The sequence below is a fragment of the Pectobacterium peruviense genome (assembly GCF_002847345.1).
Lineage (GTDB): Bacteria > Pseudomonadota > Gammaproteobacteria > Enterobacterales > Enterobacteriaceae > Pectobacterium > Pectobacterium peruviense.
In genome coordinates, this window is record NZ_LXFV01000011.1 from 1 (window position 1) to 57,671 (window position 57,671).

At 51.6% G+C, this 57,671-nt stretch carries 55 protein-coding genes, 1 tRNA gene and 1 pseudogene (1 of these 57 running past the window's edge); 16 read left to right on the top strand and 41 right to left on the bottom strand.

The genetic code is table 11. The features are described from left to right. Positions 1–100 precede the first annotated feature (100 nt). From hisP to pdxB, 14 genes are all read right to left on the bottom strand, one after another. Positions 101–874: a histidine ABC transporter ATP-binding protein HisP gene (hisP, locus tag A0G03_RS09655; protein WP_048261158.1), complete on the bottom strand. Its 774-nt coding sequence runs from the start codon at positions 872–874 to the stop codon at positions 101–103. Positions 875–889: 15 nt separating this feature from the next. Next, on the bottom strand, positions 890–1,606 hold the full coding sequence (locus A0G03_RS09660; protein ID WP_039298370.1) for an ABC transporter permease: 717 nt from the start codon (positions 1,604–1,606) through the stop codon (positions 890–892). Then, on the bottom strand, positions 1,599–2,288 hold the full coding sequence (locus A0G03_RS09665) for a histidine ABC transporter permease HisQ (RefSeq protein ID WP_048261160.1): 690 nt from the start codon (positions 2,286–2,288) through the stop codon (positions 1,599–1,601). Before A0G03_RS09665 ends, A0G03_RS09660 begins: the two co-directional genes overlap by 8 nt. Positions 2,289–2,445: 157 nt before the next feature. Beyond that, positions 2,446–3,225 carry a lysine/arginine/ornithine ABC transporter substrate-binding protein gene (locus A0G03_RS09670; protein WP_048261162.1) on the bottom strand — a complete coding sequence of 260 codons (780 nt, stop codon included), beginning with the start codon at positions 3,223–3,225 and terminating at the stop codon, positions 2,446–2,448. Positions 3,226–3,641: 416 nt separating this feature from the next. Continuing rightward, entirely contained in the window at positions 3,642–4,214 is a 573-nt protein-coding gene (locus tag A0G03_RS09675; RefSeq protein ID WP_048261164.1) for a UbiX family flavin prenyltransferase, read from the bottom strand. Between the two features lie 248 nt (positions 4,215–4,462). Continuing rightward, positions 4,463–5,980 (bottom strand): amidophosphoribosyltransferase, encoded by a 1,518-nt coding sequence (purF, locus tag A0G03_RS09685; RefSeq protein ID WP_048261167.1) that lies wholly within the window; start codon positions 5,978–5,980, stop codon positions 4,463–4,465. Positions 5,981–6,001: 21 nt separating this feature from the next. Next, positions 6,002–6,502 (bottom strand): colicin V production protein, encoded by a 501-nt coding sequence (cvpA, locus tag A0G03_RS09690; protein WP_048261168.1) that lies wholly within the window; start codon positions 6,500–6,502, stop codon positions 6,002–6,004. Between the two features lie 314 nt (positions 6,503–6,816). Beyond that, complete coding sequence (gene dedD / locus A0G03_RS09695) at positions 6,817–7,581, bottom strand: cell division protein DedD (RefSeq protein ID WP_048261170.1); 765 nt, start codon at positions 7,579–7,581, stop codon at positions 6,817–6,819. After that, positions 7,571–8,839, bottom strand: a complete 1,269-nt coding sequence (folC, locus tag A0G03_RS09700; RefSeq protein ID WP_048261171.1) for a bifunctional tetrahydrofolate synthase/dihydrofolate synthase — start codon at positions 8,837–8,839, stop codon at positions 7,571–7,573. Before folC ends, dedD begins: the two co-directional genes overlap by 11 nt. Positions 8,840–8,944: 105 nt before the next feature. Beyond that, a complete protein-coding gene (accD, locus tag A0G03_RS09705; protein WP_005969895.1) occupies positions 8,945–9,862 on the bottom strand; it encodes an acetyl-CoA carboxylase, carboxyltransferase subunit beta in 918 nt (305 codons plus the stop codon). Between the two features lie 224 nt (positions 9,863–10,086). Further along, positions 10,087–10,749 carry a DedA family protein gene (locus tag A0G03_RS09715; protein WP_048261175.1) on the bottom strand — a complete coding sequence of 221 codons (663 nt, stop codon included), beginning with the start codon at positions 10,747–10,749 and terminating at the stop codon, positions 10,087–10,089. A 193-nt stretch (positions 10,750–10,942) separates the two neighbouring features. Further along, positions 10,943–11,794 carry a tRNA pseudouridine(38-40) synthase TruA gene (gene truA / locus A0G03_RS09720; protein ID WP_080965249.1) on the bottom strand — a complete coding sequence of 284 codons (852 nt, stop codon included), beginning with the start codon at positions 11,792–11,794 and terminating at the stop codon, positions 10,943–10,945. Next, on the bottom strand, positions 11,794–12,804 hold the full coding sequence (locus A0G03_RS09725; protein WP_048261176.1) for an aspartate-semialdehyde dehydrogenase: 1,011 nt from the start codon (positions 12,802–12,804) through the stop codon (positions 11,794–11,796). Before A0G03_RS09725 ends, truA begins: the two co-directional genes overlap by 1 nt. Positions 12,805–12,918: 114 nt before the next feature. After that, positions 12,919–14,055, bottom strand: a complete 1,137-nt coding sequence (gene pdxB, locus A0G03_RS09730) for a 4-phosphoerythronate dehydrogenase PdxB (RefSeq protein WP_048261178.1) — start codon at positions 14,053–14,055, stop codon at positions 12,919–12,921. A 320-nt stretch (positions 14,056–14,375) separates the two neighbouring features. Here pdxB and A0G03_RS09735 point away from each other — a divergent pair, with 320 nt between their 5' ends. Further along, entirely contained in the window at positions 14,376–15,254 is an 879-nt protein-coding gene (locus A0G03_RS09735; RefSeq protein ID WP_048261179.1) for a DMT family transporter, read from the top strand. A 93-nt stretch (positions 15,255–15,347) separates the two neighbouring features. Next, positions 15,348–16,604: a flagella biosynthesis regulator Flk gene (gene flk / locus A0G03_RS09740; RefSeq protein ID WP_048261181.1), complete on the top strand. Its 1,257-nt coding sequence runs from the start codon at positions 15,348–15,350 to the stop codon at positions 16,602–16,604. A 113-nt stretch (positions 16,605–16,717) separates the two neighbouring features. Here the strand turns inward: flk and fabB are convergent, their stop codons facing one another. Then, positions 16,718–17,935 carry a beta-ketoacyl-ACP synthase I gene (gene fabB, locus A0G03_RS09745; protein ID WP_048261182.1) on the bottom strand — a complete coding sequence of 406 codons (1,218 nt, stop codon included), beginning with the start codon at positions 17,933–17,935 and terminating at the stop codon, positions 16,718–16,720. A gap of 172 nt (positions 17,936–18,107) precedes the next feature. Here fabB and mnmC point away from each other — a divergent pair, with 172 nt between their 5' ends. Continuing rightward, a complete protein-coding gene (gene mnmC, locus A0G03_RS09750; protein ID WP_048261184.1) occupies positions 18,108–20,135 on the top strand; it encodes a bifunctional tRNA (5-methylaminomethyl-2-thiouridine)(34)-methyltransferase MnmC2/FAD-dependent 5-carboxymethylaminomethyl-2-thiouridine(34) oxidoreductase MnmC1 in 2,028 nt (675 codons plus the stop codon). A gap of 67 nt (positions 20,136–20,202) precedes the next feature. Here mnmC and A0G03_RS09755 read toward each other — a convergent pair whose 3' ends face one another. The 6 genes from A0G03_RS09755 to prmB form a co-directional block, all read right to left on the bottom strand. Then, positions 20,203–20,487: a YfcL family protein gene (locus A0G03_RS09755; RefSeq protein ID WP_048261186.1), complete on the bottom strand. Its 285-nt coding sequence runs from the start codon at positions 20,485–20,487 to the stop codon at positions 20,203–20,205. A gap of 34 nt (positions 20,488–20,521) precedes the next feature. Continuing rightward, on the bottom strand, positions 20,522–21,067 hold the full coding sequence (locus A0G03_RS09760; protein ID WP_048261669.1) for an elongation factor P hydroxylase: 546 nt from the start codon (positions 21,065–21,067) through the stop codon (positions 20,522–20,524). Between the two features lie 28 nt (positions 21,068–21,095). Continuing rightward, a complete protein-coding gene (locus tag A0G03_RS09765) occupies positions 21,096–21,896 on the bottom strand; it encodes a sulfite exporter TauE/SafE family protein (protein ID WP_048261188.1) in 801 nt (266 codons plus the stop codon). Positions 21,897–21,905: 9 nt separating this feature from the next. After that, on the bottom strand, positions 21,906–22,751 hold the full coding sequence (gene mepA, locus A0G03_RS09770) for a penicillin-insensitive murein endopeptidase (RefSeq protein WP_048261189.1): 846 nt from the start codon (positions 22,749–22,751) through the stop codon (positions 21,906–21,908). Between the two features lie 5 nt (positions 22,752–22,756). Continuing rightward, positions 22,757–23,842: a chorismate synthase gene (aroC, locus tag A0G03_RS09775; RefSeq protein WP_011094593.1), complete on the bottom strand. Its 1,086-nt coding sequence runs from the start codon at positions 23,840–23,842 to the stop codon at positions 22,757–22,759. A gap of 87 nt (positions 23,843–23,929) precedes the next feature. Beyond that, positions 23,930–24,862 (bottom strand): 50S ribosomal protein L3 N(5)-glutamine methyltransferase, encoded by a 933-nt coding sequence (gene prmB / locus A0G03_RS09780; protein WP_048261191.1) that lies wholly within the window; start codon positions 24,860–24,862, stop codon positions 23,930–23,932. Between the two features lie 172 nt (positions 24,863–25,034). Here prmB and smrB point away from each other — a divergent pair, with 172 nt between their 5' ends. Next, complete coding sequence (gene smrB / locus A0G03_RS09785) at positions 25,035–25,577, top strand: endonuclease SmrB (RefSeq protein WP_048261193.1); 543 nt, start codon at positions 25,035–25,037, stop codon at positions 25,575–25,577. A gap of 84 nt (positions 25,578–25,661) precedes the next feature. Here the strand turns inward: smrB and sixA are convergent, their stop codons facing one another. Continuing rightward, on the bottom strand, positions 25,662–26,144 hold the full coding sequence (gene sixA / locus A0G03_RS09790) for a phosphohistidine phosphatase SixA (RefSeq protein ID WP_048261194.1): 483 nt from the start codon (positions 26,142–26,144) through the stop codon (positions 25,662–25,664). Positions 26,145–27,087: 943 nt separating this feature from the next. Here sixA and A0G03_RS09795 point away from each other — a divergent pair. The 5 genes from A0G03_RS09795 (at position 27,088) to A0G03_RS09815 (ending at position 32,598) form a co-directional block, all read left to right on the top strand. Further along, positions 27,088–27,636, top strand: a complete 549-nt coding sequence (locus A0G03_RS09795) for a Csu type fimbrial protein (RefSeq protein WP_048261196.1) — start codon at positions 27,088–27,090, stop codon at positions 27,634–27,636. A 177-nt stretch (positions 27,637–27,813) separates the two neighbouring features. Further along, a complete protein-coding gene (locus tag A0G03_RS09800) occupies positions 27,814–28,350 on the top strand; it encodes a Csu type fimbrial protein (RefSeq protein WP_048261197.1) in 537 nt (178 codons plus the stop codon). Between the two features lie 22 nt (positions 28,351–28,372). Continuing rightward, entirely contained in the window at positions 28,373–29,158 is a 786-nt protein-coding gene (locus tag A0G03_RS09805) for a fimbrial biogenesis chaperone (protein WP_048261199.1), read from the top strand. A gap of 58 nt (positions 29,159–29,216) precedes the next feature. Further along, a complete protein-coding gene (locus A0G03_RS09810) occupies positions 29,217–31,583 on the top strand; it encodes a fimbria/pilus outer membrane usher protein (protein WP_048261200.1) in 2,367 nt (788 codons plus the stop codon). 4 nt (positions 31,584–31,587) lie between these two features. Next, complete coding sequence (locus A0G03_RS09815; protein WP_048261202.1) at positions 31,588–32,598, top strand: Csu type fimbrial protein; 1,011 nt, start codon at positions 31,588–31,590, stop codon at positions 32,596–32,598. Here the strand turns inward: A0G03_RS09815 and fadJ are convergent. From fadJ to A0G03_RS09830, 3 genes are all read right to left on the bottom strand, one after another. Next, on the bottom strand, positions 32,591–34,786 hold the full coding sequence (gene fadJ, locus A0G03_RS09820; protein WP_048261203.1) for a fatty acid oxidation complex subunit alpha FadJ: 2,196 nt from the start codon (positions 34,784–34,786) through the stop codon (positions 32,591–32,593). The genes A0G03_RS09815 and fadJ overlap by 8 nt on opposite strands. Further along, positions 34,783–36,096, bottom strand: a complete 1,314-nt coding sequence (gene fadI / locus A0G03_RS09825; RefSeq protein WP_048261205.1) for an acetyl-CoA C-acyltransferase FadI — start codon at positions 36,094–36,096, stop codon at positions 34,783–34,785. Before fadI ends, fadJ begins: the two co-directional genes overlap by 4 nt. Before the next feature lie 244 nt (positions 36,097–36,340). Next, on the bottom strand, positions 36,341–36,637 hold the full coding sequence (locus A0G03_RS09830; protein WP_080965250.1) for a YfcZ/YiiS family protein: 297 nt from the start codon (positions 36,635–36,637) through the stop codon (positions 36,341–36,343). Between the two features lie 381 nt (positions 36,638–37,018). On the opposite strand from A0G03_RS09830, the gene fadL reads away from it, so the two are divergent. Beyond that, positions 37,019–38,320 (top strand): long-chain fatty acid transporter FadL, encoded by a 1,302-nt coding sequence (gene fadL, locus A0G03_RS09835; RefSeq protein WP_048261207.1) that lies wholly within the window; start codon positions 37,019–37,021, stop codon positions 38,318–38,320. 132 nt (positions 38,321–38,452) lie between these two features. On the opposite strand, the gene mqo is transcribed toward fadL, so the two are convergent. Beyond that, positions 38,453–40,036, bottom strand: coding sequence for a malate dehydrogenase (quinone) (gene mqo, locus A0G03_RS09840; protein WP_048261209.1), 1,584 nt, complete (start codon positions 40,034–40,036; stop codon positions 38,453–38,455). 362 nt (positions 40,037–40,398) lie between these two features. Next, the gene (gene mlaA, locus A0G03_RS09845; RefSeq protein ID WP_048261210.1) at positions 40,399–41,160 is read right to left on the bottom strand and encodes a phospholipid-binding lipoprotein MlaA; all 762 of its coding nucleotides are present in this window, start codon (positions 41,158–41,160) and stop codon (positions 40,399–40,401) included. A gap of 530 nt (positions 41,161–41,690) precedes the next feature. Between mlaA and A0G03_RS09850 the strand changes: the two genes are divergently transcribed. Both A0G03_RS09850 and A0G03_RS09855 read left to right on the top strand, forming a co-directional pair. After that, positions 41,691–42,629: a formate/nitrite transporter family protein gene (locus tag A0G03_RS09850; RefSeq protein ID WP_048261213.1), complete on the top strand. Its 939-nt coding sequence runs from the start codon at positions 41,691–41,693 to the stop codon at positions 42,627–42,629. 76 nt (positions 42,630–42,705) lie between these two features. After that, a tRNA-Arg gene (locus tag A0G03_RS09855) sits at positions 42,706–42,780 on the top strand. A 123-nt stretch (positions 42,781–42,903) separates the two neighbouring features. Here the strand turns inward: A0G03_RS09855 and A0G03_RS09860 are convergent. Next, a complete protein-coding gene (locus A0G03_RS09860; RefSeq protein WP_048261215.1) occupies positions 42,904–43,203 on the bottom strand; it encodes a 7(1) septoil knot domain-containing protein in 300 nt (99 codons plus the stop codon). Positions 43,204–43,317: 114 nt separating this feature from the next. On the opposite strand from A0G03_RS09860, the gene A0G03_RS09865 reads away from it, so the two are divergent. Beyond that, entirely contained in the window at positions 43,318–43,767 is a 450-nt protein-coding gene (locus tag A0G03_RS09865; RefSeq protein WP_048261216.1) for a GNAT family N-acetyltransferase, read from the top strand. A gap of 196 nt (positions 43,768–43,963) precedes the next feature. Here A0G03_RS09865 and A0G03_RS09870 read toward each other — a convergent pair whose 3' ends face one another. From A0G03_RS09870 to A0G03_RS09880, 3 genes are all read right to left on the bottom strand, one after another. Then, complete coding sequence (locus A0G03_RS09870; RefSeq protein ID WP_048261218.1) at positions 43,964–44,755, bottom strand: NPP1 family protein; 792 nt, start codon at positions 44,753–44,755, stop codon at positions 43,964–43,966. Between the two features lie 219 nt (positions 44,756–44,974). Then, complete coding sequence (locus A0G03_RS09875; protein ID WP_048261221.1) at positions 44,975–45,736, bottom strand: hypothetical protein; 762 nt, start codon at positions 45,734–45,736, stop codon at positions 44,975–44,977. Positions 45,737–45,863: 127 nt separating this feature from the next. Further along, positions 45,864–46,130 (bottom strand): hypothetical protein, encoded by a 267-nt coding sequence (locus A0G03_RS09880; RefSeq protein WP_048261223.1) that lies wholly within the window; start codon positions 46,128–46,130, stop codon positions 45,864–45,866. Between the two features lie 524 nt (positions 46,131–46,654). On the opposite strand from A0G03_RS09880, the gene A0G03_RS09885 reads away from it, so the two are divergent. Then, a complete protein-coding gene (locus A0G03_RS09885; RefSeq protein WP_048261226.1) occupies positions 46,655–47,194 on the top strand; it encodes a hypothetical protein in 540 nt (179 codons plus the stop codon). Between the two features lie 104 nt (positions 47,195–47,298). On the opposite strand, the gene A0G03_RS09890 is transcribed toward A0G03_RS09885, so the two are convergent. From A0G03_RS09890 to A0G03_RS09915, 6 genes are all read right to left on the bottom strand, one after another. Continuing rightward, positions 47,299–47,871 (bottom strand): alpha/beta hydrolase, encoded by a 573-nt coding sequence (locus tag A0G03_RS09890; protein WP_048261228.1) that lies wholly within the window; start codon positions 47,869–47,871, stop codon positions 47,299–47,301. Positions 47,872–47,939: 68 nt separating this feature from the next. After that, the gene (gene dbpA / locus A0G03_RS09895) at positions 47,940–49,322 is read right to left on the bottom strand and encodes an ATP-dependent RNA helicase DbpA (protein ID WP_048261231.1); all 1,383 of its coding nucleotides are present in this window, start codon (positions 49,320–49,322) and stop codon (positions 47,940–47,942) included. 120 nt (positions 49,323–49,442) lie between these two features. Beyond that, entirely contained in the window at positions 49,443–50,177 is a 735-nt protein-coding gene (locus tag A0G03_RS09900; protein WP_048261233.1) for a molybdate ABC transporter substrate-binding protein, read from the bottom strand. Continuing rightward, positions 50,174–50,944, bottom strand: coding sequence for an ABC transporter ATP-binding protein (locus A0G03_RS09905; RefSeq protein ID WP_048261235.1), 771 nt, complete (start codon positions 50,942–50,944; stop codon positions 50,174–50,176). Before A0G03_RS09905 ends, A0G03_RS09900 begins: the two co-directional genes overlap by 4 nt. A gap of 1 nt (position 50,945) precedes the next feature. Beyond that, on the bottom strand, positions 50,946–51,965 hold the full coding sequence (locus A0G03_RS09910) for a FecCD family ABC transporter permease (RefSeq protein WP_080965251.1): 1,020 nt from the start codon (positions 51,963–51,965) through the stop codon (positions 50,946–50,948). Beyond that, positions 51,962–53,026 carry an ABC transporter substrate-binding protein gene (locus tag A0G03_RS09915; protein WP_048261237.1) on the bottom strand — a complete coding sequence of 355 codons (1,065 nt, stop codon included), beginning with the start codon at positions 53,024–53,026 and terminating at the stop codon, positions 51,962–51,964. The genes A0G03_RS09910 and A0G03_RS09915 overlap by 4 nt, the downstream gene beginning before the upstream one ends. Before the next feature lie 351 nt (positions 53,027–53,377). On the opposite strand from A0G03_RS09915, the pseudogene A0G03_RS09920 reads away from it, so the two are divergent. Together A0G03_RS09920 and ypdK are read left to right on the top strand one after the other, a co-directional pair. Then, positions 53,378–54,292 (top strand): annotated as a pseudogene (locus A0G03_RS09920) (LLM class flavin-dependent oxidoreductase). Positions 54,293–54,681: 389 nt separating this feature from the next. Then, complete coding sequence (ypdK, locus tag A0G03_RS09925; RefSeq protein WP_099606229.1) at positions 54,682–54,756, top strand: membrane protein YpdK; 75 nt, start codon at positions 54,682–54,684, stop codon at positions 54,754–54,756. A gap of 138 nt (positions 54,757–54,894) precedes the next feature. On the opposite strand, the gene A0G03_RS09930 is transcribed toward ypdK, so the two are convergent. From A0G03_RS09930 to gspL, 4 genes are all read right to left on the bottom strand, one after another. Further along, complete coding sequence (locus A0G03_RS09930; RefSeq protein ID WP_048261239.1) at positions 54,895–55,743, bottom strand: prepilin peptidase; 849 nt, start codon at positions 55,741–55,743, stop codon at positions 54,895–54,897. A gap of 139 nt (positions 55,744–55,882) precedes the next feature. After that, positions 55,883–56,629, bottom strand: coding sequence for a type II secretion system protein N (locus A0G03_RS09935; protein ID WP_048261242.1), 747 nt, complete (start codon positions 56,627–56,629; stop codon positions 55,883–55,885). Further along, positions 56,619–57,113 (bottom strand): type II secretion system protein GspM, encoded by a 495-nt coding sequence (gene gspM / locus A0G03_RS09940; RefSeq protein ID WP_048261243.1) that lies wholly within the window; start codon positions 57,111–57,113, stop codon positions 56,619–56,621. The genes A0G03_RS09935 and gspM overlap by 11 nt, the downstream gene beginning before the upstream one ends. After that, positions 57,110–57,671: the 3' portion of a type II secretion system protein GspL gene (gene gspL, locus A0G03_RS09945; RefSeq protein ID WP_048261245.1), read on the bottom strand. The gene runs 716 nt beyond the window's last position; 562 of the gene's 1,278 nt are visible here — the last part of the coding sequence; its start codon lies beyond the right edge, outside the window — the gene reads right to left on this strand; the stop codon is at positions 57,110–57,112. The genes gspM and gspL overlap by 4 nt, the downstream gene beginning before the upstream one ends.

The following is a 57,671-nucleotide window of genomic DNA, read 5'->3' on the forward strand; positions in this document are numbered from 1 at the left end:
AGCCGCGCCATCCTTGGCGCGGACGCTTTACTCTTCTATTCCATTATCACCGTTTTATTTGAGAGAAACGTCTGAGGCTGATAATCATCAGCCCCAAAATCTACTTCAACGCGCCTGACAGAAATTGCTGCAAACGCGCACTTTTCGGGCTACTAAAAAGTTGATCCGGTGGCCCCTCCTCTTCGATCACACCCTGGTGCAGGAAAATAACGTGGCTGGAAACATGGCGGGCAAACTCCATCTCATGCGTTACCACCACCATCGTTTTCCCTTCCTCCGCAAGCTGCTGCATGATGCGCAACACCTCACCGACCAGTTCAGGATCGAGTGCCGACGTCGGTTCATCAAATAGCAGTACTTCTGGCTCCATCGCCAACGCCCGCGCAATCGAAACACGCTGCTGCTGACCACCGGAAAGATCCGACGGGTATTTCTGTTGAGCAGAATCCGTGATCCCGACCTTATTCAGATAGAAAATAGCCCTATCACGCGCTTCCGCTTTACTGAGCCCTAATACCTGAATCGGCGCTTCCATCACGTTCTCTAACGCGGTCATGAAGCTCCACAGGTTGAAGTGCTGAAATACCATCGTCAGGCGCGTCCGCAGCATCTGAAGCTGCTTTTTATCAAAGACCTTCAACTGTCCGTCAGTGTCGCGCACCATACGGATTTCCTCATTGCTGACGTAAATCGCCCCTTCACAGGGCTTTTCCAGAAAATTAATGCAGCGCAGTAAGGTACTTTTCCCTGAACCAGACGACCCGATAATCGAAATAACATCGCCCGCTTTTGCCTGCAATGAGATCCCTTTGAGCACCTCATGCTGGCCATAACGTTTACGCAGTTCCGTCACCATCAGTTTGTTATTCGACATGCTTTTTTCCTGCGTTTAATGAGATGAACGGGTATAAAGATGACGTAACCAGTGCCGTTCCGCCTTTCTGAACAGCCCAATTAACACAAATGAGATCGCCAGATAGATGACAGCAGCAATACCGAACGCATAAAACGGCTGGTAGGTTGCTGCATTAATATCACGGGCAATTTTCAGAATATCCGGCACGGTTACAGTAAAAGCCAGCGCCGTCGAATGCAGCATCAGAATCACTTCGTTACTGTAGGCTGGCAGCGCAATACGCAACGCACCGGGCAAAATAATGCAGCGATACTGCTTAAAACGGGAAAAGCCGTAGGCTCTGGCCGCTTCAATTTCCCCATGGGGTACAGAGCGAATTGCCCCCGCGAAAATCTCTGTGGTGTATGCACAGGTATTGAGCGCCAGCGCTAAAATAGCGCAGTTCAGCCCGCTGCGAAAAAAGGCGTTCAGCAGATCGGTGCCACGAACGATTTCTAAGCTATATACGCCAGAATAGAACACCAGAAGCTGTACGTAGAGCGGCGTGCCACGGAAAATATAGGTAAATAGCCAAACCGGAAGACTGAACCGGCGTCGCGGCGACACGCGAGCAATTGCCAGCGGCAGCGCCATCAGACCACCGATGACCACCGAGGAAATGAGCAGCCAGAGTGTCATCGCCAACCCGGTCAGGCGGTAACCATCGCTCCACAGTAGCGGTTGCCAATATTGTTGCAGGATCTCACTCATAATTTACTTTCTTGACTCCCTGCGAATAGTGCCTTTCCAGCCACCACAACACGCCGTTAGAAACGGTGGTGAAAATCAGGTACATCGCCCCAGCAACCAGCGCGAAATAAAACGGTTCGTGCGCTCCCTTGCCGGCCAACTGCGTCGCCTTAATCACATCATTCAGGCCAAGCAATGACACCAACGCTGTCGCTTTCAGGATCACCTGCCAGTTATTACCGATACCCGGTAGCGCGAAACGCATCATGGATGGAAACAGAATACGACGGAACACCTTCATGGGAGAGAAACCGAATGCGACAGCGGCTTCGATTTGTCCGCGCGGCACGGCAAGATACGCGCCACGAAAGGTTTCCGTGAAATAGGCACCGTAAATAAAGCCCAGCGTAATAACGCCTGCGGTCAAAGGATCGATGTCAATCTGCTCCAGACCGATCGACTCCGTCACGCCGTTTAAGACAATTTGCAGGCCATAAAAAATCAGCAGCATCAGCACCAAATCGGGGATGCCGCGAATCAACGTGGTATAGCAGGAAAAGCACCCTGCCAGCAGGCGATTAGAAGACAGCTTCGCCGACGCGCCAATCAGGCCGATAGCCAGCGCCAGCAGTAGCGAACTCACCGCCAGCTCCAGCGTCATGATGGCACCATCCAGAATTAGCTGGGAATAGCCATAGAGCATCGATTATATCCGTTGAAAATAGGGCTCAGTGCGTTATCGGTCAGGAACACGACACGGGAGGAACATTCCCGTGTCGCATTGCCCTACAATCTCGCTACACAATAGTACGGTGATAAAATGGTACTGTGATAAAGAGATATGAATCGTTATGGCGAACTTAGCCGCCGTAGACGTCAAAATCGAAGTATTTTTTCGCGAAGGTGTCGTAAGTACCGTCTTTACGCATCGCTTCAAAGGCTTTATCCAGCGCCGCTTTCAGTTCGGTATCCGCTTTACGCAGACCCATACCGGTACCGACCCCGAAGAATTTATCGTCTTTTACTGCCGGACCAGCAAACGCATAATCTTTGCCCATATCGAGTTTCAGGAAACCTTCACTTCCTGCCACTTCGTCCTGAAATGCCGCATCGATACGACCTGCGCCCAGATCGGCGTAAATCAGATCCTGATTTTGATAAGCGACAACTTCAACACCTTTTGGCTGCCAGTTCGCGTTGGCAAAAGCCTCCTGCGTTGATGCCTGCAATACACCAACACGCTTGCCGCCCAGAGAAGCCAGCGTTGGCTCGATGCTCGCGCCTTTTTTCGCAATCAGGCGTGCATTAGCAGCATACAGCTTCTCTGTGAAAGCGATTTCCTGCTGACGTTTTTCGGTAATGGACAGAGAAGAGATAATGGCATCAATTTTTTTAGCTTTAAGAGAAGGAATTAACGCATCGAAGTCGCTTTCTACAAACGTACAGTTAGCTTCGATACGCTTGCACAGCTCTTTCGCCAGATCGATATCAAACCCAACCAGTTCGCCGCTGGCATTTTTGGATTCAAAGGGAGCATAGGTAGGATCGGTGCCGATTTTAATATTTTTAGGAATCTCTGCCATGGCGCTGCCTGCAGCCAGAATAAGTGCCAACGGCAAAACTTTGATCAGTTTCTTCATATTGCTACCCTTATCATGAGTGATTGATGTCATGTGTCGTCAATGTCGGAAGACATACCGATTTATTGCTTTAAATATGAACGATATGAGTGCTATTTGTTTTCTACGCCGACTATTACAGTTTTCATAAGCAGTATTCATGCCACAATGAACGTAAGGTTGTTGTAAAAAGCTGATGAGCAAAATACGCAGAAAATGATGGTTAACCATTTGATTAGGAAAATTTTTCTGAGTTTTTTTGGGGAGTACGTAACAATAAGAATAGATAACATTGGTGCGAATACAAAAATCCAAATGCACTATTTAAGTGCTCTTGTGCGCAAAATTGGTGCAATGTGATAAAAAGGCACAAAAAAAGGGCAGTAAAGGTTTACTACCCCATGAGAGAAAAATAACGAGTCTTGCCACCTATCCTGCTATGACGCACCCTGCCAGCGAGTAAAGAGATCTTTCGGCAGGTCGATATCAAACTGATCCAGAATACGATTCACCGTCTGATCGACAATATCCTGCACACTTTCTGGGCGATGATAAAACGCAGGCACCGGCGGCATAATTATCGCGCCTAGCTCAACGGCGGTAGTCATCAGCCGTAAGTGCCCTAAATGCAATGGCGTTTCACGCACCCCCAACACCAGAGGACGACGCTCCTTCAGCACCACATCGGCGGCACGGGTCAGCAGATTGTCGCTGTAGCTGTGCACAATGCCGGAAAGGGTTTTTATCGAACAGGGCAAAATTACCATCCCCGCCGTTTTAAACGACCCCGAAGAAACGCTAGCAGCGATGTCCCGCGTGTCATGCACTACATCGGCCAGCACCTGTACATCACGCAGGCTAAAATCCGTTTCCAGCGCCAGCGTCTGCCGGGCGGCCTGGCTCATAATCAGATGGGTTTCGATGCCTTCCAGCATCTGTAACACCTGTAGCAGTCGGATGCCGTAAATGACACCGCTGGCACCGGAAATCCCTACAATGAGTCGCTTCATTCATACTGCCTCTGGCTGACCGCGTACGCCGATACGCGGAAAAATCATCTGCGCAAACTTTGCCGCATTGATTAGCGATAAGCAAGGATAAGCAAGGATAAGCACCGCAATGATGTTTTTACATACAGCGAGGTTTTCTATATACAACGTGTTTTCTACATACGGTCTGTTTTCTATATACAAGAAGGGGGAGAACACTTTCGCGCCCTCCCCCTTCAATAAAACCAGCCCTACCGTACAGCTAGCCGTTAACCTTCGTTGTGCAGTTCCAGATCTTCGACTTCATTCTGGCTACGCAACGCTTTGGCATCGTCGTTACGCAGCGCTTCCAGGTAATCCAGATAGCCTTGATCGACGTCTTTGGTCACGTAAATTCCGTTGAACACTGAACATTCAAACTGAACAATATCCGGATTATCTTCACGCGCCGCGTCGATCAGATCGTCGAGATCCTGGAATATCAGCTCATCGGCACCGATAATCTTACAAATCTCATCCACTTCGCGACCGTGGGCAATCAGTTCATTAACGCTCGGCATATCGATACCATACACGTTAGGGAAGCGAATTTCCGGTGCCGCAGAGGCCAGATAAACACGTTTAGCTCCGGCTTCACGCGCCATCTCTACAATCTGCTCAGACGTTGTACCGCGCACGATAGAGTCATCGACCAGCAGCACATTTTTGTCACGGAACTCGGCACGGTTCGCGTTCAGCTTACGGCGCACAGATTTCTTACGCGCCTGTTGTCCTGGCATGATAAAGGTGCGGCCAACATAGCGGTTTTTCACGAATCCCTGACGGTACGGCTTGTTGATAATCCGCGCAATTTCCAACGCGATATCACAAGAGGTTTCAGGAATCGGGATCACGACATCAATATCGAGATCTTCCCACTGACGCGCAATCTTTTCGCCGAGCTTCTGACCCATGCGAACACGTGCGCTGTAGACTGAAATTTTATCGATGAAAGAGTCCGGGCGAGCGAAGTAGACATATTCGAACAGGCACGGGTTGCTCTTTGGATTCTCTGCGCACTGGCGGGTAAACAGCTGCCCTTTTTCCGTAATGTAGATCGCTTCTCCCGGCGCAACATCACGTAAAAATTCAAAGCCCAGCGTATCCAGTGCGACGCTTTCAGACGCAACCATATATTCGCTGCGGCCATCTTCCAGATCGCGCTTACCGATAACCAGAGGACGAATCCCGTTAGGATCGCGGAATGCCACCATGCCATGACCGATAATCATGCCAACACAGGCATAGGCACCGCGAATTTGCTGGTGCGTTGCGGCAACGGCCGCAAAAATATTATCGGCTTCCAGCGGGTAATGTTGGAAACGGTCCAGCTCTCTGGCGAAAATATTCAGCAGAATTTCAGAATCAGACGTGGTGTTAACGTGACGACGCTCCTGCTCGAACAGCTTTTTACGCAGTTCGTGGGCGTTAGTCAGGTTACCGTTGTGAGCCAGCGTGATGCCGAACGGAGAGTTAACATAGAAAGGCTGTGCTTCCGAGGCGCTGGAACTGCCCGCTGTCGGATAGCGCACATGGCCAAGCCCCATGTTTCCCTGTAAGCGTTGCATGTGCCGCGCTTCAAACACATCTTTCACCAGGCCATTGGCCTTACGCAGGCGAAAACAGTTAAAGGCATCGATGGTTACAATGCCCGCAGCATCCTGCCCACGGTGTTGCAACACCGTTAACGCGTCATAAATCGACTGGTTGACCGGTGTAAAACCGGCGATACCGACAATACCGCACATGGTGTCTTTTCCTCATCAGCGCTACCGCAGCGGTAAATGCTGCGGCAAGAAACTTGACGTGCTTTGCAGGTAGTCAAAAAACCACCTGATAATATAACTGAACTGTGGGATTAACTGGGACTGCTTCCAGTCATCACTTTGTGAAAAACTGGTGAACGTATCCAGAAAGAATAGCAGTGCGGAAACGATCAGCACCCCGCGCAGCGCACCAAAACAGATGCCCAGAACGCGATCGGTGCCGGATAATCCGGTACGTTCAACCAGTGAACTAATCACGTAGTTGACGATAGCTCCCACAATCAACGTGGCAATAAACAGAATGGCAATCGCAATGCCGTTACGCACCAGTTCATCATCAAAACGGGTGAAGTAGATCGCGAGGTAGGCGTAGTAATGACTGGCAACAAAAAAAGCACATCCCCAGGTTACTAACGACAGCGCTTCACGAACAAACCCCCGGATCAGGCTAACCAGAGCCGAAAACCCGATGATGCCAATAATGACGTAATCAACCCAAACCATGAACTATCCTAATAATGAACGATGCTACCGATAAGCCGCTACGTCATCCTGTTCGCGGCGCATTCTAACAGAAAAAGAAAACGTTTGCGTAGCGTATTTCCGCCGATTTCATCGATAGATAATCAGGCGAAAAAACCGACACCACGTCATGCCTGATTCTATTACCTATCGGCATATCAAAACTAACTACAGGTCTCTTAAAACAGCTACGGGGCCGAGTATCACTGGTGTGAACCTCATCCCCGCCGCCTGTTTTTGCTTACTGACGTGACAAATTACGGACAATCCATCACGTTATTATCATGCTCGTAATCTTAACGAACGGAATGTGCTCGTACCTGCCCGCTGAGTCCACTGAGCTGTTGCAGTTCGCCCAACGAAGACTCTAACTTCTGCTTCGAAGCATCCGGTCCGACATAAATACGGGTGATCTGTCCTGAAACTGGCGTTGACGGCACGGTATACGCGCGATAGCCAGAGAGACGAAGCTTCGCGACAATTTCGTTCACCTTATCCGCATTTTTCAGCGCACCAAGCTGCACAATATAGGCCTGTCCGACAGGTGCTTGCGGCGTCGGCTGCGTTTCTGGTTTCACTTCCGGCTTAGTTTCCGGTTTGGGTTCCGGTTTAGGCTCTGGCTTCGATTTCACTTCTGGCTTCACCTCAGGTTTTGGCTGAGGCTTTGGCGTCACTGGCGTTGTCGTCTGAATTGGTGGACGCTCGACCACCACCGGCGGAGCCGTCATGGCTGGCGTATTCGTACCTGCACGAGACGATGCTGGCGGCGTGGAGGTTTCGGGAGCCTTGGTTTCAGGTAATTTCGTTTCAGGTGCTTCGGCTTCCGCACTGTTCTGCATCGCCGCTTCCGCCCCTTCCGGTGGCTGACTTGGCAACGACGGATTCAGCGCAGGCAGCGATTCCATCTCATTGCTGTCACCCGGCTTAGGAATCAGCGGAATCGACGCAAACTCGTCTTCGTAGTGCTTCTTCTTACCGTCCAGCAGGCCAGGTAAGACGATCACGCCCAGCGCGACCAGAATAACCGTGCCGACCAGGCGATTCTGAAATTTACTCGCCATTCACCTTCTCCTCATCCAGCGCTTCCATCACATGCGCTACCGTATGAAAAGATCCACACACAATGACAATATCCTGCTCCGTCGCGTCAGACATCGCCTGCTGCCAGGCGGTAACGACATCGGGAAATGATTGACTGCGCGTCAGATGCTCGGCAATCTGCTGCGCCGTTGCGCCGCGCGGGCCTTCTAACGGTGCGCAATACCACTCATCAATCAACGACGTTAAGTGGGCCAGCGTACCCGCGATATCTTTATCCGACAGCATGCCGACAACAGCCCGCATTTTTCCGGTTTTCGGCAACCCAGCCAGACGGTTTGCCAGATACGCCGCCGCATGAGGATTATGTGCAACATCAAGAATCAACCGCGGTGATTCCTGCACCACTTGAAAACGCCCCGGCAATGCTGCGCGCTGTAAGCCTTGACGAATCGCCTCTTCGCTCACGTTGAGTGAAGAATAGTGTAGTGCAGCTAGTGCAGTGGCAGCATTCGGCAGTGGGACATTAGGGAGTGGCAGGCGAGACAATTCACGCTGCTTGTCCTGCCAGCTCCATGTTTCGCGCTGAACTGAAAACTCCCAGTCGCGACCACGGCGGCGCAGCAATGCGCCTTTCTCAGCGGCAACATCGGCAATGGTTCCTGGCATATCGGGCTCACCAACGACGGCGGGTCTGTTCTGTCGGAATATCCCCGCTTTCTCACGACCGATGCTCTCCCGATCGTTACCTAGCCAGTCGGTGTGGTCGATAGCAATGCTGGTGACCACAGAGACATCCGCATCCACAATATTGGTCGCATCCAGACGCCCGCCTAATCCCACTTCAAGAATGACGACATCCAGATTCGCTTGCTTGAAGAGTTGCAGTGCCGACAGCGTACCGAATTCAAAATAGGTGAGCGATACCGCTCCTCTTCCTGCTTCGATATCCGCAAATGCCTGCGTGTGCTGCGCTTCGGACAATTCGTTGCCCTGAATACGCACCCGCTCGGTATAGCGAACAAGATGAGGCGAACTGTACACGCCAACCCGTAGCCCTGCGGCTAATAGAATGGACTCCAGCGTACAGCAGGTGGTTCCCTTGCCGTTCGTCCCCGCAACAGTGAAAATCGTGGCGGCAGGCTGTAGCAGGTGAAGATGTTCAGCAACCTGCTTAACGCGATCCAAGCCTAAATCAATGGCTTGAGCGTGCAGGTGCTCAAGATAATGAAGCCACGTGACCAAAGGTGACGTGGCTTGAGGTATTTGAAGAGTATCCATGAGTCCCGTTCACTGGCTTACGGTTCATTGCGGGCAGAGCGTGCACATTACCACGCCGTCGAGAACGACGTGGTCGAATGCCACACACCCTGCCCATCATGTCAATTATGCGTCATCCTGTGATGATTCAGACGGCGCATCGCTGCGGATTTCCACGTCATCATTGCCCGGTTCTGGATGATTCGTCAGTTTGGCAAGAATGGTGGCCAGCTTGTAGCGCATTTCCGGACGACGAACGATCATATCAATCGCCCCTTTCTCAATCAGGAATTCACTGCGCTGGAAGCCCGGCGGCAATTTTTCACGCACGGTTTGTTCGATAACACGTGGGCCGGCAAAACCGATCAGCGCTTTTGGCTCGGCAATATTCAGGTCGCCCAGCATCGCCAGACTGGCAGAAACACCGCCCATGGTTGGGTCAGTCAGCACAGAGATATAAGGCAAGCCGCGCTCGCGCATTTTTGCCAGTGCCGCACTGGTTTTCGCCATTTGCATCAGCGACATCAGCGCTTCCTGCATACGCGCACCGCCACTGGCGGAGAAACACACCAGTGGGCAACCGTCTTCTAGTGACTGCTCAACGGCACGCACAAAACGCGCACCTACGACGGACGCCATTGAACCGCCCATGAAAGCGAACTCAAACGACGCGACCACAACTGGCATGCCGTAAAGTGTGCCTTTCATGACGACCAGCGCGTCTTTCTCATCGGACTGTTTCTGCGCAGAAACCAGACGATCTTTATATTTTTTGGAATCCCGGAATTTCAGGACATCCTTCGGCTCCAGTTCGCTTCCCAGCTCGACAGTGTTTTCTTTATCCAGAAAAGCCTGTAGACGGGCACGCGCAGACAGGCGCATATGGTGATCGCACTTCGGGCAGACCCCCAGATTACGCTCTAACTCGGCACGATAAAGAACCTGACCGCAGCTATCACATTTCGTCCAGACCCCTTCAGGGATGTTCGCTTTACGGGTCGGTGTGATATTGCTTTTGTTAAGAATTCGTTCAATCCAGCTCATTGATAACCTTTCTGCTTGAACCTGGCAAATGCCAGTCCGCTGTTCATGTTATTCCCTGACAACATTGCCAATGAAAAAATGCCTGAGACGCACGACAGTCGCGGTGCAAAGGCATCGGCATCAAGGATGTTCCCAAGAACAGACCATAAATGCTGCCCATTAAACCATAACGCTCCGGGACTGTGGATAAAAAACTGGTCAAACCGGATGTTAAAATACTTCACTTATTTCACATTACCGCGCGTGGCTGCTCTACGGTGACGGGCAATTTCAATAATACCCGGCAGGATAGAGAGAAAAATAATCGCGACAATCAGTAATTTCAGATTTTCCTGCACTATCGGCAAATCGCCAAACCAGTAGCCTGCATAGGTGAACGATAGCACCCACAGCAGCGCACCAATGACATTATAGGCTGCAAAATGCCGATAGCTCATGTGCCCCATCCCGGCGACAAACGGCGCAAATGTTCTCACAATCGGGACAAAGCGCGCCAGAATTATCGTCTTGCCACCGTGGCGTGCGTAAAACGCATGTGTTTTATCCAGATAGCTGCGGCGGAAAATCTTTGAGTTCGGGTTGCTAAACAGCTTCTCACCAAACAGTCGTCCAATCGTGTAATTAACTGCATCGCCCGTAACTGCGGCAATAATCATCAGGAACACCATCGTATGCACATTTAGATCGTTCGATGGCAACGCCGCCAGCGCCCCAGCAACAAACAGCAGCGAATCTCCCGGTAAAAACGGTGTCACCACCAACCCTGTCTCACAGAACAGAATCAGGAACAAAATGGCATAAACCCAGACACCATATTGCGCCACCAGTTCCGCCAGATGAACGTCAATGTGCAGAATAAAATCAATAATAAACTGTATAAATTCCATCACAACGTCTTCTCCCAAAGTGTATATCGATCGCACGCGGTCGATATACGCAAGGCAGCCGCACTATCCGTGTTGCCTTGCGTATAGCATGCTAAATAGCATCATCCTTAATACGCGTTACACACTACTTTTGGCCCACGGCCATCCGGCAGCGTGCAACACGCAAAAGACGTACTCGTTACAGTAAAAAACATCAATCGGCTAAAAAAAGCGGCCCCATCGTAGGCTGCGGTAAAGCAAAACGCGCGGGGTAATCTACCGCCACCAAATATAGCCCCTCGGCTCGAGCGGTTGCGCCAGCCAACGTACGATCTTTGGCCGCCAGCAGTTCCGCAATCCACGACTCGGGACGATTGCCACACCCGACGTCCATCAGGCTACCAACAATGTTGCGCACCATATGATGAACGAACGCATTGGCCTTAATATCTACCACGATATAGTCACCGTGACGTGTAACCTTTAAATGATTTACATAGCGCCACGGCGTGCGCGATTGGCACTGCACCGCCCGAAAAGAGGTGAAATCATTCTCCCCCAACAGACACTGCCCGGCACGCTCCATCCGTTCAACATCCAGCGGGTGATAAAAGTGCGTCATGCCATGCGAAAGCACCGCAGGACGATAGCGGTGATTGTAGATAACATAGCGGTAGCGACGCGCCGTTGCGCTAAAGCGCGCATGGAAATCCTCATCCACCGCTTTCACCCAACGCACCGCGATATCTGGCGGTAAATTCGCATTCACGCCCATCGTCCAGGCGGCATCTTTTCTGATCGCCTGCGTGGTGAAGTGCACAACCTGCCCAGTACCATGAACCCCAGCATCGGTTCGTCCGGCGCAAAACACTTCTATCGGTTCATCCGCGACTTTGCTCAGCGCCTTTTCAAGACAGGCCTGCACGCTAGCGACATCGACCTGACGCTGCCAGCCATAATACTGGCTACCGTCGTACTCAATGCCTAGCGCGATTTTCAGCGGGGCGCTTTCGTTCTCCGCAACGGCGGCGGCTTGAATAGCCGCCGCCTGAGTGGTTTCCGACATTACCCGAGATACTCCTGCACCAGACATTCTGCCGTTTCTATCGCCATCAGCGCGCCGCCAAAGCGAGCGTTATCGGCGACCGACCAGAATTGCAGCAGCTCAGGAATACCGTAATCATTACGCAGACAGCCAACGCTCAGTTGCCCATTGCCAGAAGCATCACCGACTTGCGTCGGGTAATCCTGCTCCTCGCTGACCTCAATATTTCCGGCATTGAGCAGTTCGTCACGCGCTTCTTCCGCCGACAGCGGACGCAGTGATTCGAGATGAACAATCTGTGCGTGACCATAGAACACAGGAGACTGAATGCAGGTCACTGAAACGGGTAGCCCATCATCCTGCAAAACCTTACGCACCTGATCGACCAGACTGCGCTCTTCGCGCACGCTGCCAGCATCATCGGGCAGTAAAGGCAGCAGGTTGAACGCCAACTGTTTCGGAAACAGCCCTTCTTCAGGCGGAATACCATTTAGCAGACGGGCACTTTGCCCAGCCAAATCGTCTATCGCCGCTTTGCCGTGTGCGGAAACTGACAGCATATTGACGACGTGCAGGCGCGAAAGCCCTGCCGCATCAGTCAACGGTTTAATCGCCGTCAGAAGTTGGCTGGTCAGGCTGTCTGCCACCGCGACAATATTACGGTTACGATAATCCGCCAGCGTATGCGTATTCACGCCGGGCACGACCAGCGGCACATCCGGCTCCAGTGCAAATAGGCCGCTGCTGTCGATGACCAGGCAACCTGCATCTCCCGCGACTTCTGCGTAGCGAGCGCTGGCATCCTGACCGGCAACAAAAAACGCCAGTTGTGCCTGTGACCAGTCAAAATCAGCCGCATCGGTGACCAGACAGGATTTGCCGTTAAAACGTATGGTTTCACCCGCGCTACGTTCGCTGGCCAGTGGATACAGTTCACCCACTGGGAATTCGCGTTCCTGCAATAATTCCAGTAACGCCGAGCCTACCGCGCCCGTGGCGCCCAGCAGAGCAATATTCCAGCCGTCAGACATTTGGTTCTCTCCCAAATTTTGAATGAAACACAAATCATGAATGTACCGACAGACGATAGCGACACCCTCTGTCAGTTCATGGATAAAAAAGAGTCATGCTCGCGCGGAACGCCGTTAGCGTGCGCCTCGCACTGACGCGGTGAATCCCAGCGCGTTCAGACAATCTGCGCTCTCAACATCGGCGCAGATGACATGGAGTGACGACCATTCGCGTCGTTCCTGATAATGTTTACGTAGGCGATCAAACTCGCCTTCCTGATGTGCGACATGACGCAACAACGCATCGTCTCGGCGCACATCATACACCAGATGCACCAGACGTTTTAGCAGCGCCTCATCTACCGGTGCGGTTAATGTCACTTCGGCATAGTCCGGCTCAGGTAACAGCGACGACAGCACCACCTGCTGCGGTGTTCCGATAAACTCGCTCCAGGCTTCAAAAACCTGTGTGGTACCGCGTGCTTTTCCTTCCAGCGTATAACCGGCGATATGCGCCGTGCCAACGTCCACTCGCGCCAACAGATCGGTCGATAACGTCGGTTCTGGTTCCCACACGTCAAGAATCACGCTGAGTTTTTTGCCCTGCTGTAGCGACTCAAGCAACGCAGCATTATCCACCACTGGGCCACGGCAGGCGTTAATCAGGATACGTCCGTCCGCAAACGCGTTCAGTACGGTAGCATCAACCAAATGATGCGTTCGGTACGGCCCGTCGAGATACAGCGGTGTATGCAGCGTCAGAATGTCGGCATCACGCACCAGCGTTTCTAACGGCAGGAAATCGCCCGCATCGCCACGATCGGCACGCGGTGGATCGCACAACAGCGTTTTTACGCCCCAGGCTTTCAGGCGCGCATCAAGGCGTCTGCCAACATTCCCCACGCCGACAATGCCGACAGTTTTATCACGCAGTTGGAAGCCATCACGTTCGGCCAGCATCAGCAAAGAAGAAAACACATACTCCACCACCGCAATAGCATTGCAGCCGGGTGCAGCAGAAAACGCGATGCCGTTGGCGTTAAGCCAAGTGTCATCGACATGGTCGGTGCCAGCCGTCGCGCTGCCGACAAATTTTACCGACGAGCCAAACAGCAGATTAGCGTTCACTTTTGTAACCGATCGCACCATCAGTGCATCAGCGCCTGCCAGCAGTTCGCGCGGTAAAGGGCGTCCCGGTACCGCCTGAACCTCACCCAAACGACTGAAAAGCTCGCGAGCATACGGCATATTTTCATCAACCAGAATCTTCATTGTTTTCTCCGGGACCTGTAGCCAGCCAAAAAAGCGGGGAGATATTTTGCCACCGAATGGTGCAGAAACCCAAGGCAATTACAATACGATATCTTCCTCCATCGGTTGGTATCGCTATCGATCCTACGATAGGTGGCAATTTACCGCGGTATAACGCTATCAAGGCTGCGTTAAAGGGCATGCCGGATTGACAGCCTACAAGGTTGATAGTCATCACATGGCTCTGTTATGTTGTTTGCCATTGCCGCACTTGCCCCATTTTTATCTACCAGACTGGCAACCGGTGCATTTTCCGTCTGGTTCGCTATGAGAAACTCACGTTGAACGCCCTATTTCCCATCATCGCCGTCCTGATTTGGTCAGTTAACGTCATTGTCAACAAGCTCTCCGCTACCGTCATCGATCCGGCCGCCATTTCGTTTTACCGCTGGTTACTGGCGTTTCTCGTCATGACGCCGTTCATGCTGCCAGGCCTGCGCCACCATGCGGCGGCCATTCGCCAACACGCAGGGAAACTGCTGGTGTTGGGTCTGCTCGGCATGGTGTTGTATCAAAGTCTGGCCTACTACGCCGCGCACACAATCAGCGCCGTGATGATGGGGATAATGGGATCGCTCGTGCCGTTACTCACCGTCTTGCTCAGCATTCCTCTGCTGCGCGTCGCGCCCACGCTGGGCGTGCTGCTCGGTAGCCTGCTGTCTCTGGCAGGGATTGTCTGGCTGATTAGCGGCGGACACCCTGAACAGATTCTGGCACAGGGCATCGGCCCCGGTGAATTCATGATGTTTTGTGCCGCATTGTCCTATGCAATATATGGCGTGCTGACCAAACGCTGGAGCATCCCGCTGCCCAACTGGGTATCGCTCTACGTGCAAATTGCCTTTGGCGTGATAGCGCTGATTCCCAATTTCTTGCTGACCGATAATGTACAGCTCAACGGCGAAAACCTGCCGCTGGTGGTTTTCGCTGGCATCATGGCCTCAATCATTGCACCTTTTTTGTGGATTCAAGGGGTTATGCGTCTGGGAGCCAGCAAGGCCGCCATCTTTATGAACCTGACACCGATCTTTACGGCGATGATTGCAATTGGCCTTTTGCACGAGCCTTTGCACCATTATCACCTGGTTGGCGGGGGCATCACACTACTCGGCGTTATCCTCGCCCAACGTTTGCGTATCCCACTCGGGCGTACCGCTTAAGATTCGTGTTGTTTTAGGCAACGCATGGCTATCGGCCGTCACGGGAGATTGCTATGATTCATCTCAATCATGACGGCAGTGAGGATAACCGATATGCAACCTGTAAGTGGCCCAGGTGCCCCGCTGCCCGGCGAACGCTCGGTTACGCCTACAACCACATCGTCAACTTCTGCATCCTCTTCTAACGCCGCAGGTTCCACCAGCGGCGATCGACCATTAACGCTGGCGCAGCGCACCACGCTGGAAAATCTAGTGCTTAAAGTTGCCGCGCTAACAACGTCAAAGGCGGCGGAAGTCTGGACGACAGTAAAACAGGGGTTAGGGCTGGCAGAAAATAATGAACTACAGTCCCGCCATTACCAACCAGCCGAGCAAATACTCCAGACACGTTTAACACAAGCGCAAGATAACAGCGGCCGTCAGCCGTTGCTCCAGCGCCTGACAGAGATGCTGTCTCAGGGGAATAATCGTCAGGCCGTCAGTGATTTCATCCAACAACAGTTCGGCAGCACTACGCTAAGCGCCCTGAATAAGACGCAGCTACAACAGGTTGTTACGCTGCTGCAAAATGGGCAAATTCCGCAGTCAACGGCACCAGCGCCGCAAGCGGCTCAGGCCGCCAATTCGCCCGAACGTCCGCTCTCGCCCGCTGAACAACGCGGCTTGAATCAGTTAGTCACCCGCTTAGCAACCATGACTGGGGAACAACCTGCGAGAGTGTTGAGCAATCTGATGATGATGCAGAATCTTAACGCGGGCGATGCGATCCCGTTAAAACATCTGCCGATGCTCACGCAGTTCCTGCAAGCGCAAGTTGAGCTACAGCAGACGCAGACGCTGCTCCGCACCACTTTGACGCCACAGGGAACGCAGCCCCATGCAGGAACGGCTGGCGCGTCGTCGGAGCTACTGACAGCCAACACAACGAATACGGCTACCGCGACAAACGCGAATCCAGCATCAGCAACAAATCTCTCATCACAGTCATTGACGACACAGAACGCGCTGCTTTCCCCGAACCTCGCTCCGTTGCAGGCTCTGTTACAGCAGCCGATGACCGCGCAGGAACAGCAATTATTGATGGATTACACGCAGAATCGATTTAACATCGGCTTACAAACGCCACTAACGCCGATGCAGGTCAGCGATCTGCTGACGTTCCTATTTACGCAACGTATTCAACGCTCACAGGAAACTGACTGGACGGCAACCTCACAATTGCTGCATCCGCTGTTTAACCCGTTGATTGCCTCGCTGCCGCTCAGTTGGCAATCCCTGTTCCATAAACCGATGTTTCTGGTGATTGTCAGTACCTGCGTGGCTGCGTTTCTACTCTGGGTGTTGATCTAAGCACTCTTCCCATTCGAACTACGATTGCAGTTCATCATCACTGCCACCATCCAAAAAACAAAAACCCCGCGGCTTGCGCCTGCGGGGTTTTATTTATCCGTGTAAGAAACCGATTATTTATCGAGTTTTCTCATCACCAGCGTCGCGTTCGTACCACCGAATCCGAAGCTGTTAGACATCACCGTGGTCAGTTTACGTTCCGTTGGTTCAGTCACGATATTCAGGCCAGCAGCCTGCTCGTCCAGATTTTCTATGTTGATGCTCGGTGCAACAAAGCTGTGCTCCAGCATCAGCAGGGAGTAAATGGCTTCCTGAACGCCAGCAGCACCCAGAGAGTGACCGGTCATCGCTTTCGTCGCGGAGATCGCTGGCGAGCTATCACCAAACACTTCACGAATCGCGCCCAGTTCCTTGACGTCGCCAACCGGCGTGGAAGTACCGTGAGAGTTCAGGTAATCGATCGGCGTATCAACACCGTTCATTGCCATCTTCATGCAGCGAACGGCACCTTCACCTGATGGAGCAACCATATCTGCACCGTCAGAGGTCGCACCGTAACCGACCACTTCTGCATAGATATGCGCACCACGTGCCAGCGCGTGTTCCAATTCTTCTACTACGACCATACCGCCGCCGCCTGCGATCACGAAACCATCGCGGCCCGCATCATAGGTACGCGAGGCTTTTTCTGGCGTCTCATTGTATTTGGTAGACAGTGCGCCCATAGCGTCAAACTCACAGGCCAGTTCCCAGCACAGCTCTTCAGCGCCACCGGCGAACACGATATCCTGTTTACCCATCTGAATTTGCTCAACCGCGTTACCGATGCAGTGCGCAGAAGTCGCACAGGCAGAGCTGATGGAGTAGTTCACGCCGTGAATTTTGAACGGCGTTGCCAGACACGCAGAGACCGCAGAACCCATTGATTTGGTCACCACATAAGGGCCAACGGCTTTCAGACCACGTGGGCTACGCATCGCGTCAGCACCAAACACCTGATAACGCGCAGAACCACCGGAACCGGCAATCAGGCCAACGCGTGGGTTATTCTGATAAACCTTATCAGACAGCCCAGAATCTTGAATCGCCTGCTCCATGGATAAGTAGGCATAAATCGATGCATCACTCATAAAACGCACAACTTTGCGATCGATGAGGCCAGTGGTGTCCAGTTTGACATTCCCCCAGACGTGACTACGCATGCCGGAATCTTTCAGCTCTTGAGAGAAAGTAATACCCGAGCGGCCTTCCCGCAATGATGCCAGAACTTCCTGCTGGTTATTACCAATGCTTGATACGATCCCCAGGCCAGTAATCACTGCACGTTTCATTTAATACCTCTTCTTCCACTTATAGAGTTTGGGATTTCGCTTCGCACTTTAGCGTACAGTTGTAAGCTGAACAAGTCCGATCAGCCGAACTATCGCGAAATTCTTGCTAAATTTGCACCACGATATTCAGCTCGTTAAAATCTCGCCATCACTTGAATAATGAGCTTTTGCCGTGGCTAACCTTCCCATCCAACACGCATCGTTAAGTTGGAACGCTCAGGGTACACCTGTATCGCAACAGTTTGATGACGTCTATTTTTCTAATCAGGATGGGTTGGCCGAAACCCGTTATGTGTTTTTGCAGGGCAATCAGTTTCCTGAAAGATTCGCCACGCACCCGCGCACAGCGTGCGTGATAGCGGAAACCGGTTTTGGCACCGGCCTGAATTTTCTCACGCTGTGGCAAGCCTTTACTCACTTTCGTCAACAGCAGCCACAAGCAACACTGCGACATCTGCATTTCATCAGCTTCGAGAAATTCCCTCTGCGTCAGCACGATCTGGCTGCCGCACACGCGCAGTGGCCGGAGCTGGCAGAATTTGCGGATGAGTTGCGTCAGCAGTGGCCGTTGGCGCTGCCAGGCTGTCACCGTCTGATTCTGGCGCAAGGCAGCATCACGCTCGATTTATGGTTCGGTGACGTCAACGTCTTACTGCCTGAACTGGATGATACCCAGAATCATCAGGTTGACGCCTGGTTTCTGGACGGCTTTGCACCCTCTAAAAACCCAGATATGTGGACGGATAACTTGTTTCAGGCGATGGTACGCCTGTGTCGTAAAGAAGGGACATTCGCCACCTTTACCGCCGCAGGCTTTGTGCGACGCGGTCTACAACAGGCGGGCTTTCACGTCAGTAAAGTCAAAGGCTTCGGACAGAAGCGGGAGATGCTGAGCGGTCTCCTTCCCGATGCACTTCCTATCACCTCGCCGACCCCGTGGTATTCACGTCCCGCGGCCAGCACGACTGACGATATTGCGATTATTGGCGGCGGCATCGCCAGCGTGCTTACTGCACTGGCTCTGCAACGGCGCGGCGCAAACGTCACGCTCTACTGCGCAGAGGCACAGCCTGCCACTGGTGCATCCGGTAATCGCCAAGGGGCGCTGTATCCTCTGCTGAATAACCGACACGATGCGGTGTCCCGCTTTTTCTCGCTCGCCTTTGACTTTGCCCACCGCAGCTACACGGCGCTGGCGCAGCAAGATCTGGAATTTGAACACCAGTGGTGTGGCGTCAGTCAGCTCGCTTGGGATGAAAAAAGCGCGCGTAAGATCGAGCAAATTCTGCAAGGGGAATGGCCGGAAGAACTGGTCGTTAGCGTGGATGCCCAACAGTTGGAAAAACAGAGCGGCCTGAATCTCGGCGTAAACGGTATTACCTACCCCGACGGCGGCTGGTTGTGTCCTGCAGAACTGACAGCCGATGCACTCAAGCTGGCACAGCAAAACGGCCTGTCGGTACAGATGAGTACTACCGTTTCCGCGCTGGAAAAAACGGATAGCGGCTGGACGCTCACCTTAAGCTCGGGTCAACAGGCCAGCCATGCCGTTGTAGTACTGGCGAATGGTCACCACATTACCGACTGGCCACAAACCCGCCATTTACCCGGCTACGCCGTGCGCGGACAAGTCAGCCACGTTCCGACTAACCCTGTACTGGGGCAATTGAAGCAGGTGTTGTGCTACGACGGTTACCTGACGCCAGTGAGTCCGCAACATCAAACGCACTGCATCGGGGCGAGCTATCTACGGGGTGAAGCGGATTGTGATTATCGGGAAGAAGAACAGCAGGAGAACCGCCAACGGTTGCTGAATTGTTTGCCTAACGCAGACTGGGCCAAAACCGTCGATGTCAGCGATGCACAGGCTCGTCAAGGCGTTCGCTGCGCGCTACGTGACCATCTACCGCTGCTTGGCGCCGTGCCAGACTATGAGCAAACGCTGGCAGAGTATGACGATCGCCTGCATCCACAGCACCGCACCAACACTGTGCCGAGCGCACCTTATTGGCAGGATCTGTTTATTATCGGTGCGTTAGGATCACGCGGGCTCTGCTCTGCCCCACTCGCGGCAGAAATTTTGGCGTCACAAATGTATGGAGAACCGCTGCCGCTGGATCGCGATACGCTAGCTGCGCTAAACCCGAATCGCTTCTGGATAAGGAAACTGCTGAAAGGCAAGCCTGTAAATCAGGATTAATGAGGAAGAGGATGTGCTGGCTTGACTAAGCCAGCACTGACAGACTGACGATGAGCACACATGAAAATCAGTGCGTACTGTTTTGTGCCTGCTGGAACAGCCGTTCCCACATCCCGTTAACCAGCACCTGATCTGGCGGTGACAGCTCACCGTTTTTGATGGCGTTATTAATGCTGTCGCTAACGCGCACATGTAGAGCTTCAAGCGTGTGTTCCCCGTTCTCTTCCGCTTCTGCGACCGACACTGTCAGATGACCGCGCAAATAGCCGCCAGCAAAAAGTTCGTCGGCGCTGGCATGCTCTACCATGTCATCAATCAGCGCCAGAATGCGCGTTTCAAATTCTGCGATCATTTCTTATCCTCAAATTTTTTGCAGTTTCCGTTCATCACAGATCGGCTGGATACGGGAAACTCGCCGCCGTCAGCGGTGGCGTATTGTAAAACGATTGTAACGCACGAATAAAGCTTGCCGGACGTGCAGGAATCCCCTCTTCCAAATACTGCATCACTTGCGTATGCACACGTCGTTGGAAATCAATACGGTCTGGCTCGCAATCACCGTTCAGGTTGTCACAGCTGACGTTAAACGGAAAACCCGCCGCAACGCAGAATAACCAGTCGAAGGCCTGAGGTTTGATTTCCACCACTTCAAATTGGCTTTGCGTCGTGGCATCGCGGCCATCAGGGCAATACCAGTAGCCGAAGTCGACCTGCAAACGCCGCTGTGGGCCAGCAATGCACCAGTGAGAAATTTCGTGCAGCGCGCTGGCATAAAAACCGTGGGCAAACACAATTCGATGATACGGAAGTTCATCATCTGCAGGCAGATAAATAGGCTCATCGTCGCCTTTTACCAGCCGGGTATTGTATTCATCGCCAAAGCAATCATTAAAAATATCAACCAGTTGTTGATAATGATGAGTCGTTGTCATGTTATCTGTTGTTATCATAAAATTGCGATCATAAAAATTGTCCCAGCCAAGCAGCAATCGCATGCCCATGGCTGTCATAAATCAGCTTGCTGCTCATGATGGCTGAAACCAGCACCAGCATAGGACGAATCAGCTTTTGCCCTTTCGTCATCACCATTTTGGCGCCAAGCCGCGCACCGAGGATCTGCCCGATAAGCATCACACCCCCGACCACCCAAACCACTTTTCCGCTGAGCATAAAAAACAACAGCCCACCGAAGTTAGAGGTAAAGTTCAGGATTTTGGCGTTCGCCGTCGCTTTTGCCAGATTGAAACCATACAGGGTGACAAAAGCCAGAGCGTAAAACGACCCAGCACCGGGGCCGAAAAAACCATCATAAAAGCCGACACAGCCGCCTGCCACAATTGCAAACGGAAGCGGTGACAGGCGACGCTGCCGATCTTCATCACCAATTTTGGGCGTGAGTAAAAAGTAGAGACCAATGCCAATAATGAGAAACGGCAACAGCTGGCGTAGAAAATCGGCGTGGATTTGCTGAATCAGCCAGGCACCAAAGGTCGAACCGACAAACGTCAGCGCAATAGCCAGTTTCTGCTCGCCCAGATTCACCGCGCGGCGACGAATGAAATACAGGCTGGCGGAAAAAGACCCACCGACAGCCTGAAGTTTATTCGTTGCCAGCACCTGTGCCGGAGATAAACCCGCCGCCAGCAACGCTGGGATCGTCAATAACCCACCGCCACCTGCAATCGAATCAATAAACCCTGCCAACGCCCCGACAAAAAACAGCACGGCCAGCATTTCTGGCCCAAGCACTAACCAATCCATCGTTATTCGTTATCTCGCGGCAAAATGTCTGTCGAGCAATGCCTGACAAGAAGGTGGCAACGGCGGCGGCGTGGTTTTCTCTGGCGCTTCGCTACTCGGTTGCTTCGGCTGGAACCAACTGGTTAACTCAGCACCGCATCCATCACCGATGGGCGGTTCGCTCTGTTCCTGACACTCCAGGCTGTCTGCCGGACAGCGCAAACGCACGTGCATATGCGCACGATGCGCAAACCAAGGACGAACTTTTCGCAGCCAGTCACGATCGTGACCCGCTTCGGCACACAGCTGCTTTTTAATCGCCGGATTGACGAAGATGCGCGTCACTTCGCTGTCCAGTGCGGCGGTTTTGATCAGGGTAGTGACTTCCGGTCGCCAAACGCGCGGGTTAACGTTAAGCCCGCTGGCGTTAACCAAATCGATAGGCTGTGGTTTCAGCAATTGTTGCTCACTCCAGCGCTGTCGGGGTAATTGCAGCCAGATGTCCACATCCAGCCCGGATTGGTGACTGGCGTGGCCGCTGCTGAAACGTCCGCCGACAGGCATTCCCATATCCCCCACCAGCACATTGCCTGACGTCGTGCGCTTCACCTCGTTGCTCAGGCGGTGAATAAACGCCAGAAGATCGGGGTGACCGAAATAACGGCGCTGATCGACGCGCATCACCTGATAATCCAGAGACTGCAACGGCAGCGGTTGAGCACCGATGATACAGCCATTGGAAAAACTACCAATTGACTGCGCCGTACCTGCGACCGGATGCGCGATCTCCTGCCAGGGCGTTTTCGCCCATGCGGCGTTCGACAACAGAGGTGCGCTTAGTGCCAGCGCGAGAACCCCGATTAACCCTTGTTTCATTATTTTTACCAGCGAGGAACCTGACTGTTCACATCCCCACACTGTGCGCGTTGGCGCAGCAGGTGATCCATTAACACAATCGCCATCATCGCTTCGGCAATCGGCACCGCACGAATACCCACACACGGATCGTGACGCCCGCGCGTGACCATTTCCGTTGCTTCACCCTGACGATTGATCGTTTTCCCCGGCACCATAATGCTGGAGGTCGGTTTCAACGCCAGATGCGCGACAATGTTCTGGCCGCTGCTGATTCCCCCCAAAATGCCACCAGCATGATTGCTCTGGAAGCCTTCCGGGGTAATTTCGTCACGGTTTTCGCTGCCACGTTTGGTGACAACCGCAAACCCATCGCCGATTTCAACGCCTTTCACCGCGTTGATGCTCATCAGCGCGTGTGCCAAGTCGGCATCCAAACGGTCAAAGACCGGTTCGCCTAACCCGACAGGCACCGATTCCGCCACGACGCTAACCTTCGCGCCAATGGAGTCGCCCTCTTTTTTCAGCGCTCGCATCAGTTCATCCAATGCGTCCAGCTTGTCGATATCGGGGCAAAAGAACGGGTTTTGCTCAACCTGTTCCCAATCTTTCAGCTCGCAGGTGACATCGCCAATCTGTGACAGATAGCCACGAACCTTCACACCGTGTTGCTGTTGCAGGTATTTCTTCGCAATAGCACCGGCAGCAACTCGCATTGCGGTTTCGCGCGCCGAAGAGCGGCCGCCGCCACGGTAGTCACGCTGGCCGTATTTTTGCTCATAAGTGTAATCGGCGTGGCCGGGGCGAAAGACGTCTTTAATCGCACCGTAATCCTGAGAACGCTGATCGGTGTTTTCAATCAACAGACCAATACTGGTCCCTGTTGTCACGCCCTCAAAAACGCCGGACAGAATCTTGACCTGATCGGGCTCGCGGCGCTGCGTCGTATAGCGGGAAGTCCCCGGACGGCGGCGATCCAAATCGTGTTGCAAATCCGCTTCCGTCAGTGGAATACCCGGCGGTACGCCATCAACAATACATCCCAGAGCAATACCGTGGGATTCACCAAATGTAGTGACGCGGAAAAATTGCCCAATACTGTTGCCTGCCATCACAACTCCTTCGCATGTGTTCTATTTCTGCCTTACCGTCTGGTCAACGACGCTAACGGTAAGGCTGATGAATATCGTTATGACCGTTTAATCACGGTAAGCGCTAAAATGATCTTTGCAATCAATCAGCTGTGATTGGGTTAGCATAAACACGCCGTCACCGCCGTTATCAAACTCCAGCCAGGTGAACGGAATCTCTGGATATTGATCGATCAGGTGCACCATGCTGTTACCCACTTCGCAAATCAGCACGCCGTCATCGCTAAGATAGTCTGGCGCACAGGCCAGAATACGACGAACCAGATCCAGACCGTCGTTGCCCGCCGCCAGCCCCAATTCAGGCTCGAAACGGAATTCCTGCGGCAGATCGAACATATCTTCTTCATCCACATACGGTGGATTGGTCACAATCAGATCATAGCGAATCGCAGGTAAATCGCGGAACAGGTCAGAGCGAATTGGCGTCACACGGTATTCCAGCTCGTGCTGCTGAATATTTTGCTCGGTCACCGCCAGCGCATCGCTGGAGATATCCACCGCATCGACTTCCGCTTCTGGGAACGCCTGAGCGCAGGCAATAGCAATACAGCCGCTACCCGTGCACAGATCCAGAATAAGGTTTGGCGCTTTTGGCAATTGCTCACCAAAGTAGTTATTGATCAACTCACCGATAGGAGAACGCGGCACCAGGACGCGTTCGTCAACATAGAATTCCAGGCCGCAGAACCAAGCCTTGTTGGTCAGATAGGCGACCGGGATACGTTCATTGACGCGGCGGATCACGCGTTCAACAATGCGCTGCCGTTCGCTAGTGATCAAACGGGACGTGTACATATCTTCAGGAATATCGAGCGGCAGATACAGGCTAGGCAATACCAGCTGTATAGCTTCATCCCAGGGATTATCCGTTCCGTGACCGTAATAGACGTTGGCTGCGTTAAACCGGCTGACAGCCCAGCGCAACATATCCTGAATGGTATGAAGTTCACTGACGGCCTCATCGACGAAAATTTTGTCCAAGGGTGTCCTCCGCAGACAGTTCTGAATTAGGAAATTGGCGCTTAGTTTGCCATGAAGCCCGCGACAAATCAGCAGATATAACCGACTGAACGCGCCCCAATACAGACTTTTATTTAGCGACAGCGGAGAGACAAGGTAAACTGATCGAATGTTGACGCAAGATGAATGAAAGATGAGTAAGAAATATTCGCTGAATGACGACGAATTGCAGCTTTTTCGCACGTCAATCACTGGCACAAAAAAGTTGCGTCAGGATACCTATACCCACAAACCGCTGCGCAGGAAAATAGGCGAATTGCCGGCAAAACGGGCATTGCAAGAACAGGTCGATGCCAGTTTTTATTTTTCCGATGAATTTCAGCCGCAGTTGGATGCAGAAGGTCCAACGCGCTATGTCCGCCCTGGCGCCAGTCATTATGAATTGAAGAAACTCCGACGTGGGGATTATTCACCGGAGCTATTTCTGGATCTACACGGCCTGACGCAGCTTCAAGCGAAACAGGAGTTGGGCGCGCTGCTGGCAGCCTGCCGCAGGGAGCACGTTTACTGCACCTGCGTGATGCACGGGCACGGCAAACATATTCTTAAGCAACAAACGCCGCTCTGGCTGGCACAGCACCCTGACGTCCTGGCTTTTCATCAGGCGCCGAAAGAATTTGGTGGGAGTGCAGCACTGCTGGTGCTGGTTGCGCTGGAAGCGCCTTCGCTTGAGTAATCTTCGTCATACTTCAAACATGACAAGGCGTGCAGCACGCTACACGCCTCATACCGCATGAATATCGAGTTTCTCAATGAGAAATCAGGGTTTCGCCGTCAGTTGTGCCGGGCTGACTTGCCAGTGCAGCACCCCATTGCCGGATTCAATGTCTACCTTGACACAAGCGATAGCGGAGGTGGCGAACATTGGAGCCGTTTCATTCAGGCATAATTCAGCAACCAGATAGCCCACCAGCGGCAGATGCGAAACAACCAGAACCGCCCCAACACCTTCTCTCGCCAGCGTTTGCAGATAATAGCTGACAAGCTGAGCATCGCCGCCGGGCGTCAGTTCATTGAGGCAATCCGCTTCTTCCGGCAAAGGCAGCGCTTTTTTCACCACGTCGAGCGTTTGCTGGGCGCGTAAATAAGGACTCACCAGAACGCGCTCAATATCGATATTTTGCTCATTCAACCAACACGCCATCTGACGAGATTCATCACGACCACCGTCGCTTAATGGCCGGACAGCATCACTCGCTGCATCAAGTACCGCATCGCCATGACGCATTATCAACACTTGCATATCACACCGCTATGTTAATGAAATATATGATGTATCTTCTATAAACCAAGCTGCATAGGTATGCATTATCCTGCGCCTGCAACTCGAATTATGTAGGGTCTAACCTGTTTTATCCCTGTAGGTTACCTGAGTTTAGCGCCCTGATAAACTCGCCTGACATCGGGTTTCTGTATGAAGCACATCCATCCCCCACTCATCTTCAGTAATTACATGATAAATAAAAGGTTTAAAGACATCCAACCGAACACATCATCTTAGAAACAGATATCCAAAAACTCAAGATGGACATTATAATCAATTACAAATAAATCAATTTATTTAACTAAAAATCAGATTAAAAACAAAAAATCAGCATAAAACACCACGAATAATACAAAAACCGATAACTTACACTCTTTTAACACATATCAATTTTGCAATATTGTTAAACAACCACTCTGCTTCTATCTTTATCTTAAATAGCGTTTTTTTTGTTCTTCACTTGATATAAACAAGGTAATTATACGGAATATAACGTCATATAATAAAAATAGATTGCTCTTCTATTTATGGATGCTCGTGCAATTCAGGATAAAGGTCGGGAGTCTCTCTGTTATTTTTATATGCTAGAAATTATTCATCACCATGGAAGAGAAAATTAGCTCCACGTTTCCTTTATAGAATTATTTTCACCATACGGAAAGTACTGAAAGTAGTAGCGATATATATTTCAGCAGTGCGACATTTTTGTGTCAGTGGTTCCGGTAATTAGGAAAGAGAATAAACCTTCTATCTTTTCCCAAACGGTTAATCCATGCCATATAAATAGCCGTACTGATTAAAACGGCTTGTTATGATTTCTTTTGTAATAGTCACTCGTAACGAGCAGTTTTCGCGAGAATCAATACACTTTCGTGAAAACACTTTCGATGAAAATATGTGAGATGCATATAAAGGAATCGTTATGAATTCTAAACGTATAACATTACCTATTCTGGCTACACTATTCACCACATTCGGCCTTTCTCCCACAGCCAGTAGCGTGACGATTAATGGTCAGATCCCCGTATCACTGGTTATTACTGCCGCCTGCACGGTCAACAATGGGGGTGGAGCCGGAACCACATGGGGAACAATCAGTTTTGGCTCCCATTCCGATCTGACGGCCAACATTGACGGTCTGGTCACCGGCGCCGGTGGCAACGGGATTACGGTCAGTTGCTCTGTCGGCACACCGGCAACATTGCGCATTGGCTCAGGTGCGAACGATACCGCATCGTTACGCAGACTCGCACCGGGTACAGGGACCTATAACGTACCTTATCGTCTATACAGTGACTCAACACGTACCACCGAGATACCACTCAATAGTGGAAGTGGTATTGCCATTACTGCAACGGGCAACCCGCAGTTGGTTCCGGTCTACGCACGTATCCTGCCAGCAGATCAAACCGTTCTATCACCGACAGCGGGCACTTATACCGACACTGTCACTGCAACGATCGAATGGTAATTTTTTACAGGCTGGCATGCTCGCATGTCGGCCTTTTTAGGGTCGCTGACCCACAAGAAAAGGAGTCGTTATGTCACTACATCTCATACACAGTGCCGTGTTTACTGCCTACTCCCTGCAGGCGACTCCGAATATGTCCCATACCGCGGTTCAGGCTAAGTAGCCATCGGTATCGCGATGCGTTCTCCGTCAGCATTAATCTTATCACTCATGCTGTTTGGCCCCCTTGTCCCTACGGTGACGATGGCGCTCACGGTCAGCAGCACATTCGATGTCACAGCAACGATACAAAAGGGCTGTGTGTTTGGCACCAGCACAGCAAGCAGTCAACCCAATATGGGTACGCTTAATTTCGGGACGCGCAGCGCCACCGCGACCAACGTGGATGTTGCCAGCGCAAGCGGAGGCGGATCGATTATCGCCACCTGCACACCTGGCATTAACGCCACCATTGAGTTGGACTACGGTGCCAATGGCGGCAGCAGTGCACAGCGTTATCTGAAAAATGCGGCAGGAACGCGGCTGTTGGCCTACCAGCTTTACCGCGATGCCGCCCGCACGCAGGTATGGGGAACGGGAGGTCTGGCGCTCAGTATCGTCTCTTTTCCGACTACTACTCAGACTTACACCGTTTATGCCCGCTATTTTGGCGGCACGCCTCTGCCTCCAGCGGGGGTTTATACCGATAACGTGACCGTCAGCCTGACTTATTAAAATAAAACGGGATAAATACAGGATGAAAAGGAAAATAACGTTTTTTATTCGGGCAATGGTCTTTTTGTTAAGTGGTATCAGCTTATCTTGCTTTGCCGCCAGTTCTATTCTCGTTTGGCCGATTTATCAGGTCATTGAATCAGATGAGAACAGTTCAGCGCTATGGCTGGAAAACAAAGGTACCGCGCCCGTCGGTTTACAAATCCGCATCATGTCCTGGAAGCAAATAGACTTTCAGGATCGTTATGCCGAACAAAGTAACGTGATTGCCACACCGCCGTTCATGACGCTGGAACCAGGTAAGCGCAATATGGTACGCCTGATTCGCGTCAACCCAGCCCCTGCTAATACTGAGCAAGCTTACCGCATCATCGTTGATGAGATTTCCACACCCTACCAACAAGATACCCCGCAGATGGGGCTGCAATTTCAGATGCGTTATCTACTGCCCTTGTTCCTTGATGGTCAAGGCGTCTGGACACATACTCGCCCCGATAAACGACGCACCAACACCGAACCAACGCTGCCCGTGCTCAGTTGGCGAGTCAGCGCAGTTGGCGGGAAAAACTATCTTTATGTCCGTAACCGAGGCGTAGTACATGCCCGCCTGAGTAACGTCTATTGGTCCGCCGACCAAAGTGGGAAAGGGAGTCGGACAACGTTAACTAACGGCTTTTTAGGCTATGTGCTACCAGGGCAAGAGATGCGCTGGCCGCTGCCCGCAGGCGTGTCCACACCGGCTGCGGCGATGCAGCTCTTCACCCACCTGATCGACATCACCGATCCCATATTGATTAAACGCGAATGATGGAGCGGTTAACGACAGAGGCGTGTTTATTGACAGTGCAGTCATGGTGAGGTCAGACATGAAGATCAACGCAGGTGTCTTGCCCCTGCTCATGTATGCCCCATTTGCGCTGCTGTATTCTGCGACGATTTTCGCGGAAGACTATACCGATCTTCCCGCCCCTCCCCGCGCCATGCCATCGGTCAGTGAATCCGTTTACTATTTAACGCTTTCTGTTAACGGGCAGAGTGATAACGCGGTTGTCCCTGTCACCTATCGTGCAGGAAACTATTATGTGGATGCAGCAACGCTGCGTTCAAATCACATCCGCCTACCGGACCAAAGCACGGGGCTCGTCAATGTCAGCGCGCTGCCAGAGGTTACCGCCGATTACGATCAGGCCATACAGCAGCTAAAGCTCACCGTGCCCATGCCCTGGCTACCCGAGCAATCCGTTGAAGGCGGAGGGCAAGACATGGCACGTTTCCCAGCCCGCAGCAGTCCCGGTTTATTGTTCAACTATAACCTGTATTACACCTCACCCCGCGGCAATTCGGATTCACTCAACAGTTGGATGGAGCAGCGCTTTTTTAGCCCCTACGGAACCTTATCCAATACGGGCGTCTACTATTTTACCTCGGGTAGCAATACTTCTCAGCAAGATGGCTATCGGCGTTTCGATACCTATTGGCGCTACAACGACAACGACCAAATGATCACTTATCAGGTTGGCGACCTGATTAGCAACTCTCTGACGTGGAGCAACTCGGTGCGTATGGGCGGCCTGCGCATCGCTCGCAATTTCGGCCTTCGCCCGGACATCGTGACCTATCCGATGTTGCAATATACCGGCACGGCCGCCGTCCCCAGCACGCTGGATCTGTTTATCAACGGCTATAAAGCGAACAGTACCAACCTGAATGCAGGCCCTTTCACTCTCACGAATACGCCTTATCTGAACGGTGCAGGGGAAGCGACCGTCATTACTACGGACGCTCAGGGGCGGCAGATTTCCACCACGATCCCTTTTTACGTCTCCAACGTATTGCTGAGAGAGGGATTAAGCGATTTCGATCTGTCCATTGGCGTTTTACGTCAGGACTATGCCATACAGAATAATTCCTATACTGACGATCCGGCCGTCAGTGGCATCTATCGATACGGGTTGACCAATAAGCTGACGGTGTCGGCGCATGGCGAAGCCGTGAAGGATTTGTATCTGCTTGGCGCAGGGGCGGATTTTACCCTAGGGCGCTGGGGAACACTGAGTTCGTCCTACAGTCAGAGCGAAAAAGAAACCACCGGACACCAATACACCGCAGGCTACTCCTACTACACCTCTGCATTCGGCCTGAGCGTTCAACATGCCAAACGCAGTGAAGAATACCGCGATTTAACGGCCGCGCTCACGGAAGGCCGCCTCAGTCGGGAAAGTAATCAGGCAACGATCAGCAGCCAAATCTTCGGTGAAGGCAATGGTTCGTTCGGCGTGGGTTATTTCGATATTCGTGCCTACGATTCAACTCGAACCCGGCTGCTGAATCTCTCTTTCAGTCGACAGATCTGGCAAGGCAGTTCTATCTACCTCGCCTTTAACAAAGCGCTGGGGGAGAACGGCTACAGCGCCCAACTCCAGTTTGTGATGCCTTTTGGTAACAACGGCAACGTCAATGCCGGTGTTCAGCGCGACAACAATGGCGATTACTCCCCACGTGTCGGAGTGAACCGTACCGCGCCGACAGAAGGCGGATTCGGCTGGAACGCCGCATACGGTGCGGGCAAAAATCCTTATCATCAAGGCTCTCTGAACTGGCGCGGCCCTTATGCCATGCTAGCTGGCGGAGTCTATGGCAATGAAGGGAGTACGACACAGTGGGGTGAACTGAGCGGTTCACTGATCTACATGAACGGGGGACTTTTCCCCAGTAACCGCATCAACGACGCCTTTATTGTTGTCGATACCGAGGGATACCCCGACGTACCGGTAAAATATGAAAATCAGTTGGTGGGGAAAACCAATAAACGCGGCCATTTACTCGTACCGTGGGTCGTGTCCAATTACCCTGCGAAAGTAGAAATCGATACGTTACAACTGCCAGCCAACGTCACTACCCCACAGGTGGAATCACGCGTGGCGGTAAAAGAAGGCAGCGGCACTGTCGTAAAATTCCCTGTTCATGCCGTGCGATCCGCCAACATCCGATTGCGCAATACGGATGGTAACCCACTCACCATTGGCACCTGGATAACAGACGAAACCAGCGGCGACACCACGATAAGCGGTTACGATGGCCTTGCTTACTTCGCCAATCTGGGAACCTCTAACCGCTTACGCTTTAAACAAGAAGATGGACGGCTTTGCCGCGTGGCGTTCTCACTGCCGGAATCACAGACCATGATGGCAACCATCGGCCCGCTTACCTGCCAGACTGACTCAAAAGGATAAAACGATGCTGACCCCGATACCGCAGATCAAGCAACTCTTCGCCACCAATCGGCGGGCCGCCCGTTGGCTACATTTGGCCTTCCTGCTGATGGGGTTGTATTACGCGCCTTTTAGCTATGCAGCCTGTACAACGCCGCCCAGTAATACCCCGTTGGGGCCTTATGGCTCTTCGGTGGTCGGCGTTAACGGTACGCCACAGATCGTGGCATCGGGAAGTGGGTTTCGCTGCACGGGGAGCGTGTTGAGTTTAGCCAGTACCAATACCATCACCGCCACAATACAGAGTGATAGCAACCCCAGCGGCACCACCATGCGGATGCGCAGGGGGACAAGCTCAGACTATGTTCCCTACAGCCTGTGCATGGATTCTGGCTGCGGTACGCTCTATAACATCAACTCAACCTACACGTGGACTCGGACGACCTTTCTGGACATATTGGGCCTGTTCAACTCCACTGACGGCACGATGCCGATCTATATCCGCACCAGTATAGGCAACAACATTTCCGCGGGGACCTACACCGACACAGTGACCATCAAATGGGATTACCGACTTTGTGCGCTGGGTGCATTAGGCCTCTGCGTTTACGATGAAGGATCAACGACCTCAACGCTCAATATCACCATGACCATCACCAATGATTGCCAGATCACCAGCGCGCCGAATATCAGCTTTGGTGTTGCGGCGTTTCCTGCCGATTTCGCGGCGGTCAATAATAGCCTTGGCGTTCGCTGTACGCTATTGGGCGCGTATACCGTCAAACTCGTCAGTAACCATCCCGACGATGCCAACTGGCGCAGAATGACGGCAACCGTTAACAGTACGGATTACTACTTGCAATACCAGCTCTACCGTACCGGGAACGTCGCCTGGACCGAGACTAACGATTATAGCGGAGCGGGAACGGGGATTACGCAGAGTATCCCGTACACCGCCCGCATTAACGCCAGCCAGGCCAGTAAACCGGAGGGCGCATATAAAGATACCGTCACGATTAACGTCACGATCAACTAGTGCTACTGTCTTCATCGGCTGGCGGATAGAACGTCCGCTGGCCTTCCCGCATCGTGAGCAAACGTTCGCAGGGTGCGAACCGATCGCCATACTGTTGTTGCAGTACCCGCAGCGTCTTCACTACCGTTTCCATCCCCAGACGATCCATATAGTGGAATGGGCCGCCGAGGAAAGGTGGGAAGCCAATACCAAATACTGCGCCGATATCACCGTCACGAGCGCATTGAATCACGCCTTCATCCAGACAACGCGCCGCCTCATTCAACATCATCATCACGGCACGCTGGCTGATTAATGCAGGATCGAGATGCGCCTTCGGCGTCACATCCAACAGCGGATAAACCGAGCTGTCGACTTCTTTCCCCGTGTGCCAGAAACGGCGCGTTTTATTGTATCGGTAGAATCCTTTGCCATTCTTGCGCCCTTTACGCCCGTCTTTCAGGATCGCATCAAACGCTGGCGGGGAGGTAAAGCGATCGCCGAGTTCTTCACTCAGTACCGGAACAATTTTGGTCGCGACATCAATACCGACTTCATCCAGCAGCGCGAGCGGGCCAACGGGGAAGCCAAAACGCACCAGCGCAGAGTCAATCGATTCAATCGGCTCCCCTTCCAGCAGGCAGTAAGCCGCTTCGTTGATGTAAGGCGCCAATATGCGATTCACATAGAAACCCGCGCTGTCGCTCACGACGAGCGCAATTTTCCCCTGCTTTCTCGCTAGGGAAACCGTCGTCGCAACCGTCTCCGCGCTGGTGTGCGCATGGGGAATGACCTCTACCAACGGCATTTTATCTACCGGGCTAAAATAGTGCAGGCCAACAATCTGCTGGGGATGGCGCGCGCCCTCCGCGATCTGATGGATCGGCAATGAGGAGGTATTTGACGCGAAAATAGTGTGCGGCGCGGCATGATCTTCAATCTCCGCCACCATCTGCCGCTTCAGCGCCAGATCTTCAAAAACCGCTTCAATGACGATATCCGCATGTTCAAAACCACGATAGTCCGTACTACCAGAAATCAACGTCATCAAGCGCTGGCGCTCCGTCGGCTTCATTCGTTTGCTCTGAACACGCTTGGTCAGCAATTGCCAGTTGTACTTCAACGCATGGTTAATGCCCTGCTCATTGATATCTTTAATGCGAACAGGCAACTGTCCGCGCGTCGCAGTGACACTGGCGATTCCCCCTCCCATCAACCCGCCACCGAGAATGCCAACACGATGGATCGGCTTCGCGTCAGAGGCTGCGCCGGAAGTTTTCTTTAACGCATTCGAGGCAAAGAACAGGTGGCGTAGTGCGGCAGATTCCGGCGTCATCACCAGCTTACCGAACGCTCGCGCCTCCTGCCGATACCCGTCCTCACGGCCTTTCTCTATTCCTCGGCGTACCACCTGAATGATCTTTTCAGTGGCAGGATAGTTGCCATGTGTTTTCGCGCGGGTCTTGCGTTTCACCATTTTGAAAAGCAAATGGCGAATGCCTGGGCTACTCAGCAGACGCGAACGCCAGCCCAACGGCACCACCTTCCTTTTGCCTTTTTTGAGAATCTCGACTGCCGTATCCAGCAGGATATCGTGTGGAACTGCCTCATCCACCAGCCCTTGCCGCAGCGCCTGACTCGCACGGAGATGGCGACCAGTCAGAATGAGATCCAGTGCGCTATCCAGACCAATCAAGCGTGGCAAACGCTGCGTTCCTCCTGAACCAGGAAGGAGGCCAAGCTGCACTTCCGGTAGCCCCAGCACCGTCTTATCATCCAGCGAGCAAACGCGATAGTCGCAGGCTAATGCCAACTCCAACCCACCGCCCAAACAGGCACCGTGAATCGCTGCCACCACGGGGAAAGGCAGCGCTGCAATCTGATCAAACGTTTCCTGCCCTTGCTTCGCCAGATTTTCGGCCTGCTCGGCGCTACTGCACTGGTTCAACATGGTGATATCCGCCCCAGCGATAAACGAATCAGGCTTGGCGGAAATAAAAATTAGCCCTCTGAGCGTCGCATGCTGCCGCGCCAGCTCGAAGACCGAGAGAATTTGTTCTGCAAATTCACTTTTTAGCGTGTTCACCTTCTCGCCGGGGACATCAATACTGATCACACCGATGTTGTCCGGCCGGATTGTGAGGGAAAATGCAGACGGGCTTTCCGTTGTAGGTGATGCTGTAACGGAGAAAGGCTGTTGATCGTTCATGGCGTCACCTCCAGTACCATCGCCGCGCCCAACCCACCCGCCGCGCAAGCGGTGGTTAACCCCAGCCCGCCACCGCGACGGCGCAGTTCATTCAGCGTTTGAGTAATCATCCTCGCGCCAGTGGCGGCAAAAGGATGCCCATAGGCGATAGAGCCACCCAGCACGTTGAATTTGGCACGATCCACCTCGCCCAGCGCAGCGTTTCTGCCCAATTGATTCCGAGCAAACTCATCGCTGGCAAACAGCTTCAGATTTGCCAGCGTCTGGGCGGCAAAGGCTTCGTGCATGTCAATTAACGTTAGATCAGCCAACGTCACACCGGCCCTTGCCAGCGCAAGTGGAGAAGCATATGCCGGCCCCAGCAACATATCTCGCTGCACACCGATGGCGCTGAATGCATAGCTGCGCAGATAGCCTAGTGGCGTAAGTCCCAGACTTTTGGCCTTGGATTCACTCATCATCAAGACTGCTGCCGCACCATCCGTTAGCGGTGTGCTATTCGCCGCCGTTACCGTACCGTGCCGACGATCGAACGCCGGACGTAAGCGGGAATACTGCTCTATGGCGGAGTCATGACGCACGTTGTTATCTTCACTCAGTGCCTTCTCATAAGGAGGAACGTAAGCCGTCATCACTTCATCCCGCAGCACGCCAGATTCCCAGGCCTGTGCTGCCAGTTTGTGCGAACGATGTGCCAGTTCATCCTGTTCTTGACGCGTGATGCCGTAAGTTTTTGCCATCTGTTCTGCGGTATCGCCCATACGCAGCCCGGTGGAATACTCCGCTACGGCGGGCGCAACTGGGAGCAAGTCTTTTGGACGCAAGCCGCTTAACAGCTTCAACTTCTGGCCCAACGTTCGAGCCTTATTCATATCCACCAGCGTTCTGGCCAGCGCTTTACTGACACCAATCGGTAGCACCGAAGAGGAATCCGCGCCCCCGGCAATACCGACTTCCACCGTCCCCGCCATAATGCTTTCCGCCACATTAGCGACAGCCTGAAAGCTGGTAGCACAGGCGCGGGAAACGCTATACGCATCGGTATGCACGCTCATGCCCGTGCCGAGCACGATCTCTCTGGCGATATTCGGCGCTTCGGGCATTTGGACCACCTGCCCGAACACCAATAGCTCGATCAGCTCAGGATCGATACCGGTTCGAACCAGTAACTCACTGGTGACAAGCTTCCCTAATTCGATGGCAGGTACGCCATGATAGGCCGTTGCCTGCCGGGCAAATGGGGTGCGTAATCCGCTCACGAACGCAATGCGATCGCCACGGCGGGTTATCAGAGGTAATACCTCGCTCATAAACGCTCCTGTTAACCTAAAATAAAGTACGCGCACAACAGGTCAGACCTGATTTCATTGTTAACCAGATAGTTACATTACGCAAAGCCACGCAACATAAAAGTGTGAAGAGCATGCAAGTAGCGGCGAACAAAGATGAAGAAACGGTAAGAAGCGAAGAGAAAAAAAGAGGTAAGGCGATACGTTAGGGAAAGAAAGGAAGCAATAAACAGGAGCCGCGAAAGGGCTCCTGCCAACACAGAAATTAACGCAGGCCGAGCTGGAAAATCATCGTTTCAGCCTGACAGCTGAACGTAAAATTAATGTCCAGCTTAACGCCGCCGTCTACGTCTTCCAACGTGCTGGCGATTTCGCAAGGTTCAGACTCTACCGCACGCGCTTTTTCCGTCAGGGCCGCTAATGTCGCTTCCGCGTCAGAACGATCGCCGAACACTTTGCTGTAAGATGCAGTGCAATCCGTGTTATCCATGATTGTGCCGACATCGACACAGCAGCAGGCTGCGGTTTCTTCAGCACTGCATTTGTTGATTACGTTCGTCATGATGCTTTCCTCTTAAAACGCGGGAGATATGATCCAGTTCAAAAATTTTTATCTTCCTTACATTTTACTCCCTCACCCCAAAGCAGTACCAGCACTTCATGCCAACCGGTAATTTTAGTGATATCAGTCACATTAAGGTGTTATCGGGCAGTGAAAGCTGAGTAATATTTCCTCACACAAATTAACCAAAACGTTAAGCAGATCTAAATTTTGCATCATTTTGGAAATATTTTGAATACACCGCCGCAACATTATCGTATTCCCAACTTATACTTTGCCAACTGGTCTGATTTGTCAGGCTGAGTGCGCCCCCTACAATGCGCGTCCCTTGTTACTCCGTGTAACAAAGTTAAATAACAAGCATATAAAGAGGTTTTGGTCATGAGCCAGAAAAACCTGTTCAAACAATCCACAATTGCTGTTGCGGTGGCCCTGTTTTCAGCAAATGTGTCCGCGGCTGGTTTCCAGCTTAATGAATACTCATCATCTGGTCTGGGACGCGCGTTTTCTGGTGAAGGTGCAGTAGCCGACAATGCGACCTCTGGCAGCCGTAACCCGGCGACCATGACCATGTTTGACCGCCCATCGTTCTCCGGTGGTGTTACCTATATCAATCCAGATATTGATGTTCAGGGGAAAAATTCCCTGACAGGACAAGATACCAGCGCCAAAAATATTGCACCGCACGCCTGGGTACCGAACCTGCATTTCATCATGCCACTGAATGAGCAGTGGGCGGTTGGCGCATCTGCCACCACTAACTATGGTCTGGCGACTAAATTTAATGATAACTATGCAGCAGGTTCTATCGGCGGAGAAACCGACCTATTGACGTCAAACCTGAACCTGAGCGCTGCGTATCGCCTGAATCAACATTTCAGTTTTGGTTTAGGGGTTAACGCAGTTTATGCCGATGCCAAGTTTATTCGGCGCGCTGGTGAACTGGCTAATGTTCCTGCCGGTGCGGGCGGCGCTCAGGGTGCCGTTGCTGGCCCATCTTCAGAGATGGCTCGTCTGGAAGGTAAAGAATGGGGATACGGCTGGAACGCTGGCATTCTGTATGAAGTGGATGAAAATAATCGCGTCGGCCTGACCTATCGTTCCAAAGTCGATATCGATTTCAATGGCGATTACAGTAACCAACGGTCCGCTGGACCTGGTGCCCTCAATGGTGCAACAGTACCAGGTCAATTAACACTCAATCTGCCAGAAATGTGGGAAGCATCTGCCTACCACCGTGTAGCGCCGAAATGGGCAGTTCACTACAGCCTGACCTACACCAGTTGGAGCCATTTCCAGGAACTGAAAGCGACAGGTAACAGTGGTAACACGCTGTTCCAGAAAGAGGAAGGCTTCCGTGATGCCTACCGTATCGCACTCGGCACCACCTACTATCATGACGATAACTGGACGTTCCGTAGCGGTATCGCGTTTGATGATAGCCCGGTACCAGCCGATAGACGTTCTATCTCTATCCCCGATCAGGACCGTTTCTGGTTGAGCGCAGGCACTACTTACGCTTTCAATAAAGACGCGTCTGTTGATGTTGGCGTGTCTTATATGCATGGTAAGCAAGTTGATATCAGCGAACCTATCTCTGATAGAGCAGGTTCTCCAAGTTACAACTTCAGCTCTAAAGGTAAGGCCTGGCTGTACGGCGTGAACTTCAACTATGCGTTCTAAATAACCTACGGGTTTCTACATAAAAGCAGGTAAGGCAACTTACCTGCTTTTTTATTGCACTGTTCTACCAAGGCGAAGCAACAAAAAAGGCCGCTTTCGCGGCCTTACATCGTTCTTTCCGGTTAATACCGATTACTCAGGCTTAACCTCAATATAATCCAGACCCAGCGTGCTGCTGGTGTAACTACGGATTTTATTGGTCATATCAATATTACCGTCCAACTTCTGACCATAAGACGGAACAATCTCTTTCAGCTTGCTCTGCCATTCAGGCGTTGCGACTTTATCTTTAAACACTTTTTCCAGCAGGCTCAGCATAATAGGCGCTGCGGTAGACGCCCCCGGAGAAGCGCCCAACAACGCAGCAATCGAGCCATCCTGCGAACTGACAATCTCAGTACCCAGCTTCAGCACGCCGCCTTTATCATCATCTTTCTTGATAACCTGGACACGCTGCCCTGCAACCGTCAGTCTCCAGTCTTCTTTCTTCGCATTTGGGAAGTATTCCTGCAACGAAGCGAAACGATCGTCGTCATCCATCATGACCTGACCGACCAGATATTTCACCAGATCGAAGTTATCCAGACCGACGTGCGTCATTGGCATCACGTTGGAGAAGGTCACGGAACCGATCAGATCCCACAGCGAACCATTCTTCAGGAACTTGCTGGAGAAGGTGGCAAACGGCCCGAACAGCAGGACTGGCTTGCCGTCAAAAATACGGGTGTCCAGATGCGGAACGGACATCGGTGGCGCACCTACAGAGGCTTTGCCATACACTTTTGCCATGTGGCGTTTAACGATTTCCGGGTTTTCTGTCACCAGGAATTCGCCGCCAACCGGGAAGCCACCGTACAGATCGGCCTCAGGAATACCGGATTTTTGCAACAGTTGCAGTGCCGCGCCACCCGCACCAATAAAGACGAATTTCGCCTTAATCACGCTCTCTTTTTCGCCGTTCTTCAGATCGGCGTAAGTCACGCTCCAGGTGTTGTCCGCATTACGTTTGATATCACGGACTTCTGAATTCAAGTGCAGCGCAAAGTTGGACTTGGTTTTCATCGCGCCAACCAGCTGACGTGTGATTTCACCGTAGTTCACGTCGGTGCCGATAGGCATACGGGTGGCGGCAATCTTCTGAGCTGGATCGCGACCTTCCATCACCAACGGAACCCACTCTTTGATCGTATTCGGATCGTCAGAGAACTCCATGCCACGGTACAGCGTACTGTGCTGCATCGCATCATAGCGATGCTTCAGGAAGGCGGTGTTTTCGTCGCCCCAGACAAAGCTGATATGCGGCACACTGTTAATGAAAGCGTGCGGATTATTCAGCACGCCGTTTTTCACCTGATAGGACCAAAACTGGCGCGAAATTTCAAACGCTTCAGTGATTTCCAGCGCTTTGCTGATATTGATTGGGCCGTCGGGATTATCCGGCGTGTAATTGAGTTCCATGAAAGCAGAGTGCCCCGTACCGGCATTATTCCAGCCGTTAGAGCTCTCTTCCGCCACGTTATCCATACGTTCAACCATATCGATAGACCAATCTGGTTGCAGTTCCTGTAAATACACGCCCAGCGTAGAGCTCATAATGCCCCCGCCGATCAGTACCACATCCGTTGTCTTCTCTGTCGTTTTAGCATCTTCAGCCATCGCCAGTGGGGCGCTAACCACCACGCTGAGGCAGAAGAACATAGCAAGTAGTTTTTTCATGCTTATATCTCTATTTTTATAAGTGCAGGTAAATAGAATTCCAGGCATTCATTAACACGCGGGCGCACCACTATGAGTAAAAAGCATCGTTGTTATGACCCTTTTGTTAATCACTTTGCTAACAAAAAAATCAGCACGCTGACACATTTCAGCCATGATGATCATCCGTACCGGTTAATGACGTTACATTATTGTTATCTGACGGGAGGAAATAAATTTTAGTAAGTAAATAAATGAACAACAAAGTAATAACTTTTAAGAAACAAACCACAGAATCATCATGGTAAAAGTAAGTTTAGCCGTATTTTATAAAAACAAAAGGCACCCGCAGGTGCCTTTGAAATGCGTGACAATCTACAACGCTATTTCGCTGAATCGATCTCGTCGAGCGAGTCTTCAATCGCGGCAGCATTCGGATTCTGCTGCGGGGTGATTTGCCCATCACTAGCGAGGAAATCGTGCCGTTGGAAATAGGCTTCACGTATCATCAGGTAAGGATCGGAAGAATTACGCAGTAAGCCATCGGAATCCAACAGCTGTGCTCGCGTTTCCAGCCCTTCGATAGCCCACTTGCCCGCTGACATCCAGAACGTCAGATAGCTCAGCATCGGATACAGCGTATCCACTACGCCACCGCCATCTTCACGCGATGTCACGCTACCGTAGCCAGGCACGACCAGATAAGGCCCGTACCCTACACCATAATTACCTAGCGTACTGCCAAAACGGCGAGACTCTTCTTTCGCCAGTTTAGGGTTCGCCATGGATGCCACATCAATCAGCCCCCCCATCCCGAGCAAGGTATTCAGGAAGAAGCGGTTAAAGTGAATCATCGCTTTATACGGTTTACCTTCAACGAAGTAGTTCACCATCGTCGCAGGCTCTTCCAGGTTACTGAAGAAGTTCCCCAGTCCGTTACGCGCGGGCGTCGGCACATAATCGCGCCAGGCAACAGCCGCCGGACGTACCACATAAGGATCCAGCACGTCGTAGTTGAAGTTGAACATGGTACGGTTAAAGCCTTCAAGCGGATCAGAACGTCCTTCTTGAGCGCGATCCCCGGAACTGGCGCAGCCGATGAGTAACACGCTGGCAAACACCACCCCACTCAGGCGGTAATTCATATCTGTTCTCCCTGATTTATAGTGTGCTATACCCGTCATACTTCAAGCTGCACGTGCATTGGCTGCGTTCACTTACCCAAATCACTTACTTGAGTAAGCTCATCCGGATTCCTTCACTTACCGCCTGCCCGCAACGCGAATTATTTAGGGTATATACCCGCGACCGAAAATGGGTATTCCCAGTATCAACTCCAGCCTATCAGGCTGAGCGACAAGGACGGGATATCGGCCAACAGTGTAACATTTTATTGATCTATCGCTACGTTGGCTTACGCATTACTACATTTTCAGAGGTTTGCCATTTTTTCTTATGGGGACAGCGCGCGCTGTCGTTACGACACGCGATCCAGCGTGGGCAACAGCACGGTATTTCATTATTCCTCTCACAGCATAGCACTTCAGTGAGTCACGTGGTGGCATCCCATGTTGTAAAAACTGACTACGCTTATCATCGGGGGTGTCGTACTCACACCCGCAACTTCTGCATCATTACCCAAGCGCCAATCAGCCCAATCGCCGAGAGGATCGCCATGAACCCATCTTCAAAACCCAGGCAGACCCGACAAGAGAAAGAAAACGACGTTGCGGTAGAGAGTGAAGAAAACACGCAGGGAAAAGCGATCAATATTGACGAAGAGCATTTACCCTCCCCTGCCGCCGCGATCCATGAAGAGATTCGTCAGGAAGGACAAAAGGAGCTGGAACGCGATGCGATGGCGTTATTGTGGTCGGCGATTGCGGCGGGAATCTCCATGGGAACATCATTTATGGCGGTCGGCATGCTCCACAACCATCTGGTTGGCGTGCCCGGCAGCTTTTTGTTGGAGTGCTTCGGTTACACCATCGGCTTTGTAATTGTCATTATGGCGCGCCAGCAGCTGTTTACCGAAAACACGGTTACAGCGGTGCTTCCCATCATGCATAAGCCAACTCGCAGCAATTTCTATCTGCTGGGTCGATTATGGTTCATCGTGCTGACAGGCAACCTGATCGGGACAGCCTTGGCTGCCCTCGCCTTCACCTATATGCCCGTTTTTGATGGTGAAACGCGGGAGGCGTTAGTCGACATCGCCATGAAGGTTATGAAGAACTCACCGACAGAGATGTTTGCCAATGCCGTTGTTTCCGGCTGGATTATTGCCACAATGGTCTGGATGCTGCCCCGTGCTTACTCTGCCAAACTGTGGATTATCATCATCATGACCTGGATGATTGCTTTCAGTGACCTCACCCACATCGTGGCTGGTGCATCAGAAATTTTCTATCTTGCGTTTATTGGCCACATCCCCTGGCAGGCTTTCATCTGGCCGTTTGCCTTGCCCACGCTGGCAGGGAATATTATCGGCGGCACCTTTATTTTCGCACTCATCAGCCATGCGCAAATTCGCAACGACATGAACGGTTCATCCCACGCCAAACGCCAAAAGGCGTATGAGAATGATGAGAAAGAACACCGACAGAAACGCTGATTGCCGACACTTTGAGCAAACGCGCCGTTAAGTGCTTATTCTCAGAGCAAAAATGCGTATAATGGCCGCGCTTCACGTCCCCGTAGTTAAACGGATATAACAAGCCCCTCCTAAGGGCTAGTTACTGGTTCGATTCCAGTCGGGGACACCACTTACACGTCTCGAAGCACTTAACACACCCCTATTTTCCTTACTAAATCATGAAGTTAAGTGATATATATCGTCGGCTAAAAACGACGATGCTGTATCCACATCTGCATAAGAACACCGCTTATCATCGAGTTGGACCGGGGAAATTATCGACAAGCCTAATTTTGAAGTCAGGGTGAACATCGACAATCTGAATCTTAAAATCAGGAAAATTATCAACAATTTCCCATTTTCCTGCTCGGTTAGCGAACGCGGTAACTTTTTCTACTCTTAGGTGTTCGTGCGCGTTGACAATCTGCACCTTATAGTCTGGAAACGAATCAACAATTTGAATTCTTCCATAAACTTTAGATACATCGACAGCAAAGGAAAGTGGCGAGAAAAGAACAGCGCAACAGAGCAACGTTAACCATAAAAACCTCATACTTACTTCCTTGATTTATCTGTATTCCTGAAGATTATTTGATGATAACTCTCTGATTTTGTCAATATGGACGGGAATACTCACACAATGTTCATCTAACGATACGGAGGTTATATGGAATGGTGCGATGTCACGCTTCGTCTGGCTACGTCGGAGGACGAGCGATTCCTGTTCGAACTTCGCCGCGCGACGATGGATGAGCATCTTCAAAAAGCGGGTATTATTGCTGATGATTCGGCGCACTGGCAGCGAATCAAATATCATTATAACGACGCCTATATTGTGCTGATGGGATCTGAACCTATTGGGTTATTCAAACGACACAAGGGCGTCAATGAGTGGGCCATTATACAAATCCAGATTTTGCCAACTTATCAAGGTCAGGGTATTGCAGAATGGCTATTAAACAGATTTTTGCAGCAGGCGGATGAAGCCAACGTCCCGGTTACTCTGAGTGTTTTAAAAGGCAACAGGGCAATAACGCTCTACCAACGCTTAGGTTTTAAGATCATTGATGGTACTGATAGTGAGTTAAAGATGAAACGTAGCCAACGTTTACTATAATTTTAGAGTGTCATCCCCTTCGTAGGATAAATATCTTTCCTGTCCGCTATTTCTCCGACGCTATTTCTCATGCATTACGTCCCCAATCAGTAATGAGAAGCCAACATTAAAAGGTTTCAATACATTGAGAAGCGAAAAATAGGAGAACACCCCATAATAGAAAGAGGTATGATTGACCATACCTCTCTTATCATGATTATTTCGATGCCGTTATACTGACATCGGTAAATTCTGGGTAGCCAGCCGGGCGGCCATTATTCAGGTTAGTTAGGAAATTACCGTCTTTAAGGGGAATTGAGGCTGAATCATAGTTAAACGCATTTAATCGGTTACGCAACTCTTGATTATTAATGCCGTCACCATACATTGAATACCAGCTGATAATATCTGGCGTGACAAATTTTCCATACGGGTTTTCCGCCTGTTCATTCGTTTTAGAAAAACGGAAAGCATGGGTTAATGCGCCATCTTTGTGATAAACAAATTTCAGATGACCATCCTGCTTGTCGATACTCGACGCATCTTTGGTCGTTAACTTACCATGTGCACTGTAGCTACCATGCGTCACTACCCCATTTTTAGTCCAGATAGCGATATGCTCCCAATCATGGCGATGCCCTGAGTTGACACCATTGAGTATTTGGTCTTTTAAAAAATAGAGTGCATAGAAGCTACCACAATAACGAGAGCCACCAGAATTCACACAGGCGTATCGGTGCAATGTATTTGACGAATCGAGAAAATTACTCCACCGGCACCCACCCGTTATATTTCCTGATGGTTTCAACCCGCCGTTCTGCACGCCATTACGACTGACTCCCGCGCTGGGAAGACAGCCATCCGAATCAAAGTCAAATACAGGCGAAATTGCTCGCGCATCAATTCCTGATGGCAACGCCTGATTCAGTTTAGGGAAATTATCTGCATATGAAGAAAAAGTGACAAATAACATTGAGAATACTAGCGTCGTTTTCTTTCCTGAAAGCATATTAACTCCTTTAGCAAAGGACAGTCCTTTTAAAGCCAATACCATCAATAGTCAAAAGTGTAACCATGATGAAAGTGTAGGAAGGAACACTTTTATCAAGAAAGAAGAGGAAGTAAAAATCATTTATTTCCAACAATAAAATACTATATATTTAGCCTGCAAAATAATGCATGAAATTTATATATAAAAATCAGCAAAGATCCTAACCCGTTAGGATCTTTACTCGCTGACCACCTCATAATGCTGGTTGACCGCATCAAAACGGTATTCCAATAGCACATCGCCTCCACCATGAGAATAGCAGTTCAGCGTAATGCTGCGGTTATCTACGCCGTTCTCAATATTCATATAAATTGGGGTCATGAAAAAACCAAACTGGCATTGCTGAAAATCAGGTTTGAGAAGCTGATCGACATTGCCGCTCTTTTTATTGATCGCCTTGATTCCCTCAACAACCATCCCCGTGTCACTGTTTTGATACACCCCAACGAAGCTATGCGTCGCCGTTTGCCCCCAGAAAGGGATATCAACCTGTCCTTCTAGCTTGGCGGGCTGCTCGCTATCGTCAAAGGATGCCACACGCCGTAAACTCACATCATAACGTGCCTTTCCGTTTGACCATTCGCCACGGAGTTCTTCCCCCATTTCCGTCAATTTAAACGGGCACTGGGTCGTATCGATACCGGACTTAACGCCCTGAATGATATATTTATCATAATCCTGCGGGGAATGGATTTCGCAGATCTCGAGCGACGTTTCCGAAAGTCGTCCATACAGAGGAATCGGCGCTCGGTATTTATCGTAAAAGTAGCTCCCCAGAAGATTTTTATCTTGGTCAGAGCTGTATTTCTGCAATGAAAAATGCACCGGATAAGGCCCAATGTGGCCTTCGTAATTGCTCACGACATACCAGCCAGCATGCACTTCCCATGTTGCCGTCAACAGTCCACAGGCTATTAAGGTTGATACCGCTAATTTCATACATTCACCTTGTCTACCCGTCATACTTCAAGCCGCATGGGCGTTGGTTTTCTGCAACTCGTGTTGTTTAGTGCGTCAATCATGAAACTTATCGCGCAAAAACGGCGCGCAGTTTCAACCCAGCAGGCTAATCATGGTGACAACAGGGGCAGATTTCCACCGCAGAAACCGTCATCACCGTTGTTCCCTGACAATCCCATTCAACACGGACAGGCTGATTTTCAGGCCCAGAGTAGTGCAAATACTTATCGACTGGGCTTTCCGTCATACCGGTAATCACCTCAGTAGCAATGAGATCATCACCAGCAAATACACGGGCTGTCGCCTGCGACGCTTCGCGCGTTTCGCCTGATTGCCGATACAAATAGTTCACCGTCAGTTTAATACTGGGCATAGTGCTTCTTAACAGGACAAAAATAAGGAAAACAGTGTATCGCGTTCCCCCGCACTTGTAGAGCACATACATGATAAGAGGTATCACCGACTGATACTAATACCATGATAGTTTTCTGTTTTTTAAAAATTGAGATGTTTGACCGCATAAAATCTCACGATTGGTAATCAAAAAATTAAATCTTATGCCTTTTGGATATTAATGAAGCAGAAAAAATAGCCGATACCTTTTCTGATAGGGTGTTTTTAATGCGATTGCATTTTGCATAAATAGTGTCTGGCATAAATACTGTTTTACATTAACTGTGTTCTTACTGAACCATTTATTTAACGTCATCGTGTTGAATAATAGGGAATTATACTCAGCAGATTGATACCTCTTCCAAGGAAGATAATTAACCTGCTTGTGTCAGCCACCTGCATTTCAACAGTTTTGGCATTAACGTATGTGGTTTTAACACACTGAAGTAACTCACTGGTAAAAACCATTACCAGCATTAAATAGATATAAGAAGGAGTTATATTGTGGTGATTCCAGATATTCAACTCGTGAATACGACGACCCCGGCTACCATGCCCCCTATTGGCGCGGCCGCCAACCCGACTGTGGTTGCAGCCATCAGTTCAGGAAATAAAACCGATACATCAACAAACTCCGACTCTCAAAATATGCCGGGCTCAAACGAGAGCACGAAGGTCACGCTGTCTTCTCAAAAGAAGCGCGCTGCTGAAGAGAAAGATACGCCTCCGCCTGAACAGATTAAGGCACAACAGAAAACCGCCACAGAATACTCTCTGGCGATGACGGGTATACCGTTGTACAACGGTAAGCTAGTTTCTGTGATTAAATACCCAGATGGTAATTCTGAAATGTTTGATGCCTTTACAGGACAGCGCATCACACAGGAAGATTTAGCTCTCATGAGCGCTCTTCATAGTTCTGGTGGCGAACAGGTATTACATTTTGAGAGTAAAACATCATATAGCAATTTGTCTGCCGCCGAAGTTTATCAGCAGATTCAAGAAATGCTGCATGGCTCAGGCGATCAAGAAGAACTGTCTTAATAATAAATAGATGCCAAGACAGATAATCACATTGCCCTGGCATTAAATAAAAATATAACGTTATCTTAATAGTTTAAGATATCGACTTGATGGAAACCGGCCAATTAACGATTAGCAATGAGTATTTCCGAAAACTCAGCTAATCTTTTCAGGCCATATTCCCAGGGACCAAACCCCGCTTCTGCATTAATATGTCCAGCTTCCCCCACATCAATCAGTTCGCTGTCCCACGCCTGCGCCCAGTATTGGGCGCGAGTAAAACTCATCAGCGGATCGTTATGGCTGGCAAATGTCAGTGTTGGAACCGACAGCGGTGAGGCCTGAATACGATCGTCTATCTCAAAGCGCATGGGCTCGGCTGGTGCCACCAGCATGACACCCGCGATCCCTTCCTGGCCTTGTTGCACAACATGGCAGGCGGCCAGCGCACCGAAGCTGTGGCCGATTAGAATCACAGGCTGTGTACAGACACTGAGCTCACGGCGGATCGCCAACACCCAGCGATCCAGATCGGCCTGATACCATTCCCGCTGGCGTATACGCTGCCAGTGAGGAAAACGCCGTTCCCAATGGCTTTGCCAGTGCTCGTCATCGCTGTCCCGCAATCCCGGCACCAGCACCATCGTTAGCTGCTGGCTCACTTCCGTCAGCCGCAGATCGATTTCTGTTGTCTGCATCCGCCTTAACACTCCTGTCAGTTACCCAGTGACTCTCATCCTACCCTGTCTGGTATATCAGCCACCGGTTACTTTAACAATCTGGCCTTACAGCTTTTTCCTTTGATTTTGCCTTTCTGGAGCTGTTGCAGCGCACGTTTAGCACTGTCTTTGCGGATTGCGACATAAGCATGTAGAGGGAACATATCAATTTTTCCGACTTCCGCTGCCGTTAATCCTGCATCGCCAGTTAACGCGCCAAGAATATCGCCGGGACGGATTTTGGCTTTTCTGCCACCATCAATACATAGCGTCATCATCTCAGGTTCGAGCGCAACATCACCACTGCGGCTAATCTCATCCGCCGGTGTCCATTTAATTCGCATACCGATATAGTCTTCAATCAGGTTAGCGCGGTTCATTTCCTGTGGCGTACACAGGCTCACAGCCAGACCCTGCGTCCCCGCGCGGCCTGTTCTGCCAATGCGATGAACGTGAACTTCAGGATCGAAAGCCAGCTCAAAATTCACCACCAGCGCCAACTCTTTGATATCAAGACCGCGAGCCGCAACATCCGTTGCTACCAACACGCGACAGCTACGGTTAGAAAAACGCACCAGAACCTGATCGCGGTCGCGCTGTTCCAAATCGCCATGCAACGCCGATACGCTAATCCCGCGCATCTCCAGTGCCTCAAATACGCTCTGGCAATCACGTTTCGTGTTGCAAAACACCACGCAGGATGCTGGCTGATAATGGCTCAGAATGGCAATCAACAGCGGCAGGCGCTGATCTTTCGTTGTCTCATAGAAACGTTGTTCAATGGCCGACTCTTCCACGTCATCTGCTATTTCGAAACGTTGCGGCTGACGCTGAACCCGCGCGCTGATCTGTTCGATCTCTTGCGGGTACGTAGCGGAAAACAGCAGTGTTTGACGATCGGACGGCGTATAGGAAATCACATCATCAATGGCGTCAGTAAAGCCCATGTCCAGCATGCGATCCGCTTCATCCAGCACCAGCACTTTCAGGCTATCTAAAGCCAGAGACTGCTTGCGTAAATGATCCTGAATACGCCCCGGCGTACCGACAACAATGTGCGGTGCGTGGACCAGTGAATCGAGCTGCTGCCCCATCGGCTGACCGCCGCACAGTGTCAGAATCTTAATGTTTTGCGCAAAACGAGCCAGACGGCGCAGTTCTTTGCTGACCTGATCGGCCAGTTCACGCGTCGGACATAGCACCAGCGCCTGCGTGGTAAAATCGCTGACGACAATGCGATCCAGCAACCCAATCCCAAATGCCGCCGTTTTGCCACTACCGGTTTTCGCCTTGGCCCGCACGTCTGCGCCGCTCAGAACGGCTGGCAGCGTCGCCGCCTGGACTGGCGTCATTTCGGTATAGCCCAGTTCATTAAGATTGGATAACTGCTCTGCCGGCAGCGCGAGGGAAGAAAAAGAGGTTGTACTCACAGTGATTACTCTACCAAGGACGAAATAACGAAAGGTGACGCCGAGCCAAAGAACGGCGCAGATATGTCGCAATCATAGCAGAGTTCGCCATCGTTGACCGATTTACCTCCCGCGGCCCCACTAAAACAGCGAGACGAATCCTTTACTCACCAAAAAGCCTTGTCCTTCAGGGGATAAAAGATAGTTCGCCAGCAGTCGGGCTTCACGCCGGGCTGGCTTCATGATGGCCAACATGTACTCAGCATCAATGCGATAAGGATCGGCTAAGTGAACCACATGCAAATCTGGCTGATTGAGCAGCAATGGCAGATAGCTGGCATAGCCAATGTGCATATCGCTCTGCCCTGTCCGAATCAGGTAACTCCCCGCCGTCATGCCCGCCGGAATCGCATGGTCTAGTCCCCCACCCACCAGCGGTTTCGCCTTGTTGCGCAGCTGATTTCCCCATCCGCGATGCAGGCGTTCAATGCAGTCAAAGAGCTGAAAAGCATAATCCCCACCGGGGTCGCTGCCGGGCGTTGAAGTTGAAAGCACAAAGCGTGGGTCAAGCAACGCCATCAACCAGGATTGCGTGGTAAGTTCCGGCACATTGCGCATGACGATGCAAAGATGGTTGCGCGTAAACACGGCGGTTTCCTCCGCCAGCCCCAGCGTTTTCAAACGCAAAGGGTGCGCGCAATTTGCCGATGCGAAAATATCCACCGCATCGCCGAGCATCATTTTTTCACTCAGCAGCCCCGCGGGGCCGAAAGTCGGTATCACTTCCACCGCATAACGTCCACTGAATGTCGTCAGCAAAGGAGCAAACGCGAGACGTAGGCTGCCGGCTGCATACAGGCGAAGGGGATCGGTCATTGTGGCTCCGTCATGGTTAATATCGGTATCAGCGCACGATACGGCTGCGGCGCCATTTCCACGTAAACCTGACGCACCGGAATGCCGTACAGACGCGATAGGTTATCTTCCGTCAACACGTCATCACAGCGGCCATAAAGATAGCGCTGATTATCCATAAGAAGCAGCGCCTGCTCTGCAACGATCACGGCGTGAGCTGGGTCGTGTGTGGTCAACAGGATACTCAGACGTTGCGTTTTAGCCAGATGCTGTAATAACCGCAGCACCTGCGCCTGATTTTGCACATCAAGCGCCGCCATCGGCTCATCCAGAATCAGCGTCTGACACTCCGATGCCAATGCCCGCGCGATTAATACGAGCTGCCGTTGCCCACCGGACAACGCGCTAAATTCACACTCGGCAAGCGAGGCGATTCCCAGCAGAGTCAGCGCATTCTGAGCCACGCGGATATCATGGGCAGAGGGCATAGCAAACAGCCCAACACGCGCCGCACGACCCATCAGCACCATATCCAAAACGCTATAGGAAAACGGTGGGGTAAATATTTGTGGCACAAAACCGATGTGCCCATCGCGCTGAATGATTCCAGAAAGCGGCGATAAGTTTCCCAGTAACGTATTCAGCAGCGTGGTTTTTCCTCTGCCATTCGCACCCAGAATCGCCGTAATTTCGCCTTCCCGGCAGCACAGGTTCAACGGTGAAAAAAAGCCCTGCCCCCGCCGGTAGCCATATACCAGTGCTTCTGTCGATAGTCTGATTGTCGGCATACTAGCGTCCTCTATCCTGTCGCTGTGTTTTATATAACAGCACAGCAAAAAGTGGTGCACCGAGCAGCGCCGTCAGAATGCCCAATGGAATCTCGGCTTCACTGAGGTTACGCGCCAGATCGTCTACCAACACCATAAAGCCCCCGCCAAGCCATAGCGACACTGGCAGCAGTCGACGGTGATCGGCTCCCACCAGCCTACGTGCGACATGGGGAATAACCAGCCCAATCCAGCCAATGCTGCCGCTGACCGCCACCTGCGCGGCGACGATAGCGGCGCACAAACTCAAAATCAGCCAGCGTAGGGGCTGTACGGCGACACCCAGCGCGCACGCGTCTTGCTCGCCCATCGACAACACGTTCACGTGCCAACGCAACCGCAGCAGTAATCCACCCGCAAGCGCTAACGGCACCGCGATTGTAATCAGCGCGTTCCAATGTGCGGTGGCAAAGCTACCCAGCAGCCAGAACACGATGCTTGGCAGCTTCTCTTCGGTATCCGCCAGATATTGCATCAGGCTGACCAACGCGCCGAAAAAGCCACTGAGGATGACGCCCGCCAGAATCAGGATCAGTACGTTCTGCTTGCCGAAGGCGGCGGCCAGCACGAAAATCAGCAGGAGCGCCACCATGCCGAACGTAAACGCCGACAGCAGCAAAAGCAGCGGCGTCCAGCTTAATAGAATTGCCAGCGTGCCGCCGAAGGCCGCACCAGCGGACACACCGATAATATGCGGATCGACCAACGGATTACGGAAAACACCTTGCAGAGTAGCCCCGCTCAATGCCAGCGCCGCGCCCGCACACCACGCTAATAGCACGCGCGGTAAACGCACACTCCACACCACTTGCCGCTCGATATCCCCAAGTAAAGGATTATTGCCAGACAGCGGTTCGACAAGGATCTGGACGATGCGCCACGGAGATAAGCTAAAACGCCCTATCCCTAATGAGCACACGGCAATCAACAGGGTCAACACTACCACCGTCAGCAGTGTGATCCGGTAGGTGCGATAACTCATTGTGCCGCTGAAGCTTCCGCACGATAGTCCATACGGTAGAAGCGCTGGTAATACTCATTAGCGGCTTTTTGCATATCGATATCGGCAAAGCGCTCTGGATACAGCTTTTTCGCCATCCACAATTCACCAATCGCTAACGCCTCCGGCATCGGATAACCCCAGGCTTTAGCGTATTCTGGCATCAGGTACACACGATGCTGTTTCACCGCATCAATCGCCTGCCAGGCCGGATCGTTGACAATCTGCTTCACGACATCCGGGTAGCGATCCTGCACAAAAATCACCTGCGGATTCCAGGCCAGTACATTTTCAATCGACACTTGCTTGAAGCCTTTTATCGATGCTGCCGCCACATTCAATGCTCCCGCGTGCGACATCATCAGGCCGGTATATTTTCCTGAACCATAGGTTGTCAGGTCTGGGTTAGCCATATATACGCGGATTTGCTTTTCTTCTGGAATAGAATCCAGACGCGCGCTAACGTTTTGTCGTTGCGTAAACGTATAGTCGATTAGCGCCTCCGCCTGCTTCTGACGTTCAACCACTTCACCAATCAGCCGAATCCCTGCCTTGAGCCCTTCGTTATATGCCGTATTTTCATCACTCATCGTAGGATTGATTTTATCGGCCTCTCCCGGCTGATCCTGACGCAGCGAGATCGCCACAACCGGGATTCCCGTCCGCTCAATCTGAGCAATCATTTCCGGTGGCGCATAGTTAGCGACAAAGACCACCTGCGGCGATAGCGTCAACAGGCTTTCAATATTGACCTGCGTGAGATCGCCCGGCATCGGTAAATCCACCAAATGTGGTGCCAACCGTAAATAATGCTCTCCCAGCTGTTTTTTCCAACTGGACAGCACACCAACAACGCTTTCCTGTGCATCCAGTTGCACCAACAGGTTTAAGGTTTGATGCTGCAACACCACCACGCGGTTAACGTGGTCGGGAATCGTCACATTGCGCCCCAGTTGGTCGGTCACCTGACGTGCCGCCCATGCGTTGGAAAACACCAAAAACAGCCCGGTAAACCACAGCGTGTAGCCAAATTTCTTTATCATGTCGGTATCCTGATTTTCGTTATATATAAAATGATACAGCGATAAAGAAAAAGAAAATACTGATCTCACTCATAATAATATTTAGATACCAATTTTGGGGTAGATAAACCGGGGCGCATGATTCCCTAAATAACAACAGCGCTATTGACACGAACAACGTCAGAAATCATCTGCCAAAAAGATTGTTTATTCTGCTAACGCTTGGTCAGATAAACTGAATTATTACGTTAAAAAAATGATATTTATTCTCACTATTAATCACGTAGAGTGTTCCCATTACTGAATTTGTAGCACCTTGCTGTGCAGGGCGAACGTGCTAAATATTTGTCTGAATATAAGGATAAATACCCTATGAAGAAGATTGGCTTTTTATCATTCGGTCACTGGGCGCCGTCGCAGCAGTCTGGTACACGTTCAGCGGCTGACGCCTTGCTGCAATCTATCGATCTTGCTGTCGCCGCAGAGGAACTGGGGGCTGACGGCGCTTATTTCCGGGTCCACCATTTTGCCCGTCAGTTGGGATCGCCGTTTCCACTGCTCGCAGCTATTGGTGCGAAAACCCGCAGCATTGAAATTGGCACCGGCGTCATCGACATGCGCTACGAAAACCCGCTATACATGGCTGAAAATGCCAGCGCCGCCGACCTGATATCAGGGGGACGCTTGCAACTCGGCATCAGCCGGGGTTCCCCTGAACAGGTGATCGATGGCTGGCGCTACTTTGGCTATCAGCCGACAGAAGGGGAATCTGAAGCTGATATGGCACGACGTCATACCGAGGTGCTGTTGGATGTACTGCGGGGCGAAGGGTTTGCGAAGCCAAATCCGCAGCCAATGTTCCCTAATCCACCAGGCCTTTTGCGCCTGGAACCCTATTAGGATGGATTACGTGAACGAATTTGGTGGGGTGCGGGATCGAATGCCACGGCAGTATGGGCTGAGGCTGGGCATACACGCTCACCGCGCGTGTCTGTCAGCCGGAGTATTTTTGCACTGATTGATCATCGCGATCGCGCCTATTTCGGCGGAAGCAGTAACGATAGCGACAAGGTCGGTTTCCTTGATGAAAAAACGCGCGCAATTTTCGGACGCAGCTATGCCGCGGAACCCGAAGCGCTGATCAAACAGTTAAAGCAGGATGAAGCGATTGCCGAAGCCGATACACTATTGCTAACGGTGCCGAATCAACTGGGCGTTGATTATAATGCCCATGTTATCGAAGCAATTCTGAAGCATATCGCGCCGGCGATGGGGTGGAGAGATTAGGCCAACCACCTAAATAATTAGCCTATTGATGAGCAGGTAACAATACAATCACTCGGCTATTAATGAGGCGTTAACCCGAAGATAACGCCGTCAGGAATCGGGGGGAATAAGGTACGATTTTCATCGGCATTCCCCCGGTTTTTCCAGCCTCTAAAACGGTTCAACGCTTTTTAATGCTATTTTGAAAATATAGTCTCTGGACCTATTGAATTCCCCCCCTCACTCGGCGTAAATTTAGCGCCGATCTCGTCATAACTGGTGTGACTCTAGTGATGACAACGGGAAAGATTACCCTTCGGTGATATAGCCAACAGCGTAATTATTTCCTTCCATAATAAAACGCACAATCGGGATCGTTGCTGGCGTGGTTTCTGCTGGAGAATAAATCGGTGAAGTATTTTTTTATGGGTATCTCATTCTGTTTAGTCGTTTGGGTGAGTACCTTTATGCTGATGGTAGAATAACCTGTCATTTGCCCGACAAAGATTTATTCGCTGAAGGGCACACACACAGAGATAAAAAAGGCTGATGGTATTTATACCCTCAGCCTATTTTTATGCCCGTCGCTCAATAAAATAACTCGGCATTGTCTTTGCTATTCTCTACAGATTGAATCCGTTCATTATCACACCGAACACACCGCCGATTGCTAACCACGGGCCAAAAGCCAGCGGTTTAGCCGTGTCTTCTTTACGCAATCCGCGCCAGATGAGAGTCACGACCAGCCCGCTCAGCGCCGCCACCAAAACCAAATTCGGCAATGCCTGCCAGCCCAACCAGGCACCCAGCGCGGCCAGCAACTTAAAATCACCATATCCCAGCGCTTCTTTACCCGTCACGTATTTGAATACCCAATAAAGTAGCCACAGGGATAAATAACCCGCCATCGCGCCCACTACAGCATCCCCCACTGGGACAAACGTCTCCGAGAGGTTAAACAACAGCCCCATCCACAGAAGCGACAGCGTAAGCACATCCGGCAGCAGCAGCGTTTTAATATCAATAACGGTCAGTACCAACAGGAAAGACAGCAGAATCAACGCCCCCAACAGCGCCATATTGGGCTGCCATAGTAAACCCGCCGTAAGGAAAGCCAGCATGGTGATAACTTCCACCAGTGGATACTGCACAGACACCGACTGGTGACAGCAGCGGGAGCGACCGCGCAGCCATAACCAGCTGAACAGCGGGATGTTATCTTTCACCGCAATAGCCTGCTGGCAGTGCGGGCAAGACGAAGGCGGCCACCACAGATTGTAGCGCGTACTGTCACGACTGGAATCGGTCATTCCGGTCTGAAGATCAATGTCCTGCTGCCAGCTTCGTTCCAGCATAATCGGCAGGCGGTAAATCACGACATTCAGAAAACTACCAACAATCAGCCCCAACACACCCAGTGAACCCAACCACCATGCCGGAAACACCAGTGCGAATTCCCTTAAATCGTCCACGTTAGTCCCTGATTATTGATAAAGAAGTGATATAGATGAGCGTTTCATATTTTGCGGTTAGCACCAACCCTAACAATGGAGTGCTATTAATTCTTACGATCGACTATCGCAACGATCATCCCTATAACGATCGTCCCAATTACAACAAGCGCCCCTGAAAATTCAGCGTTCTGGCACCCTGCTCGTCGACTTTACCGGTAGTCGCCAACAGTTTTTTCATGGTCGCCGGCAAATCATTCCCGCTGCTAAGCCGCCCCGTAAAACGATATTCACCTTTCGGCGTGACGCTGCCTTTGCCGGACAACTGTAGATGTGAGGACGTCTGCCGCAGGCTCGCTTCTAGCGACCCTTGCTCGCAGCGCAACGTGGCCTGAGGCGTTGCCAACACCAGCCTACCCAGAGGAGTTTTCACCTGCGCGTCTGGCCAGGTGACGTTAGCATCTAGCGACTGGCACCCCGAGCGATCGACCGTCGCCTCTTGCAGATTGAGCTGAACATTTCCTTCCGCCCCAATGGGCACAATAAAACGCAACTGGCTGAATAAATAGCCTGCGGGAACAGAAAGTCGCCATTGATAAAGCTGCGGCTGCTGCCAGCCACGAATAACGCCATGACCTTCAATGCCTTCTGGGTTTTTAAACGCAATCTCCAACGCAGGCATAAAACCCGAAAAGGTGATTTTCCAGTGCACATCGTCCAACGTTAATGTGCGCCAGCTAAACCGTTGCAGGTTCCCCTGCCATAGCGTTCCCGCGGCCTCCGCGACCACCATTCCGGCTGGCAGCGGCACCGCAGTGAGCAAGCGGGCAGGTGCATAGCACGTCAGGAACAGCCCATAGGCCAGAACCAGAGCGACACCTGTGCCGATGCCGGACTTAAGCGTCATCCGCCCGTTCCAGCATGAGCCGAGTGACATCCACCATCCCCGGATTTTGCTCGACGGCATTCACATCCAGCGACATCACACGTACGCCGTTTTGCCGTTCCAGTTCGCTCAGCCAACGCAACAGACTATTAAAATCACTCTGGGCTAGCGTCACCGATGCTTGATTGCCCTGCGGCTGCAAACGTACCACGGTCAGCCCATAGCGCTTGGTGCTTTGCGAAATCAAAATCGGCAGACTGGTTTCCCTCTGGCTGCTTTCCCCTTGCGTCTGATTTCCCTGCGGAATCAATGGGGCCTGCTTCTGCATCCAACTGACCGTCTGCTGCTCGCGGGAAACCGTACGCTGCCACTGTTCTTCCCGCAGTTGCCACGGCTGAAAAATAGCGTAGTACACCAGACAGAGCAGAAGCGCCACTGCGCACACTACCATAAGCTGGCGTTCCCGCTGGCTCATCGCCTGCCAGCGTTGTCGTAATTCATTCATTGCTGGCTCCTTAATGTTAAGCGGCCTTCAACCCGATCGTTTTCCTGCCGCATTTCCCCTGCCTGCACCTGATAATACGCGGCAGCCTGCTGCTGAAACTGCTCTAGCTCCTGATACGACGTACCCTGCAACGCCAGCCGGAATTCACCAGCCGCACCGTCGTAAGACAGCGACTGAATTTTGATAGCGCTATTCTGCGTCATGAGCTGCTGCAAGGGATTCAATTGCTCCAGCAGCCCCTTTCCTGCGCCCCCAGCCGCCGTACGTTGCAGGTGCTGCTGCATCTGCGCGCGCGGATTAACGACATTCGTCTCGGAAGGGAAAATCTGCCGATAGACACGCACACTTTCCTGCCGCCAATGCTCCGCCTGTTGATAAAGCTGATAGTGCGCCCAGCCAGCATCCGCCACGACCAACAGGAGGTAACAGGCAAAAGCGATTCCAACGCCACGCCACGGCAGCAGCGTGTTTTGCCAGGCTTTCTCTGGCGCATAATCACCTTGTCGCAGATCGACCGAGGCAGGTAACTGTGCCGTTGCAGCCAGCGTGAAAAGATCC

What these genes read in the sequence shown, in the direction of transcription:
- hisP (WP_048261158.1), bottom strand. Translation starts at nt 874, where the DNA reads ATGTCGAATAACAAACTGATGGTGACGGAACTGCGTAAACGTTATGGC.
- A0G03_RS09660 (WP_039298370.1), bottom strand. Translation starts at nt 1,606, where the DNA reads ATGAGTGAGATCCTGCAACAATATTGGCAACCGCTACTGTGGAGCGAT.
- A0G03_RS09665 (WP_048261160.1), bottom strand. Translation starts at nt 2,288, where the DNA reads ATGCTCTATGGCTATTCCCAGCTAATTCTGGATGGTGCCATCATGACG.
- A0G03_RS09670 (WP_048261162.1), bottom strand. Translation starts at nt 3,225, where the DNA reads ATGAAGAAACTGATCAAAGTTTTGCCGTTGGCACTTATTCTGGCTGCA.
- A0G03_RS09675 (WP_048261164.1), bottom strand. Translation starts at nt 4,214, where the DNA reads ATGAAGCGACTCATTGTAGGGATTTCCGGTGCCAGCGGTGTCATTTAC.
- purF (WP_048261167.1), bottom strand. Translation starts at nt 5,980, where the DNA reads ATGTGCGGTATTGTCGGTATCGCCGGTTTTACACCGGTCAACCAGTCG.
- cvpA (WP_048261168.1), bottom strand. Translation starts at nt 6,502, where the DNA reads ATGGTTTGGGTTGATTACGTCATTATTGGCATCATCGGGTTTTCGGCT.
- dedD (WP_048261170.1), bottom strand. Translation starts at nt 7,581, where the DNA reads ATGGCGAGTAAATTTCAGAATCGCCTGGTCGGCACGGTTATTCTGGTC.
- folC (WP_048261171.1), bottom strand. Translation starts at nt 8,839, where the DNA reads ATGGATACTCTTCAAATACCTCAAGCCACGTCACCTTTGGTCACGTGG.
- accD (WP_005969895.1), bottom strand. Translation starts at nt 9,862, where the DNA reads ATGAGCTGGATTGAACGAATTCTTAACAAAAGCAATATCACACCGACC.
- A0G03_RS09715 (WP_048261175.1), bottom strand. Translation starts at nt 10,749, where the DNA reads ATGGAATTTATACAGTTTATTATTGATTTTATTCTGCACATTGACGTT.
- truA (WP_080965249.1), bottom strand. Translation starts at nt 11,794, where the DNA reads ATGTCGGAAACCACTCAGGCGGCGGCTATTCAAGCCGCCGCCGTTGCG.
- A0G03_RS09725 (WP_048261176.1), bottom strand. Translation starts at nt 12,804, where the DNA reads ATGTCTGACGGCTGGAATATTGCTCTGCTGGGCGCCACGGGCGCGGTA.
- pdxB (WP_048261178.1), bottom strand. Translation starts at nt 14,055, where the DNA reads ATGAAGATTCTGGTTGATGAAAATATGCCGTATGCTCGCGAGCTTTTC.
- flk (WP_048261181.1), top strand. Translation starts at nt 15,348, where the DNA reads ATGCAACCTGTAAGTGGCCCAGGTGCCCCGCTGCCCGGCGAACGCTCG.
- fabB (WP_048261182.1), bottom strand. Translation starts at nt 17,935, where the DNA reads ATGAAACGTGCAGTGATTACTGGCCTGGGGATCGTATCAAGCATTGGT.
- A0G03_RS09755 (WP_048261186.1), bottom strand. Translation starts at nt 20,487, where the DNA reads ATGATCGCAGAATTTGAAACGCGCATTCTGGCGCTGATTGATGACATG.
- A0G03_RS09760 (WP_048261669.1), bottom strand. Translation starts at nt 21,067, where the DNA reads ATGACAACGACTCATCATTATCAACAACTGGTTGATATTTTTAATGAT.
- A0G03_RS09765 (WP_048261188.1), bottom strand. Translation starts at nt 21,896, where the DNA reads ATGGATTGGTTAGTGCTTGGGCCAGAAATGCTGGCCGTGCTGTTTTTT.
- mepA (WP_048261189.1), bottom strand. Translation starts at nt 22,751, where the DNA reads ATGAAACAAGGGTTAATCGGGGTTCTCGCGCTGGCACTAAGCGCACCT.
- aroC (WP_011094593.1), bottom strand. Translation starts at nt 23,842, where the DNA reads ATGGCAGGCAACAGTATTGGGCAATTTTTCCGCGTCACTACATTTGGT.
- smrB (WP_048261193.1), top strand. Translation starts at nt 25,035, where the DNA reads ATGAGTAAGAAATATTCGCTGAATGACGACGAATTGCAGCTTTTTCGC.
- sixA (WP_048261194.1), bottom strand. Translation starts at nt 26,144, where the DNA reads ATGCAAGTGTTGATAATGCGTCATGGCGATGCGGTACTTGATGCAGCG.
- A0G03_RS09795 (WP_048261196.1), top strand. Translation starts at nt 27,088, where the DNA reads ATGAATTCTAAACGTATAACATTACCTATTCTGGCTACACTATTCACC.
- A0G03_RS09800 (WP_048261197.1), top strand. Translation starts at nt 27,814, where the DNA reads ATGCGTTCTCCGTCAGCATTAATCTTATCACTCATGCTGTTTGGCCCC.
- A0G03_RS09805 (WP_048261199.1), top strand. Translation starts at nt 28,373, where the DNA reads ATGAAAAGGAAAATAACGTTTTTTATTCGGGCAATGGTCTTTTTGTTA.
- A0G03_RS09810 (WP_048261200.1), top strand. Translation starts at nt 29,217, where the DNA reads ATGAAGATCAACGCAGGTGTCTTGCCCCTGCTCATGTATGCCCCATTT.
- A0G03_RS09815 (WP_048261202.1), top strand. Translation starts at nt 31,588, where the DNA reads ATGCTGACCCCGATACCGCAGATCAAGCAACTCTTCGCCACCAATCGG.
- fadJ (WP_048261203.1), bottom strand. Translation starts at nt 34,786, where the DNA reads ATGAACGATCAACAGCCTTTCTCCGTTACAGCATCACCTACAACGGAA.
- fadI (WP_048261205.1), bottom strand. Translation starts at nt 36,096, where the DNA reads ATGAGCGAGGTATTACCTCTGATAACCCGCCGTGGCGATCGCATTGCG.
- A0G03_RS09830 (WP_080965250.1), bottom strand. Translation starts at nt 36,637, where the DNA reads ATGACGAACGTAATCAACAAATGCAGTGCTGAAGAAACCGCAGCCTGC.
- fadL (WP_048261207.1), top strand. Translation starts at nt 37,019, where the DNA reads ATGAGCCAGAAAAACCTGTTCAAACAATCCACAATTGCTGTTGCGGTG.
- mqo (WP_048261209.1), bottom strand. Translation starts at nt 40,036, where the DNA reads ATGAAAAAACTACTTGCTATGTTCTTCTGCCTCAGCGTGGTGGTTAGC.
- mlaA (WP_048261210.1), bottom strand. Translation starts at nt 41,160, where the DNA reads ATGAATTACCGCCTGAGTGGGGTGGTGTTTGCCAGCGTGTTACTCATC.
- A0G03_RS09850 (WP_048261213.1), top strand. Translation starts at nt 41,691, where the DNA reads ATGAACCCATCTTCAAAACCCAGGCAGACCCGACAAGAGAAAGAAAAC.
- A0G03_RS09860 (WP_048261215.1), bottom strand. Translation starts at nt 43,203, where the DNA reads ATGAGGTTTTTATGGTTAACGTTGCTCTGTTGCGCTGTTCTTTTCTCG.
- A0G03_RS09865 (WP_048261216.1), top strand. Translation starts at nt 43,318, where the DNA reads ATGGAATGGTGCGATGTCACGCTTCGTCTGGCTACGTCGGAGGACGAG.
- A0G03_RS09870 (WP_048261218.1), bottom strand. Translation starts at nt 44,755, where the DNA reads ATGCTTTCAGGAAAGAAAACGACGCTAGTATTCTCAATGTTATTTGTC.
- A0G03_RS09875 (WP_048261221.1), bottom strand. Translation starts at nt 45,736, where the DNA reads ATGAAATTAGCGGTATCAACCTTAATAGCCTGTGGACTGTTGACGGCA.
- A0G03_RS09880 (WP_048261223.1), bottom strand. Translation starts at nt 46,130, where the DNA reads ATGCCCAGTATTAAACTGACGGTGAACTATTTGTATCGGCAATCAGGC.
- A0G03_RS09890 (WP_048261228.1), bottom strand. Translation starts at nt 47,871, where the DNA reads ATGCAGACAACAGAAATCGATCTGCGGCTGACGGAAGTGAGCCAGCAG.
- A0G03_RS09900 (WP_048261233.1), bottom strand. Translation starts at nt 50,177, where the DNA reads ATGACCGATCCCCTTCGCCTGTATGCAGCCGGCAGCCTACGTCTCGCG.
- A0G03_RS09905 (WP_048261235.1), bottom strand. Translation starts at nt 50,944, where the DNA reads ATGCCGACAATCAGACTATCGACAGAAGCACTGGTATATGGCTACCGG.
- A0G03_RS09910 (WP_080965251.1), bottom strand. Translation starts at nt 51,965, where the DNA reads ATGAGTTATCGCACCTACCGGATCACACTGCTGACGGTGGTAGTGTTG.
- A0G03_RS09915 (WP_048261237.1), bottom strand. Translation starts at nt 53,026, where the DNA reads ATGATAAAGAAATTTGGCTACACGCTGTGGTTTACCGGGCTGTTTTTG.
- A0G03_RS09935 (WP_048261242.1), bottom strand. Translation starts at nt 56,629, where the DNA reads ATGACGCTTAAGTCCGGCATCGGCACAGGTGTCGCTCTGGTTCTGGCC.
- gspM (WP_048261243.1), bottom strand. Translation starts at nt 57,113, where the DNA reads ATGAATGAATTACGACAACGCTGGCAGGCGATGAGCCAGCGGGAACGC.